Annotated in this window: 57 protein-coding genes (1 of these 57 cut by a window edge); 36 read left to right on the top strand and 21 right to left on the bottom strand. The window is 56.8% G+C overall.

Annotated features, from left to right (window positions below):
* From PHX60_RS07610 to PHX60_RS07595, 4 genes are all read right to left on the bottom strand, one after another.
* On the bottom strand, positions 1 to 479 hold the beginning of the coding sequence (locus PHX60_RS07610; protein WP_300076406.1) for a type I secretion system permease/ATPase. 1,270 nt of this gene lie to the left of the window's left edge; only the first 479 of its 1,749 coding nucleotides appear in the window; its start codon is at positions 477 to 479; its stop codon lies beyond the left edge, outside the window.
* A complete protein-coding gene (locus PHX60_RS07605) occupies positions 454 to 1,080 on the bottom strand; it encodes a hypothetical protein (RefSeq protein ID WP_300076405.1) in 627 nt (208 codons plus the stop codon). The genes PHX60_RS07610 and PHX60_RS07605 overlap by 26 nt, the downstream gene beginning before the upstream one ends.
* 248 nt (positions 1,081 to 1,328) lie before the next feature.
* Positions 1,329 to 2,255: a DHHA1 domain-containing protein gene (locus PHX60_RS07600; protein ID WP_300076404.1), complete on the bottom strand. Its 927-nt coding sequence runs from the start codon at positions 2,253 to 2,255 to the stop codon at positions 1,329 to 1,331.
* Entirely contained in the window at positions 2,252 to 3,187 is a 936-nt protein-coding gene (locus tag PHX60_RS07595; RefSeq protein ID WP_300076403.1) for an ion transporter, read from the bottom strand. Before PHX60_RS07595 ends, PHX60_RS07600 begins: the two co-directional genes overlap by 4 nt.
* 98 nt (positions 3,188 to 3,285) lie before the next feature.
* Here PHX60_RS07595 and PHX60_RS07590 point away from each other — a divergent pair, with 98 nt between their 5' ends.
* Complete coding sequence (locus PHX60_RS07590) at positions 3,286 to 3,429, top strand: hypothetical protein (RefSeq protein WP_300076402.1); 144 nt, start codon at positions 3,286 to 3,288, stop codon at positions 3,427 to 3,429.
* A gap of 33 nt (positions 3,430 to 3,462) precedes the next feature.
* Here the strand turns inward: PHX60_RS07590 and ylqF are convergent, their stop codons facing one another.
* Together ylqF and PHX60_RS07580 are read right to left on the bottom strand one after the other, a co-directional pair.
* The gene (gene ylqF, locus PHX60_RS07585) at positions 3,463 to 4,413 is read right to left on the bottom strand and encodes a ribosome biogenesis GTPase YlqF (RefSeq protein WP_300076401.1); all 951 of its coding nucleotides are present in this window, start codon (positions 4,411 to 4,413) and stop codon (positions 3,463 to 3,465) included.
* Positions 4,414 to 4,486: 73 nt separating this feature from the next.
* On the bottom strand, positions 4,487 to 5,419 hold the full coding sequence (locus PHX60_RS07580; RefSeq protein WP_300076400.1) for a prenyltransferase: 933 nt from the start codon (positions 5,417 to 5,419) through the stop codon (positions 4,487 to 4,489).
* Positions 5,420 to 5,527: 108 nt separating this feature from the next.
* Here PHX60_RS07580 and PHX60_RS07575 point away from each other — a divergent pair, with 108 nt between their 5' ends.
* Positions 5,528 to 8,986 (top strand): MASE3 domain-containing protein, encoded by a 3,459-nt coding sequence (locus PHX60_RS07575; protein WP_300076399.1) that lies wholly within the window; start codon positions 5,528 to 5,530, stop codon positions 8,984 to 8,986.
* 1 nt (position 8,987) lies between these two features.
* Here the strand turns inward: PHX60_RS07575 and gshA are convergent, their stop codons facing one another.
* A complete protein-coding gene (gshA, locus tag PHX60_RS07570; protein ID WP_300076398.1) occupies positions 8,988 to 10,517 on the bottom strand; it encodes a glutamate--cysteine ligase in 1,530 nt (509 codons plus the stop codon).
* Positions 10,518 to 10,735: 218 nt separating this feature from the next.
* Between gshA and PHX60_RS07565 the strand changes: the two genes are divergently transcribed.
* From PHX60_RS07565 to tolA, 8 genes are all read left to right on the top strand, one after another.
* Entirely contained in the window at positions 10,736 to 11,041 is a 306-nt protein-coding gene (locus tag PHX60_RS07565) for a 2Fe-2S iron-sulfur cluster-binding protein (RefSeq protein WP_300076397.1), read from the top strand.
* A gap of 213 nt (positions 11,042 to 11,254) precedes the next feature.
* Positions 11,255 to 12,376, top strand: a complete 1,122-nt coding sequence (gene ribBA / locus PHX60_RS07560; protein ID WP_300076533.1) for a bifunctional 3,4-dihydroxy-2-butanone-4-phosphate synthase/GTP cyclohydrolase II — start codon at positions 11,255 to 11,257, stop codon at positions 12,374 to 12,376.
* Positions 12,377 to 12,381: 5 nt separating this feature from the next.
* Complete coding sequence (ribH, locus tag PHX60_RS07555) at positions 12,382 to 12,846, top strand: 6,7-dimethyl-8-ribityllumazine synthase (RefSeq protein WP_300076396.1); 465 nt, start codon at positions 12,382 to 12,384, stop codon at positions 12,844 to 12,846.
* Positions 12,843 to 13,409 carry a transcription antitermination factor NusB gene (nusB, locus tag PHX60_RS07550; protein ID WP_300076395.1) on the top strand — a complete coding sequence of 189 codons (567 nt, stop codon included), beginning with the start codon at positions 12,843 to 12,845 and terminating at the stop codon, positions 13,407 to 13,409. The genes ribH and nusB overlap by 4 nt, the downstream gene beginning before the upstream one ends.
* A gap of 28 nt (positions 13,410 to 13,437) precedes the next feature.
* Positions 13,438 to 13,878: a tol-pal system-associated acyl-CoA thioesterase gene (gene ybgC / locus PHX60_RS07545; protein ID WP_300076394.1), complete on the top strand. Its 441-nt coding sequence runs from the start codon at positions 13,438 to 13,440 to the stop codon at positions 13,876 to 13,878.
* An 86-nt stretch (positions 13,879 to 13,964) separates the two neighbouring features.
* Positions 13,965 to 14,669 carry a protein TolQ gene (gene tolQ, locus PHX60_RS07540; protein WP_300076393.1) on the top strand — a complete coding sequence of 235 codons (705 nt, stop codon included), beginning with the start codon at positions 13,965 to 13,967 and terminating at the stop codon, positions 14,667 to 14,669.
* Between the two features lie 20 nt (positions 14,670 to 14,689).
* A complete protein-coding gene (locus PHX60_RS07535) occupies positions 14,690 to 15,118 on the top strand; it encodes a biopolymer transporter ExbD (protein ID WP_300076392.1) in 429 nt (142 codons plus the stop codon).
* Positions 15,119 to 15,150: 32 nt separating this feature from the next.
* On the top strand, positions 15,151 to 16,365 hold the full coding sequence (gene tolA / locus PHX60_RS07530; RefSeq protein ID WP_300076391.1) for a cell envelope integrity protein TolA: 1,215 nt from the start codon (positions 15,151 to 15,153) through the stop codon (positions 16,363 to 16,365).
* Between the two features lie 109 nt (positions 16,366 to 16,474).
* Here tolA and PHX60_RS07525 read toward each other — a convergent pair whose 3' ends face one another.
* Both PHX60_RS07525 and PHX60_RS07520 read right to left on the bottom strand, forming a co-directional pair.
* The gene (locus PHX60_RS07525) at positions 16,475 to 18,406 is read right to left on the bottom strand and encodes a propionate--CoA ligase (RefSeq protein WP_300076531.1); all 1,932 of its coding nucleotides are present in this window, start codon (positions 18,404 to 18,406) and stop codon (positions 16,475 to 16,477) included.
* A 92-nt stretch (positions 18,407 to 18,498) separates the two neighbouring features.
* On the bottom strand, positions 18,499 to 19,398 hold the full coding sequence (locus PHX60_RS07520) for a LysR family transcriptional regulator (RefSeq protein ID WP_300076390.1): 900 nt from the start codon (positions 19,396 to 19,398) through the stop codon (positions 18,499 to 18,501).
* 129 nt (positions 19,399 to 19,527) lie between these two features.
* On the opposite strand from PHX60_RS07520, the gene PHX60_RS07515 reads away from it, so the two are divergent.
* From PHX60_RS07515 to mmsB, 3 genes are all read left to right on the top strand, one after another.
* Positions 19,528 to 21,027, top strand: coding sequence for a CoA-acylating methylmalonate-semialdehyde dehydrogenase (locus tag PHX60_RS07515; RefSeq protein ID WP_300076389.1), 1,500 nt, complete (start codon positions 19,528 to 19,530; stop codon positions 21,025 to 21,027).
* Between the two features lie 86 nt (positions 21,028 to 21,113).
* A complete protein-coding gene (locus tag PHX60_RS07510; protein WP_300076388.1) occupies positions 21,114 to 22,280 on the top strand; it encodes an acyl-CoA dehydrogenase family protein in 1,167 nt (388 codons plus the stop codon).
* A gap of 42 nt (positions 22,281 to 22,322) precedes the next feature.
* Complete coding sequence (gene mmsB, locus PHX60_RS07505) at positions 22,323 to 23,219, top strand: 3-hydroxyisobutyrate dehydrogenase (RefSeq protein ID WP_300076387.1); 897 nt, start codon at positions 22,323 to 22,325, stop codon at positions 23,217 to 23,219.
* Positions 23,220 to 23,246: 27 nt separating this feature from the next.
* Here mmsB and PHX60_RS07500 read toward each other — a convergent pair whose 3' ends face one another.
* The 5 genes from PHX60_RS07500 to PHX60_RS07480 form a co-directional block, all read right to left on the bottom strand.
* A complete protein-coding gene (locus tag PHX60_RS07500; RefSeq protein WP_300076386.1) occupies positions 23,247 to 24,056 on the bottom strand; it encodes an enoyl-CoA hydratase-related protein in 810 nt (269 codons plus the stop codon).
* Between the two features lie 27 nt (positions 24,057 to 24,083).
* Positions 24,084 to 24,911 (bottom strand): dihydropteroate synthase, encoded by an 828-nt coding sequence (gene folP, locus PHX60_RS07495; RefSeq protein ID WP_300076385.1) that lies wholly within the window; start codon positions 24,909 to 24,911, stop codon positions 24,084 to 24,086.
* Between the two features lie 70 nt (positions 24,912 to 24,981).
* Positions 24,982 to 26,946: an ATP-dependent zinc metalloprotease FtsH gene (gene ftsH / locus PHX60_RS07490; RefSeq protein WP_300076383.1), complete on the bottom strand. Its 1,965-nt coding sequence runs from the start codon at positions 26,944 to 26,946 to the stop codon at positions 24,982 to 24,984.
* Positions 26,947 to 27,091: 145 nt separating this feature from the next.
* Entirely contained in the window at positions 27,092 to 27,754 is a 663-nt protein-coding gene (locus PHX60_RS07485; protein ID WP_300076381.1) for an RlmE family RNA methyltransferase, read from the bottom strand.
* A complete protein-coding gene (locus tag PHX60_RS07480; RefSeq protein WP_300076379.1) occupies positions 27,732 to 28,070 on the bottom strand; it encodes a hypothetical protein in 339 nt (112 codons plus the stop codon). The genes PHX60_RS07485 and PHX60_RS07480 overlap by 23 nt, the downstream gene beginning before the upstream one ends.
* Positions 28,071 to 28,157: 87 nt before the next feature.
* Between PHX60_RS07480 and PHX60_RS07475 the strand changes: the two genes are divergently transcribed.
* Positions 28,158 to 28,700: a hypothetical protein gene (locus PHX60_RS07475; protein WP_300076377.1), complete on the top strand. Its 543-nt coding sequence runs from the start codon at positions 28,158 to 28,160 to the stop codon at positions 28,698 to 28,700.
* A gap of 188 nt (positions 28,701 to 28,888) precedes the next feature.
* Here PHX60_RS07475 and PHX60_RS07470 read toward each other — a convergent pair whose 3' ends face one another.
* Entirely contained in the window at positions 28,889 to 29,350 is a 462-nt protein-coding gene (locus PHX60_RS07470; protein WP_300076375.1) for a DUF2726 domain-containing protein, read from the bottom strand.
* 171 nt (positions 29,351 to 29,521) lie between these two features.
* On the opposite strand from PHX60_RS07470, the gene PHX60_RS07465 reads away from it, so the two are divergent.
* The 9 genes from PHX60_RS07465 to PHX60_RS07425 all read left to right on the top strand — a co-directional run bounded on the left by PHX60_RS07465 (position 29,522) and on the right by PHX60_RS07425 (position 36,871).
* Positions 29,522 to 30,574 (top strand): phage/plasmid replication protein, encoded by a 1,053-nt coding sequence (locus PHX60_RS07465; protein WP_300076373.1) that lies wholly within the window; start codon positions 29,522 to 29,524, stop codon positions 30,572 to 30,574.
* Complete coding sequence (locus tag PHX60_RS07460; protein WP_300076371.1) at positions 30,571 to 30,933, top strand: hypothetical protein; 363 nt, start codon at positions 30,571 to 30,573, stop codon at positions 30,931 to 30,933. The genes PHX60_RS07465 and PHX60_RS07460 overlap by 4 nt, the downstream gene beginning before the upstream one ends.
* Positions 30,934 to 31,184: 251 nt before the next feature.
* Entirely contained in the window at positions 31,185 to 31,442 is a 258-nt protein-coding gene (locus PHX60_RS07455) for a major capsid protein (protein WP_300076369.1), read from the top strand.
* 127 nt (positions 31,443 to 31,569) lie between these two features.
* Complete coding sequence (locus PHX60_RS07450) at positions 31,570 to 32,964, top strand: hypothetical protein (protein WP_300076367.1); 1,395 nt, start codon at positions 31,570 to 31,572, stop codon at positions 32,962 to 32,964.
* A 3-nt stretch (positions 32,965 to 32,967) separates the two neighbouring features.
* Complete coding sequence (locus PHX60_RS07445) at positions 32,968 to 33,267, top strand: DUF2523 domain-containing protein (RefSeq protein ID WP_300076365.1); 300 nt, start codon at positions 32,968 to 32,970, stop codon at positions 33,265 to 33,267.
* Entirely contained in the window at positions 33,267 to 34,421 is a 1,155-nt protein-coding gene (locus PHX60_RS07440) for a zonular occludens toxin domain-containing protein (RefSeq protein WP_300076363.1), read from the top strand. Before PHX60_RS07445 ends, PHX60_RS07440 begins: the two co-directional genes overlap by 1 nt.
* Positions 34,422 to 34,966: 545 nt before the next feature.
* Entirely contained in the window at positions 34,967 to 35,578 is a 612-nt protein-coding gene (locus tag PHX60_RS07435; RefSeq protein WP_366144371.1) for a recombinase family protein, read from the top strand.
* A gap of 71 nt (positions 35,579 to 35,649) precedes the next feature.
* A complete protein-coding gene (locus PHX60_RS07430) occupies positions 35,650 to 36,126 on the top strand; it encodes a YhbY family RNA-binding protein (RefSeq protein ID WP_300076362.1) in 477 nt (158 codons plus the stop codon).
* A 4-nt stretch (positions 36,127 to 36,130) separates the two neighbouring features.
* Entirely contained in the window at positions 36,131 to 36,871 is a 741-nt protein-coding gene (locus tag PHX60_RS07425; RefSeq protein ID WP_300076360.1) for a glycosyltransferase, read from the top strand.
* 23 nt (positions 36,872 to 36,894) lie between these two features.
* On the opposite strand, the gene PHX60_RS07420 is transcribed toward PHX60_RS07425, so the two are convergent.
* From PHX60_RS07420 to PHX60_RS07410, 3 genes are all read right to left on the bottom strand, one after another.
* On the bottom strand, positions 36,895 to 37,305 hold the full coding sequence (locus tag PHX60_RS07420) for a DUF4149 domain-containing protein (RefSeq protein WP_300076358.1): 411 nt from the start codon (positions 37,303 to 37,305) through the stop codon (positions 36,895 to 36,897).
* Between the two features lie 22 nt (positions 37,306 to 37,327).
* Positions 37,328 to 37,804 carry a transcription elongation factor GreA gene (greA, locus tag PHX60_RS07415; protein ID WP_300076356.1) on the bottom strand — a complete coding sequence of 159 codons (477 nt, stop codon included), beginning with the start codon at positions 37,802 to 37,804 and terminating at the stop codon, positions 37,328 to 37,330.
* A gap of 97 nt (positions 37,805 to 37,901) precedes the next feature.
* Positions 37,902 to 38,822: a folate-binding protein gene (locus PHX60_RS07410; RefSeq protein WP_300076354.1), complete on the bottom strand. Its 921-nt coding sequence runs from the start codon at positions 38,820 to 38,822 to the stop codon at positions 37,902 to 37,904.
* Between the two features lie 48 nt (positions 38,823 to 38,870).
* Between PHX60_RS07410 and mltG the strand changes: the two genes are divergently transcribed.
* The 6 genes from mltG to PHX60_RS07380 are packed head-to-tail and all read left to right on the top strand — an operon-like array spanning position 38,871 to position 43,443.
* Positions 38,871 to 39,854, top strand: coding sequence for an endolytic transglycosylase MltG (mltG, locus tag PHX60_RS07405; RefSeq protein ID WP_300076352.1), 984 nt, complete (start codon positions 38,871 to 38,873; stop codon positions 39,852 to 39,854).
* A 29-nt stretch (positions 39,855 to 39,883) separates the two neighbouring features.
* Positions 39,884 to 40,543 (top strand): dTMP kinase, encoded by a 660-nt coding sequence (tmk, locus tag PHX60_RS07400; protein ID WP_300076350.1) that lies wholly within the window; start codon positions 39,884 to 39,886, stop codon positions 40,541 to 40,543.
* Positions 40,540 to 41,571 carry a DNA polymerase III subunit delta' gene (locus tag PHX60_RS07395; RefSeq protein WP_300076348.1) on the top strand — a complete coding sequence of 344 codons (1,032 nt, stop codon included), beginning with the start codon at positions 40,540 to 40,542 and terminating at the stop codon, positions 41,569 to 41,571. The genes tmk and PHX60_RS07395 overlap by 4 nt, the downstream gene beginning before the upstream one ends.
* Positions 41,572 to 41,586: 15 nt before the next feature.
* Positions 41,587 to 41,952 (top strand): PilZ domain-containing protein, encoded by a 366-nt coding sequence (locus PHX60_RS07390; RefSeq protein ID WP_300076346.1) that lies wholly within the window; start codon positions 41,587 to 41,589, stop codon positions 41,950 to 41,952.
* 4 nt (positions 41,953 to 41,956) lie between these two features.
* Positions 41,957 to 42,763: a TatD family hydrolase gene (locus tag PHX60_RS07385; protein ID WP_300076344.1), complete on the top strand. Its 807-nt coding sequence runs from the start codon at positions 41,957 to 41,959 to the stop codon at positions 42,761 to 42,763.
* Entirely contained in the window at positions 42,760 to 43,443 is a 684-nt protein-coding gene (locus tag PHX60_RS07380; protein ID WP_300076342.1) for an ankyrin repeat domain-containing protein, read from the top strand. The genes PHX60_RS07385 and PHX60_RS07380 overlap by 4 nt, the downstream gene beginning before the upstream one ends.
* Positions 43,444 to 43,466: 23 nt before the next feature.
* Here the strand turns inward: PHX60_RS07380 and PHX60_RS07375 are convergent, their stop codons facing one another.
* A complete protein-coding gene (locus PHX60_RS07375) occupies positions 43,467 to 43,997 on the bottom strand; it encodes an ImmA/IrrE family metallo-endopeptidase (RefSeq protein WP_300076340.1) in 531 nt (176 codons plus the stop codon).
* Positions 43,998 to 44,035: 38 nt separating this feature from the next.
* Positions 44,036 to 44,548 (bottom strand): TerB family tellurite resistance protein, encoded by a 513-nt coding sequence (locus tag PHX60_RS07370; RefSeq protein ID WP_300076338.1) that lies wholly within the window; start codon positions 44,546 to 44,548, stop codon positions 44,036 to 44,038.
* Between the two features lie 259 nt (positions 44,549 to 44,807).
* On the opposite strand from PHX60_RS07370, the gene PHX60_RS07365 reads away from it, so the two are divergent.
* Both PHX60_RS07365 and PHX60_RS07360 read left to right on the top strand, forming a co-directional pair.
* Positions 44,808 to 45,530 carry a histidine phosphatase family protein gene (locus PHX60_RS07365; RefSeq protein ID WP_300076336.1) on the top strand — a complete coding sequence of 241 codons (723 nt, stop codon included), beginning with the start codon at positions 44,808 to 44,810 and terminating at the stop codon, positions 45,528 to 45,530.
* Positions 45,527 to 47,674 (top strand): EAL domain-containing protein, encoded by a 2,148-nt coding sequence (locus PHX60_RS07360; protein WP_300076334.1) that lies wholly within the window; start codon positions 45,527 to 45,529, stop codon positions 47,672 to 47,674. The genes PHX60_RS07365 and PHX60_RS07360 overlap by 4 nt, the downstream gene beginning before the upstream one ends.
* Here PHX60_RS07360 and PHX60_RS07355 read toward each other — a convergent pair.
* Complete coding sequence (locus PHX60_RS07355) at positions 47,671 to 48,735, bottom strand: AI-2E family transporter (RefSeq protein ID WP_300076527.1); 1,065 nt, start codon at positions 48,733 to 48,735, stop codon at positions 47,671 to 47,673. The genes PHX60_RS07360 and PHX60_RS07355 overlap by 4 nt on opposite strands.
* A gap of 201 nt (positions 48,736 to 48,936) precedes the next feature.
* Between PHX60_RS07355 and PHX60_RS07350 the strand changes: the two genes are divergently transcribed.
* From PHX60_RS07350 to PHX60_RS07330, 5 genes are all read left to right on the top strand, one after another.
* The gene (locus tag PHX60_RS07350; protein WP_300076332.1) at positions 48,937 to 51,816 is read left to right on the top strand and encodes a 2-oxoglutarate dehydrogenase E1 component; all 2,880 of its coding nucleotides are present in this window, start codon (positions 48,937 to 48,939) and stop codon (positions 51,814 to 51,816) included.
* A gap of 48 nt (positions 51,817 to 51,864) precedes the next feature.
* Positions 51,865 to 53,109 carry a 2-oxoglutarate dehydrogenase complex dihydrolipoyllysine-residue succinyltransferase gene (odhB, locus tag PHX60_RS07345; protein WP_300076330.1) on the top strand — a complete coding sequence of 415 codons (1,245 nt, stop codon included), beginning with the start codon at positions 51,865 to 51,867 and terminating at the stop codon, positions 53,107 to 53,109.
* A gap of 86 nt (positions 53,110 to 53,195) precedes the next feature.
* Positions 53,196 to 54,623, top strand: a complete 1,428-nt coding sequence (gene lpdA, locus PHX60_RS07340; protein WP_300076328.1) for a dihydrolipoyl dehydrogenase — start codon at positions 53,196 to 53,198, stop codon at positions 54,621 to 54,623.
* A 103-nt stretch (positions 54,624 to 54,726) separates the two neighbouring features.
* Positions 54,727 to 55,833 (top strand): cell division protein ZapE, encoded by a 1,107-nt coding sequence (gene zapE / locus PHX60_RS07335; RefSeq protein WP_300076326.1) that lies wholly within the window; start codon positions 54,727 to 54,729, stop codon positions 55,831 to 55,833.
* Positions 55,833 to 56,134, top strand: a 302-nt coding sequence (locus PHX60_RS07330) for a helix-turn-helix domain-containing protein (RefSeq protein WP_300076324.1), incomplete at its 3' end; no start/stop codon positions are given. The genes zapE and PHX60_RS07330, both read left to right, overlap by 1 nt.

Here is a 56,134-nt window from a genome sequence, read left to right as displayed (position 1 = left end):
GAAGACCAGCCCAGCACCGGGCTAATCAAAAACAGCAACACCAAAAAGACGATGGACACCGGCGCTTCCATCATCGCCAACAGGGCAGGCGAGTAGAGGAACTCGCGCACCTGTTTAAAGTCATTAAAAGGTTGTTGATTTCCGCCTTGGATGCGCTTGAGGTTGGCCTCAAACACGGCGCGGAAGATACGCCCGGACAGGCGCTGGTCTAACTCGACGCTGGCGGCGCGCAACATCTCGGCGCGCGCCCATTCCAGCACTTCCATCACCACATACACGCCCAGCACCAGCAGCGTGAGCATCCACAGCGTCATGTGGCTGCGGCTGTTGACCACCCGGTCATAGACTTCGAGCATGTAGCCCGATGGGGCCAATACCAGCAAACTCGATAGCAAGCTGAACCAGCCAGCGCGGACAAAATAGGGGCGTAAATCGGCCAAAGCCTTACGCAATTCAGACGGGGGTTTGTTGGGGTTCATCTGTTTGTTCAACCATCACATATTCAGGAATTTCGGCATCTACGCTGATTGCGCTGCTGGCACTGGCGGGTTGGTCTGGGTCTGACAGCACAAAAGACAATTCATAAATGCCATCGGCGCGACGCGCCAGCACAATCTCGCGCAATTTGTGGGCATGGAATGTTGCTTCGTCTTCGGGGCGCAAGGCCAATTGAAAGCGCATTCGGCCATCCAAGGTAAACATCGACAACTGCCCACCTTTGAGGCTGAGGGTGTGGCGGTCAAAGTACACCGGGCAGGTATCGGCAAAGCGCAGCAGTGGCAAAGGCTTGTCACCCAGACGGTCTAAATGGAACGGGCTACTGGGGTGCTGAAACACCAGCCGACAACTGCGCGAAACCGAATAAATGGCGTTGCACACCATTTGCGAGCCCATCTCGGGGAAGCGTTCGCGCAATTGCCGATAGGTCAAATGGTGCAGTGCCACCCGGTTCCAGATGCGGGTTTGCTGCACCAGCGGTGCCAAAGCATTGCACACCTGGGCAAAACCTTGCTGCAAGGCTTGCAGGCGCAGCACCTGCTCCGGTGAGGCATTGAGTGGGACGCGCAAAGTGAAATTCATATAGGAAGCGAAGTATAGCCGCTTACTATATGAACTTCATATAGGAGATAAAAAAGTTTTTCAGTTGTACCCAAAAACTGTGGATAACTCTGTGGGAAACCCCTGTCGGTAGCGCGCAAACCCGCACCCATACTAGCGCGCTACACTTTGCCCAAAAAAAAGGCAGTGGGCCGCCAACACTGCTTTAGCACAGCGGGGCTATAATTTTGTCCCCCTGTGCCAGTCCAGTTTTGGCAGTAGGCGCTGCTTTAAGCGCTGGCTTGGGCCTCAAACTGGCCACTGAGCAGCTCGCCCAAGCGCTCTGCCCCCATGCGGAAACCACAGGCTTGGGCGTGGCCGCCGCCGCCCATGCTCTCGGCCAGTGGGATGCAGTTGAACTCACTGCGCGAGCGCAAACCGACCTTCACGCCCTTTTCTCCGGCGCTCCACATCAGGGCAAAGGTGCCCGATTTGCGCGCCAAGATGTCGCCCACCAAGCTGTGGAATACGCCCGGAACGTTCACCATCAGGCCACTGATGCCGTTAAAAACGATAGGTTGGGCGTTTTCGGCCAAATCAGCGCACAGCTTGCGGTATTTTTCATCCATCGCTGTGCCACGGGCGACAAAAGCGGCTTGCTGGGTTGCATCCAACTTGGCAATTTCTTGCCAGCGCTCGAAGGTTTGCGGCTCCATGTCCAAGGCCGACAAAAAGGCGGCGCTTTCGGGAAACTCCCATTTCCAGATGTCGCGGTCTTCGATGTAACGCAGTAAATCGGGAATTGGCTTGTCGGGATGGAAAAACTCCCACGCCAAGCGCGCGCCAGACTTGTGCATGTCAAAGTGGACCACGCCACAGCGGCAGCTAAAGCCGGTGAGTTTTTCGGCGGCGCTCTTGTGGTGGTCTAGCAACACCAGTTTGGCCGCTTGTTCCTCAATGCCACGCAAAATTTCGGCAGTGAAGGAAAAATCCAAGATATACACTGCCCGTCCGGCCACAGGGGGTAAATCGGCCAAACTTTGTACGTCACCGTGGTCTAGCCCGACCAATTCGGCTTGGCCGCCGTAATACAGCCAAGCCGCCAAGGCCGCGCCCAAGCCATCGGGGCAGCGGCGGCCGTGGTACAGGATTAAAGGACGGGGGTCATCCAGCGCTGGAGCCACCAACAATTGCAGGGGGAGAATTGGTTTTTTCATGGTGCGCCATTGTCGCCCCCCTGTGCCTTGGCTGGCGCTGACAACAGTGTGCCGCAATGCTGGCAATACTGGGCGTGCAGGCTGTGGTCACGGCTGCCGCAATCGGGGCAGGGAATTTGCAAACCGGGCAGTTCGTGGATGCGCCGCTGCCAGCTCATCTCAGCCGTCACAATGCCGGTGGGCACCGCCAGCGTGCCCCAGCCCAGCAGCATCATGAGCGAGGCAATCAAGCGCCCCAAATCGGTTTTTGGGGTGATGTCGCCAAAGCCGACCGTGGTCATGGTGGTGATGGCCCAATAGATGGCGGTAGGGATGTTGGTAAAACCGTGCGCTGGGCCTTCTATCACGTACATCAGCGTGCCCATCACCAGCACAATCATCAGCACCACGGATAAAAACACCATAATTTTGCGCCAACTGGCCCCCAGCGCACCCCCCAAGGCTTGGTATTCTGTGACAAAGGCCGTGAGCTTAAAAATACGAAACACGCGCAGCAAGCGCAGTATGCGTACATCAATCAGGACGTGCAGACCCGGAAAAAACACCGCCAAATAGGTGGGCAAGATGGAGAGCAAATCAATGATGCCAAAAAAACTGCGCGCATAGCGCCAAGGCCGCCGCACGCACAGCAGGCGAGCGATGTATTCGAGCGTGAACAGCGCAGTAAACACCAGCTCGGCCTGCCCCAATACTTGGTGCAGCCACGCAGGCAGGGTTTCCATGCTTTCAATCACTACCACCAAGACGCTGGTAACAATCAAAAAAATCAAAATTTTGTCAAACCACAGGCCCGCTGGGGTATCCGAGCGGAACACCACGGTATGCAGGCTTTTGCGCCAGCCCGCATCGGGCACGCCAAACTGTTCGGCATAAGACTCAGGGGCGGGTACAACGCCGCCAACATGGTCGGGAGATAAAGGAGCAGCAGACATAGCTATTGAAGATACCGCGTTCTAGCCCAGCACAGAATACGCTTTACGCATACCATTGCGGCTTCTGGTCCCATTCCGAGACCGCTACGGAGAAACATATGGCTAAGGGACAAACGCACAACAACAAAATGGCCAAAAAGCCTAAAAAAGACACTTCGCTGCCTAAAGCACCTTCCGGCTCAGACCGGCCCATGCCGCCCGTCACTACGGTGATGCCACGCGGCAAGGACAAGAACAAATAAGCGCTTTTGCAGCGCAGCCTATTTCAGGTTGCTTTAGGTTGCTTCGGGGGCTTTGCGCCCCTTTTTTTTGTCGCTACGGGCTTGCTTTTTGGCCTCGCGCTCGGCATCTTGCAGCGCAGCAGCGGCGCGCCAGGCTTCAAATTCGGGCGGGGTCTCTAGTGTGATGCGGCCCAAAATGGCGGTTCTAAAGTCCGTCAATACAATCTCGGCGGCTTTTTGCAGGTTGACCCGGCCACCGCCCAGCATGGCCCCGCGTTTGCGGCCAATTGCTTCTAGCAATTCATCATCGCGCATAGCGGCCACCGTGGCATCGGGCAGGGCCAGTTTGTAGCGCGCTTGCAGCAGTGGCCCGTAGTGGGCTTGCAAGCGGCGCAGTAGCTCTAGCACCACCAGTTCTTCATCGTAGGCATTGCGCCCTACGGCACCGCTGGCGGCCAGGTTGTAGCCGCTCTCGACCACGCTGATGCGCGGCCACAACATGCCGGGGGTGTCCCAGAGGTAAAAATCATCGGCCAGCGTGATGCGTTGCTCTAGCTTGGTGATGCCCGCTTCGTCGCCGGTTTTGGCTTGGCGTTTGTTGCTCAGGGTGTTAATCAGCGTGGATTTGCCCACATTGGGCACACCACAAATCAGCACGCGCATCGGCTTGGCCAGTCCGCCTCGGTTGGGGGCTAAACGATGGCAAGCCTCAATCAGTTTGCGCGCTGGCGCGGGGTCAGAGGCATCCAGCGGCACGGCGGCGGTAGCGTGTTGGGCGTTGTACCAGTCTAACCACAGGGCGGTGCGGGCGGGGTCGGCCACATCTTGCTTGTTGAGTACCTTGAGCGTGGGTTTGTGGCCGGTCAGTTCGGCCAGCAGCGGATTGGCGCTAGAGCCGGGTAGGCGTGCGTCCAATACTTCAATCACCACATCAATATCTTTGATGCGCTCGGCAATCGCCTTGCGCGTCAGGTGCATGTGACCGGGAAACCATTGGATAGACATGGGAGAAAGACTTTCAGAGAGAAAAGAAGAGCGGCAAAGCCGCCACCGTGGCAGTGCTCATATGTGGGGTTGCTCAAATGGCGTGGTAGTACAAGCCCGCCGCCAACGCCAAGCCATGCAGCACCGCAGCGGCAATGCCCAGTACCAAGGCCGGGCGTAGGCGTGCAGGCTGGTTGCCATAACGCCCTAATTGCACCGCAGCACCCAGCGCCAACGGTGCCGCCAACAAGGCAGTGCTGGCCGCCAGCGGCAGCTGGTGCAGCAACACCAGCAGCAGCACACCCGCATGGGCCAGCAAGGCCAGCAGCCCGTACAACCGAGCAGCAGCCTGCCAGCCTAGGCGCACCGCCAACGTGCGTTTACCGACCAGCGCATCAGCGGCGGCATCCGGAAAGGCGTTGCCCACCAAGATATTGGCAATCAGTAGCCCATAACCCAGCGAGACCCACACCGGCAAAGCAGCAAAATGGCCGCGCTGCACATAATCTGCCCCCAACACCATCAGCGCCCACGCCAGCGCTACCGCCAACTCGCCTAAACCACGGCACATCAGTGCCAGCGGTGGGGCAGAATAGGCCCAGCCCAAAAACACCCCGGCCAAGCCCAGCGCCAGCAAACCGGCCCCGCTCTGGTAGGCCAGCCACAAACCGCCCGGCACCAGCAAGGCTAGCAGCCACAGCGCCAAGCGGCGTGTGTCTTGCAGTTGCACCACCCCGGTTTGAATCAGGCGCGAGCCACCGGTGAACGGAAACAAACCCTGCGTATTGGCCGCATCGGCACCGTTGCGCGCATCTTCGTGGTCATTGAGTACATTGGCCGCCGCATGGGCCAGCAAGGCCAACAACACCGTCGCCCAAGCCTTGTTTGCCGACAGCACTACCCCGGCATACGCCGCCGAGGCCAGCCCCAGCACACAGGCGACCGCCGTAATCACCAAAAAACCGGGGCGCACCATACGCAAACACAGGCCCACCTTGGCCAAGCCAGCCACACGAAACAAAGACATAGACGATACAAGGCCGCCACAGACGACCCCAAAATGCAAACAGCCCGAATTGTGCTGCACTGGCGGCCAAACGGCTATTTTTTAGCGTATGTTCGGGATAATCGCACCATGACCCAGCCTTTGTCCCTTCACCCTGACACCTTGCACCCGCCTAGCCCCTGGGAGCGCGTGTTACAGAGTGTGCTGGTGCCATCCCTGATGGCCTTGGTGTGTGGGCTGGCGGCAGAGGTCAATTACCTGCTGTCCCATGCGCTGGCCGAACTGTTCTCTATCGTGATTGGGGCAGTGGCGATGGTGGTGGCCGCCACTTCGTTGCGCTTTACGCGCAACCATTTTGTCGTCTATATGGCCGTGGGCATAGGCTGGTGCGGGGCGATTGATTTGACCCACTTACTGGCCTTTAAGGGTATGCAGCTCTTGCCAGTGGACAGCGCCAACCCCGCCACCCAACTTTGGTTGGCAGCGCGTGGCTTGCAAGCCTTGGTGTTACTGACAGCGCCGCTGCTGTTGCTACGCCGGGTGGGCGTAGTGTGGCTGCATCTGGGTTTTGGCAGTGCGGCTACGTTGTCGATGTTGCTGGTGGCCAGTGGCTATTTTCCAGATGCCTACATCGACGACCAAGGCCTGACAGCCTTCAAAATTTATACCGAATACGCCATCATTGCCGTGATGGCCGTGGCGATGGCCCTGTTTTGGCGCTATCGCCGTTTTATGTCACAGCCGCTTTTGGTCAATTTGCTGTTGGCGGTGGGTTTGTTGATTGCGGCAGAATTTGCGTTTACCCGCTATGTCAGCGTCTATGCCAGTGCCAACCTGATTGGCCACCTGCTCAAAATTTTTGCCTATTGGCATGTTTATTTAGCGCTGGTACACACCACCCTGCGCGAACCCTTTAGCGTTTTGGCCCGCACCGCCAGCACCTACGAGGCCGTGCCCGACCCCACTTTGGTCATTGACAGCCAAGGGCAGATTCGGCAAGCCAATCAGGCCGCTGCGCGCCATTGCCAGCAAGATGCAGCAGCGCTGATAGGCCAGTCTAGCCATACACTGTTCCACGATGCCAGCGTGGCTGTTGCCGATTGTCCGGTCTGCCAGCGCTTAGCCGCCCAACCAGAGAACTTCCATATCGAGCTGGCCTGTGGCGCTGGCGCGCAGTGGCGCTTATTAGAGTGCAGCTTGGCAGCGTTGCATTTTCCGGGCGAGGCCCGTGGCTACGTCCAAGTGGTGCGTGACATCACCGAGCGCCAGCACCTCATGGCCGAGCGCGAAGCCTTGGTATTTAACTTGGGCGAACGCATCAAAGAACTGCGCTGCCTGCACGCCATTGCCCAGCTGATAGAAACCCCCGGCCTGCAACTGCCCCAAATGCTCGACGGGGTGCCTCAATTGTTGCCAGCGGCTTTTTTGCATCCACAGCAACTACAGGTCAGCATCGAAAGCGCTTGGGGCAATTTTGGTAGCCCCTTGCCCACGCCCTTGCCTGCGGTGCAACAAACGCGCAGCCTGCATGTCAATGGTCAAGACCAAGGGCGCTTGCTGGTTTGGTACCCGGCACCCACCCAAGCAGCCACGGCGCAACCGCATTTTTTGGATGAAGAAAAACCGCTGCTCGATAGCGTGGTGCAGCAAATTGTCGATTGCATCGAGCGCATTCAAGCCGCCGAGAAGGTGCAGCGCTTGTCCAATTTGTACGAGCTGCTCAGCACCACCAACCGCGCGGTGGTTTATTCGCAAAACCGCGATGAGCTACTAGAGCGCCTCTACCAAGGTTTAATTGCCCACGGCACCTTCCCAATGCTGTTTTTGGCACTGCACCCGGCACCGGGCCAGCCCTTGCAATTGGTTTGCACCCACGGCGTGCCATCCAACTTGCTACCCATCCTGCAACAGGTGATAGAACAGCCCGACAGCACCATCCAAACCTTGCTCCCTGGTTTGGTCGATGGTGAAATACGGGTTTATGACGTACCCGCTGGAAGCGATACGTGGCTGAATTTTCTGCACCAGCAACATATTTGGCAGCGGGCGCTGCTGCCACTGTTTTACGATGGCCAATTGCTGGGTGTCTTTGGCCTGTATGCCAGCCAGCACAACCTGTTTGAGCACGACGAAATGCTGTTGCTCAACGAGATGGCCTCGGATTTATCCTTTGCTTTGCATAACTTCAGCAATGCCCAGCACCTGCGTACTGCCCAAGCGCAAGCCAGCCAATCGGAGCAGCGCTTTAGCGAGCTATTCAATGCCTCACCCTCGCCAATGCAAATTTACAGCGTGGCCACGGGCGAGCTACGCACCCTGAACCAAGCGTTTCAGCAGTGGCTAGGCTACACACCACAAGACATCCCCACGATGGAGGCTTGGTTTGAGCAAGCCTACCCCGATGCAGCCACGTGCCAGCAGCTACGCCAGCATTGGGAGCAGGGTTTAAAACAAACCGGCCAAGGCCGCCCGATTGAATCGCCCGAGTTGCTATTGCGCTGCAAAGATGGCAGCACCCGCATTGCCCAAGGCACAATGGCCCAAGTGGGCGACGATGCCATTATTGCTTGGACGGATTTAAGTGAAATTCGGCATAGCCAGCGCACCCTGTTAGAGAGCGAAACCCGCTTTCGCAATATGATTGAGCAAACCATCAGCGGGATTTATGTGCGCCGGGGTGGCTGCATTATCTACGTCAACCCCAGTTATTGCGAAATGATAGGCTGGAGCGCCCAAGAATTGTTGGGCCATGATATTTTGAATTTCACCACCGAGGATGCCGGCAACCGGGCGCGCATCCAAACGGCATGGCAGCGCTTAGAAAGCGGCGAGCGCAACGTTGCTTACAGCGTGCCCATGCGACGCAAAGATGGCAGCATTATCCAACTGGGATTAAATGCCAACCAAATCATTTGGGACGATGGCCAAGAAGCCACCATCGTTATGGCCCAAGACGAAACGGAGCGCCAACGGGCCGAAGCGCAAATTGCCAGCTATGTGCGCCAATTAGAAGACTCCATGAAAGCCACCTTGCAGGCGGTGTCAAATATGGTAGAAATGCGCGACCCCTACACCGCCGGGCACGAGCGGCGCGTCGGCCTGATTGCTGGCGCGATTGCCCGGCATTTGGGCTGGCAGGAAGAGCGCTGCGCCATGCTAGAGCTGGTCGGTTTGGTGCATGATATTGGCAAAATTGCCGTACCAGCTGAAATCCTGACCAAGCCCGGCCGCCTGAGCGATTTGGAAATGGAAATCGTCAAATGCCACGCCCAAACCGGCTATGAAATTTTGAAGGATGTGCATTTTCCGCTGCCAGTGGCCGACATTATCCGCCAGCACCACGAGCGCATGGACGGCACCGGCTATCCACAGCGCCTGCGCGGCGAGCAAATTATGCCCGAGGCGCGCGTGCTGGCAGTGGCCGATGTGCTGGAATCCATGGCCGCCGACCGGCCTTATCGCCCGGCCTTGGGCCTAGATGTAGCCTTGGCCGAAATTGTGCGTGGCCGGGGCAGCATTTACGACCCCGAGGTAGCCGATGCCTTGGTGCAAATGGTGCAAGAGCAGGGCTATACCCTGCCGCAATAAGTCAACCCAATTCGCTCGGGTCTATATAGCGTTGGCGCCAATCCTCAAACGGCAGCGTGTCTGCGGCTTCCAGCGCTTTTTTTTCTGCCAGCGATTGTGCGGCCAAAGCCTCAAAATACGCCTGTTGGGCTGCACTCCAAGGCAATGCCAGCACCGCATCACGCGCTTGTATCGACTGTTGCAGGGCAAAAGCGCTAAAGCTGTGGCCTGCTGCTTGGGCCATCGCATGCAATACCCGTGCCGAGGGGGTGTGTGCGGGTTGCTGGAATTGTTGGCGTGCCGCTGCCAATGACGCGCTGTAATCTTGTGTGCCGTGGGCGGCATCCAATGCCTCGGCCACCGGGCTGCACTCGGCCAAAATCTCTGCCGCCCAATCGCGCAAAGCCACCGGTTGGCCCATGCGCTCCAACTGCAAGCCCGGCTCCCGGCCTTGCTCGGCGGCGCGGTGTTGGTTGCGCTTGAGTTGTTCGATTTCGTCGGGGGTATCGGGCGGGCTGTCGGTCAGTAGGCAGTGCAGTAAGAAGATGTCTAAAAAGCGCATGGTCTGTGCGGCAATGCCCACGGGTTCAAACGGGTCTAAATCCATCAAGCGCACTTCGACATACTCCACGCCGCGCTCGCGCAGGGCGTGCAAGGGGCGCTCGCCGCTATGCACGGTGCGCTTGGGCCGGATGGTGCCGTAAAACTCGTTTTCAATCTGCAACAAGCTGGTGCCCAGTTGGTTGTAATCGCCACCGGGGTTGCGGATACCCACGGCCTCGTAAGCGGGGTAAGGTTGCGTCAGGGCTTCGTGCAGGCTATTGGCATAGCCCTCTAAGCCGTTGTAACTCACTGCCAACGAGGCTTGGGCATCGCTTTGGTAGCCCAGCCGCCCCATACGCAACGAGGTAGCGTAAGGCAGGTACAAAGATTGTCCACTCTCGCCCAAGGTTTGCAAACGGTGTTCGCGCCCTTCTACAAAGCACGGACACACGGCGGGCGAAGCACCAAACAGGTACAGCAGCACAAACGCATGGCGGCGAAAATTGCGAATCAGTGCAAAATATTCTTCACTGCCCACGCCCGGCAACGACCAGTTGTAGTGCAAGCCAGAGATGGTTTGCATCCGGCGGCCATAGCGGTGCCCCAGCCCCATGCGATAAACGCTTTTAGCCCGCCCCACGTTAGAGCTGCCAAAGCGCGCCAACGGAATGGTTTCGTCGGTGGGCAGCCCGCAGGGCATACTCGATACCCAGAGCATTTCTTGGCTTTCGGCCTGCAAAGTACGCAGCACAAATTGGTGGATGTGCGTCAGCTCGTCCAAGCAATCTTGCACCCCTTGGTGCGCCCCGGTAATCAATTCAATTTGCGATTCGCTGTAATCGGTAGTGATGTGGGGGTGCGTCAGGGTGGCCCCCAGCGCCAGCGGATGGGGGGTCAGGGCCAAGCTGCCGGTGGGCAAGACGCGCAAGCCTTCTTTTTCTATGCCCCGACGAATGCCTGTTAAACGGGCCGCAAATTGCTGGGCGATACGTTGTTGTAAGGTACTCATAGATGTTGGAATTTTTTTTGAAAACGGGGTCGAACTTAGCACGTCTAGGCCAACACCCCGTGAATGCCATGTCGATAAGCCTACACTGTGCGCTTGCCTAGGGTTATCCCTTAAATTTTGGGACAACACTGTGGATAACTCTGTAAAACGCTGCCAAATACCAGCTAAGTGGTTGATATACCAAGGCCACTGACAAATTGCCTAATTTTTAATCACTCATGAACTCCAGCACTGCACCCGCCATCAGCCCTTTTTTTATTGCCCGCACCGCCCCCGACGGCCAGCAATGTGATGCTTGGCCCGAGCAGCCCTTGCTAGTCTCGCTAGAGCAAGGCGGCATAGACTGGCCCAGTTCCTGCCGCAATGGCAGCTGCCGCACTTGCATCGGACAGTTGGCCGAGGGCCAAGTGCGTTACAGCATCGACTGGCCCGGTCTCACCCCCGAGGAGCGCGCCAGCGGCTGTGTGCTGCCCTGCGTGGCGCATCCCGTTTCGGATGTGGTGTTAGAAATGTCAAGCATCTAAGCCATCCAGCCACCTTGAGCGCGCAAAAGCTTTTCAGGCAGCGCTAAAATGGCTTCTTTTTGGACCAGCCTGTGCCAACAGGGTTGGCCCGCTTTGCAGCGGCGCTGCAACGTGTGTTCTTTGGGGTGTTTGCGGGCCAACAGCGCCCAATGCCAGCACCGGGGGCCTGCGTTGCGCCCCAAGCTACGGCCTAGCAACGAAAGCCTCCTCCTCATGAACACCCCCCTCAGCCCCGTACCTATCTCGCCGGTACAAGACATCGTGGCCGAAATGCGCGCCGGACGCATGGTCATTTTGGTGGACGAAGAAGACCGCGAAAATGAAGGTGATTTGGTGCTGGCCGCCGACCATGTCACCCCGGAAGCCATCAACTTTATGGCCCGTTTTGGGCGGGGTCTGATTTGCCTGACCCTGACGCGCGAGCGCTGCGAGTTTCTCAAGCTGCCCCCGATGGCGGCGCGCAACGGCACCGTGTATAGCACCGCTTTTACCGTGTCGATTGAAGCGGCAGAAGGCGTGACCACCGGCATTTCTGCTGCCGACCGCGCCCGCACCGTGCAGGTGGCGGTGGCCAAAACCAGCCAGCCCACTGATTTGGTGCAGCCCGGCCACATCTTCCCGCTGCAAGCCGTGGATGGCGGTGTGCTGATGCGCGCAGGCCATACCGAAGCTGGTTGCGATTTGGCCGCTATGGCTGATTGCAGCCCCAGCGCCGTGATTTGCGAAATCATGAAAGACGATGGCACGATGGCCCGTCTGCCCGATTTGCAATTGTTTGCCGCTGAGCATGGCCTGAAAATTGGCACGATTGCCGATTTGATTCAATACCGTAGCCGCCACGAGTCGCTGGTAGAAAAAATTGGTACGCGCACCCTGCAAACGGCCTTTGGCGAATTTACCGCCCACGCCTACCGCGACCAGCCCAGCCAAGCCGTGCATTTGGCTTTGGTCAAGGGCGCATGGGCCTCCGACGATGTGGTGCCAGTGCGCGTACACGAGCCGCTGTCGGTGTTAGATGCCTTGGAGGTCAACCGCTCCATGCACTCGTGGGGGTTAGACACCAGCTTGGCCTATTTGCATCAGCAGGGCAAGGGCGTGGCCGTGTTGCTCAACTGTGGCGAAAGCGCCAACCAGCTGCTGGCCCAATTTGAAGGCACAGCGCGCTCGGCCCAAGCGCCAGAGCGTGGACGCATGGATTTGCGTACCTACGGCATTGGAGCGCAAATTTTGCGCGAATGTGGTGTCCACAAAATGAAACTCATGGGCCAGCCACGGCGCTTGCCCAGCATGACCGGCTATGGTCTCGAAATTACCGGCTACATCCCCAAGGAATAAACAACATGCTCCACGCAGACAAAGGCAGCGCTCCGCGCTTAGACGGCAGCAAGCTGCACATTGGCATTGTGCAAGCGCGTTTTAACGAAGGCATTACCAACGCCTTGGCGGCGGCCTGCCATGCCGAATTGCTGGCGCTGGGGGTGGCACCAGAAAATATCACCCAGGTGTCGGTGCCCGGTGCCTTAGAAGTGCCTCTGGCCTTGCAAGCCTTGGCCGACCGGGAAGAATTTGATGCCCTGATTGCCTTGGGCTGCATTATCCGGGGTGAAACCTACCATTTTGAACTGGTGGCCAACGAGTCCGGCGCGGGCGTGACCCGTGTGTCGCAAGATTACCACCTGCCGATTGCCAACGCCATCCTCACCACCGAAAACCTAGAGCAGGCGATTGCACGCCAAACCGAAAAAGGCAGCGATGCCGCGCGCGTGGCGGTAGAAATGGCCTGCCTGTTGGAGGCATTGGCATGAGCGACGCTCCCCCTAAAACCACGCCACGTCCCGCACGCGCTGCACGTCCAGCCCCCGGTGCGCGCAAAACCACCTCTAAATCGGGCCGCAGCCGGGCGCGCGAGTTTGCTTTGCAAGCGCTGTACCAACATTTGGTAGGCGGCAATGCTGCCGAGGCCATTGACAGCTTTACGCGCGATTTGTCGGGTTTTCACAAGGCCGATGCCGCCCATTACAGCGCCTTGCTGCACGGCAGTATTACCACTGCTGCTGATTTGGATGCCTTGATTAGCCCACTGCTCGACCGCAAGCTGGCCGACATCTCGCCGATTGAACACGCCGTGATGTGGATTGGTGCTTACGAGTTCCAACACTGCAACGATGTGCCTTGGCGCGTGGTGATTAACGAGTGCATCGAGTTGGCGAAAGAGTTTGGCGGCACCGATGGCCACAAATACGTCAACGGCGTACTCAGTGGTTTGGCGCCGCAACTGCGCGCCGCCGAAGTCGCCGCAGACAGCGCCGCAGGCCACATACGCAGCAAAAACGCGGCCGTGGCCCCAGCACCGAGCGCAGAAGCCTGACACGGGCAACCCGGCACCTTGGCATCTCATGGCTACCACATTTCAGTTGCCTATTCGCATCTATTGGGAAGACACCGATGCCGGGGGCATTGTCTTTCATGCCAACTACCTGAAGTTTTTTGAACGTGCGCGCACCGAATGGCTACGCAGTTTGGGCCTTGAGCAACAGACTTTGCGCGTGCAAATCGGTGGCCTGTTTGTCGTAAGCGAGATGCAACTGCGCTATCTGGCCCCGGCGCGGCTCGATGATGCCTTGGTGGTTACGGCCCAACTGCAAGCAGCCGGGCGTGCCTCTCTAACCCTGTTGCAAGAAGCCTTTTTGCGTGGCAGCACGCCCGATGCGTCTGCCCAACTGCTCAGTGCTGCCACGGTGCGTATTGGCTGGGTTGATGCCCAAACAATGCGCCCCACCAGAATCCCCGGCCCCCTTCTGGAAAAAATTTCACCATGTTTCAATCCACACCCCTAGCGGGGCGACTTTGGAAAAGGTTACCCCTTTCCCAAACGAATTCTATCCCCCTGAAGGGGGAGGTTTCAAACCGGAGCTAGTTTCTGATGAACTCCCAAGATATGTCCATCCTCAATCTGGTGCTTCATGCCAGTTGGGTGGTGCAATTGGTCATGCTGCTGCTGTTGACGGTGTCGGTGGCCAGTTGGGCGGCCATCTTTCGCAAGTTGTTTGCCTTAAAACGGGTCAAAACGCTGAACGAAGATTTTGAGCGCGATTTTTGGTCGGGCACCAGCCTGAACGATTTGTACGCCAGCGCGGCGCAAAATGCCAAAAATGGCGGCCCGATGGAGCGCATTTTTGCCAGCGGAATGCGCGAGTTCCAAAAACTGCGCGAGCGCCGCATTACAGACCCCGGCGTGCTACTCGATGGAGCGCGCCGTGCCATGCGTGCCAGCTTTCAGCGCGAGATGGATGTGGTCGAATCGAGCCTATCGTTTTTGGGGTCGGTGGCCTCGGTGTCGCCTTATGTGGGGCTGTTTGGCACGGTGTGGGGCATCATGCACGCCTTTACTGGCTTTGCGGGGATGGAGCAAGTGACGCTGGCTACCGTGGCGCCGGGCATTGCCGAGGCACTGGTGGCTACGGCACTGGGCCTGTTTGCCGCGATTCCGGCGGTGGTGGCCTACAACCGTTTTGCCCACAATTGCGACCGGGTAGGCAACCAATTAGAAACCTTTATCGAGGAGTTTTCTAACATCTTGCAGCGCAATTTAGGGGCGCAGCCCGTGTCTTCGGCTTCGGGCCATTAAATCAGCCAAGGAAACACGCTATGCCTGCCATTGCTTCACGCGGACGTGGCCGCCGCACCATGAACGAAATCAATATGGTGCCGTTCATTGATGTGATGCTGGTGCTGCTCATCATTTTTATGGTAACTGCCCCCATGCTAACCCCCGGTATGGTGGATGTGCCTACCGTGGGCAAGGCCAATAAGCAGCCGGTCAAGTTTGCCACCGTGGTGGTGGGCAAAGAGGGTTTATTGCAACTCTCCACCGATGGCAACACCCGCAGTGTGACCGAAAAAGAAGCTGCCGCTGCCGCCTTAGCGTGGCAACAAAGCCAACCGGAAGGCAGCGCCGCCGTCATCATCGCGGCCGAAAAAACCGTCTCCTACGAAGCAGTGGTCAAGGCCATGAGTGCCTTGCAAAAAGCCGGGGTACAGCGCGTGGGGCTGTCGGTTAAACAAGGTGGTGGCTAAACGCCGCCACGCCATTGCCTACGCACGCTACCATGCCTATGCACCATCCTGAGCGTGAGCAGTTTGCCCCGCCAAAGCCACCGGGGCGCTTGCGCGCCATTGCCTTGGCGGTGCTGGCGCACGGCGTGTTGGTAGCTGCCCTGACGTGGGGCGTGAGTTGGAAAGCCAGCGAAGAAGACAGCGGCTCGGTGCAGGCGGAATTGTGGGCGGCCTTGCCCCAGCAAGCTGCTCCGGCGTTGCCGCCACCTCCGCCACAGCCTCCAACCCCCACAGAGGTACCACCAGCCCCTGCGCCTTTGCCTCCAGCACCGCCTCCCCCAGCGCCTAGCTTGCCCCCGCCGCCGCCACCCCGTGCCGCTGTGGCCGATAGCCGCGAGGCCGACATCGCCATTGAACGCGAGAAAAAGCGCCTAGAAAAAGAAAAGAAAGAACAAGAGCAGCAACGCCAATTAGAGCGTGAACGCGAGCGCGAAAAAGAACGCGAGAAAGAAAAAGCCAAAGAACGCGAGAAAGAGCGCAAAGAAGCTGAGCGTGAACGCCAAGAGCGCCTAGAAAAAGAGAAGAAAGAGCGCCTGCAAAAAGAGAAAGAGAAAGAGAAAGAAAGAGAAAAAGAAAAAGACAAGGTAGAACAAGAAGCTAAGGAAAAAGCACAAAAAGCGGCGCGCGAGAAAGAACGTAAAGAAAAAGAAGCGGCTGAACGCCAAGCGCGCGAAAAAGAACAGGCCAAAGAACGCGAGCAAGAGCGGCGCGAACAAGAAAAACAAAAACAAGCCGAAGAAAAGAAACGCCAAGCCCAAGAGCAGGCACAGGCCAAAGCCGCTGAAGCCCGTCGGCAAGAAAACCTGCGCCGTATGCAAGCCTTGGCCGGGGCCAGCGGTGGCGACGATGCCCAAGGCAACGCCCAACGCAGTGGTGGCCCCAACACCGGCGGCAGTGGCAGTGGTGGCCGGGGGGGCAACAGCAGCGGTATCGGTGGCCCTTCGGCCAGCTATGGCGGCAAGGTGGCGGCCAAGGTCAAGCCCAATATTGTTTATCCGGACGATGTGGCGGGCAACCCGCGCGCCGTGGTCGAGGTGCGCGCCGCCCCCGATGGCACCATTGTGGCCAGCAAACTCATCCAATCCAGCGGCGACAAGGCTTGGGACACCGCCGTATTGCGCGCACTGCAAAAAACAGAAAGCCTACCGCGCGACATTGATGGCCGGGTACCACCCACGCTAGAAATTGGCTTCCGGCCCAAAGACTAAATCAAAAACCAAATAAAAAAGCCGCAATCCCTTCTACACAAAAGGTATTGCGGCTGCTTGCTGGTTCGGCCCATTGCAATCGGTGGCAATAGGCCGAACACAACAACGATTAAGAACCGACCAAATCGCGCACTTGTTGCAGTACGGCGGGGTCTTCCATGGTGGTCAAATCGCCCGGATCGCGTTTTTCAGCCACGGCTTGCAGGGCACGGCGCAACAGTTTGCCACTGCGGGTTTTGGGCAGCAAGCCCACCAAATAAACACGCGAAGGTCGGGCTACTGCGCCCAAGTTGTGGTCGACCAATTGCATGATCTCGGTTTCCAGCGCTTTGCGTGCTGCATCATCGCCCAAACTGCTGGCATCGCGTGGCACGGCAAAGGCCAAAGCCACTTGGCCCTTGAGGTTGTCGGCCACGCCCACCACGGCCACTTCGGCCACGTTGGAATGCGAAGCAATGCACTCTTCAATCTCGCGCGTGCCCAAGCGGTGGCCAGCGACGTTAATCACGTCATCGGTGCGGCCCAAAATGAAGTGGTAGCCATCGGCATCGCGGATGCCCCAGTCAAAGGTGCTGTAAATCAGGCGGCCCGGAATGCTCTTCCAGTAGGTGTTGACGAAACGGTCGTCGTCGCGCCAAACGGTTTGCATACAGCCGGGGGGCAGGGGGCCTTCAATCGCCACCACGCCTTTTTGGTTCGGGCTGGTGAGTTCTTCACCCGTGGATTCATCAATCAGCTTGACGTTGTAGCCATAGACCGCCTTGCCGGGGCTGCCAAAGCGGGTCACTTGCTGCTCGACGCCATTGCACAGCGAGAGAATTGGCCAGCCGGTTTCGGTTTGCCAGTAGTTGTCAATGATGGGCACATTGAGCGAGCTGCTAATCCACTGCGCGGTAGGCTCATCCAGCGGTTCACCCGCCAGCCACAGCGCTTTGAGGCTAGAGACATCGTATTTGGCCAGATAAGCTGGGTCTTGCTTTTTCAGTACGCGCACGGCGGTGGGGGCCGAGAACATGTGCGTGACTTTGTATTTTTCGACAATGCTCCACCAGATGCCCGCGTCGGGGCGGGTGGGCAGACCTTCGTACATGATGGTGGCCATGCCCGCAATCAGGGGGCCATAAATGATGTAGCTGTGGCCCACCACCCAGCCGATATCGCTGGTGGCAAAGAAGGTTTGACCGGCTTCGGCACCAAAAATGTGCTTCATGCTGGCGGCCAGTGCGACGGTGTAGCCGCCGGTATCGCGTTGTACGCCCTTGGGCTTGCCGGTAGTGCCGCTGGTATAGAGGGTGTAGCTAGGCTCGGTGGAGTCCAACCATTCGCAAGGGACTTGGGTGTTCAGGTGCTGCGCGCGCAGGCTGGCCCAGTCTTGGTCGCGGCCTTCTACCCAATCCATTGGCGATAAACCCCGGTTGACCATCAACACGGCAGGGGGTTTGTGGCTAGACAGGCTAATGGCTTCGTCCAGCAGGGGCTTGTAGGGCACCACTTTGCCACCGCGCGAACCGGCATCGGCACTGACCACCGCCGCAGGTTGGGCATCTTCAATGCGCGAAGCCAAAGAGCCAGCGGCAAAACCACCAAACACCACCGAATGCAGGGCACCGATACGCACGCAGGCCAGCATGGCAAAGGCGGCTTCGGCAATCATGGGCATGTAAATCAGGACGCGGTCGCCTTTTTTCACACCCAAGGCTTGCAGGCTGGCGGCCATGCGTTGCACTTCTTGGTGCAGTTCGGCAAAGCTGTAACTGCGCTCGGTGTTGGTTTCGGTAGAAATAGCGACCAATGCGGCTTGATCGGCGCGGGTGGCCAAATGGCGGTCCACCGCGTTGTGGCAAAGATTGGTGGTGCCGCCAACAAACCAACGCGCAAAGGGCGGGTTGCTGTAATCGCAAATTTGCTGGGGTGGCGTTTGCCAGTCAATCAGGCGAGCCTGCTCGGCCCAGAAGGTGTCCCGTTCGGTAATGGAGTGTTGGTGAAAGTCGGCGTAGCTGGTCATGCAATGTCTCCGAGGGGCGCGCACAGGTAGTGCAATTTTGAATTCATAATTATCGTTCTTCTGTGCTTGCGGGAAGCTGACGTGGCTTGCCCGTGGAAACCATGATTCCCGAGTAAAAAAACAGGGATTTAAGGCGAGGTGGCTGGCTGCAACAGGGTTTGGCGCTCCTTCACGATTTCACGCAAAAATCCCCAGACCGCTTGAATCCGTGCCAAATGTTTGCACTCGGCGGGCATACTCATCCAGAAAGTGCGGGTAAAGCGGGCCTCTTCGGGCAACACGCGCATCAACAAGGGGTCGCGGTCAGCCAAAAACGCAGGCAGCACTGCCAAGCCAGCCCCAGCCCGTACCGCCTCGTGCTGGGCGGTGATGCTGGTACTGCGAAAAGCAAAGCGCTCGGGTTGGTGCAAAGCATCCAAAAATTGCAGTTCTTTGGTAAACAGCAAATCATCGACATAACTGACAAAGGCATGGTGGCGCAAATCTTCGCGCTGGGTCACTAGCGGACGGCGCGCCAAATACTCGCGCTGGCCATACAGGTGCAGCACATAGTCGGCCAGCTTGGTGACAATCACTGGCCCGCGCCGGGGGCGCTCTAAGGAAATCACAATATCCGCCTCGCGCCGCGACAATTGCACCATGCGCGGCAGCGCCAGCAAGTCTATCGACAATTGCGGATGGTGCTGTGTCAGTCGGGCCAGTTGCGGGGCCAAAATCAGCGTACCAAAGCCTTCGGTCGCCCCAACACGCACCAAGCCCGCCGGGCCGCTGCCACTGCTGGGGGCAATGCGCTCCACCCCCAACACGGCGGCTTCCATCGCCTCGACGGCTGGCAACAATTGCCGCCCCAGCTCCGTCAGGCGCTGGCCGCCAGCTTCGCGGGCAAACAGCGCCGCCCCCATTTGTTTTTCTAAGGCTTGGATGTGCCGGGCTACCGTGGTGTGGTCCACCCCCAAATGCCGCGCCGCCCCTACCAAAGTGCCTGCACGCGCCAGTTGCAGAAAGTGGCGCAGGTGGTTCCAGTCCATAGGAGATTAATGTGTAAATCGTGCATTTTTGCAGATTCATTGCGCGTAATTGCCTATTGTGTGAGTAAAAGCGCACAGCTACCATGCAAGTCTTCGGGCGTATAGACCCATTTTCAGGAGACTTCATCCATGACTGCACCTTCCGTCAAACTGCTGATCAACGGCCAATTTGTCGAATCCCAGACCACCCAATGGCGTGATGTGGTCAATCCGGCCACGCAACAAGTGTTGGCCCGCGTGCCTTTTGCTACGCCCGCAGAAATTGACGCTGCTGTTGCTGCTGCCAAGGAAGCCTTCAAAACTTGGAAAAAAACCCCGATTGGTGCCCGCGCCCGCATCTTCCTGAAGTTGCAACAGCTCATCCGCGAAAACATGGGTGAACTGGCCGCCCTGCTCACCGCAGAACAAGGCAAGACCCTGCCCGATGCCGAAGGCGATGTGTTCCGTGGCTTGGAAGTGGTAGAACACGCCGCCAGCATTGGCAACCTGCAACTGGGCGAGCTGGCCAACAACGTGGCCAGTGGTGTCGATACCTACACCCTCCTGCAACCGCTGGGCGTGTGCGCTGGCATTACCCCGTTCAACTTCCCAGCCATGATTCCGTTGTGGATGTTTCCGATGGCGATTGCCACTGGCAACACCTTTGTGCTCAAGCCCTCCGAGCAAGACCCGCTGGTGACGATGCGTTTGGTCGAGTTGGCGTTGGAAGCTGGTATTCCTGCCGGCGTACTCAACGTGATTCACGGTGGCGAAGATGCCGTGAACGCCATTTGTGACCATCCAGACATCAAAGCGGTGTCGTTTGTCGGCTCCACCAAAGTCGGCACGCACGTCTATAACCGCGCCACACTGGCAGGCAAGCGCGCACAGTGCATGATGGGTGCCAAGAACCACGCCATCGTGCTGCCTGATGCCAACAAAGAACAAACCCTGAACGCGATTGCCGGAGCCTCCTTTGGTGCGGCCGGTCAACGCTGCATGGCCTTGCCGGTGGTAATTATGGTGGGCGAGGCCCAGCAATGGGTGCCCGATTTGGTGGCCAAGGCGCAAACCCTCAAGGTCAGTGGCGGCACGGAAAAGGGTACGGATGTCGGCCCGGTTATTTCGCGTGGTGCTTTGGCCCGCATTGAGGGCTTGATTGAGCGCGGCGTGGCCGATGGCGCAACGCTAGAACTCGATGGCCGCAAGCCCACCGTGCCCGGTTATGAAGAGGGCAACTTTGTTGGCCCGACCATCTTCTCGGGCGTGCAGCCCGGCATGGCAATTTACGACCAAGAAATTTTTGGCCCCGTGTTGAGCTTGGTAGCCGCCAAAGACTTGGACGAAGCCATCGAATTCATCAATGCCAACCCCAACGGCAACGGTACCGCCATCTTCACCCAATCGGGTGCGGCAGCACGCAAGTTCCAAGAAGAAATCGACGTCGGCCAAGTGGGTATCAACGTGCCGGTACCGGTACCGGTGCCGCTGTTCTCGTTCACGGGTTCGCGCGCTTCTAAGCTGGGCGATTTAGGCCCCTATGGCAAGCAGGTCATTATGTTCTACACCCAAACCAAGACCGTCACGGCGCGCTGGTTTGACGACAGCACGGCCGGTCAAGGTGTCAACACCACCATCAGCCTGAAGTAAGCAGGCCCACGGGGCAGCGCGCAGCCAGTCTGCCGCTGCCTCTACCCTGTTGCAACCTCCCAGAACCCTGCTGGAGACCCTTGTCTATGGATTTTGAGCTGACCGAAGATCAACGGGCTTTCGCGCAAACCGCGCGTGATTTTGCCCAAGCCGAATTGGCCCCCCATGCGGCCCATTGGGATGCTGAAGGCATTTTCCCGCGTGAGGCCATCGCCAAGGCGGGCGAGTTGGGCTTTTGTGGCCTCTATGCCCCCGAGAATGCAGGTGGCTTGGCGCTGCCCCGACTCGATGCCACAATGGTGTTTGAAGAACTGGCGGCGGTAGACCCCTCCACCACTGCTTTCATCACCATCCACAACATGGCGACGTGGATGCTGGGCACTTGGGCCACCGATGCCGTGCGTGCCACTTGGGGCGAAGCACTCACCACCGGCCAAAAATTGGCCAGCTATTGCCTGACCGAACCCGGTGCTGGCTCCGATGCTGGTTCTATCAAAACCCGCGCTCAACGCACCGATGCTGGCTATGTGATTAACGGTGCCAAGGCGTTTATTTCGGGTGCTGGCAGCACCGAAGTGCTGATTTTGATGGCACGCACCGGCAGCACCGAAGATGGGGCTAAAGGGATTTCTGCCTTTGTCGTGCCAGCCGATACTCCCGGCATCAGCTACGGCAAGAAAGAAGAAAAAATGGGCTGGAACAGCCAACCCACGCGCACCATCAGCTTTGACAACGTTTGCATTCCGCACGACCACCTGCTCGGCCAAGAAGGCGAGGGCTTCAAAATCGCCATGAAGGGCTTGGATGGTGGCCGCATCAACATTGCCACCTGCTCGGTCGGGGCGGCCCAAGGTGCCTTGACACAGGCGCAAGCCTATATGCAAGAGCGCAAGCAGTTTGGCAAACCGCTGGCCAGTTTTCAAGCCTTGCAGTTCAAGCTGGCCGATATGGCGACTGAGCTGGTGGCCGCGCGGCAAATGGTGCGCTTGGCCGCCAGCAAATTGGATGCTGCCGCCCCCGATGCCAGCACCTACTGCGCGATGGCCAAGCGTTTTGCCACCGACGCAGGCTTTAGCGTTTGCAACGAGGCACTGCAACTGCACGGCGGTTATGGCTACATCCGCGAATACCCGCTAGAGCGCCTGCTGCGCGATGCCCGCGTACACCAGATTCTGGAAGGCACGAACGAAATTATGCGCGTCATTATTGGCCGCCGTATGTTGGACGCCGATGCCCCGGATGTTATCCGCTGACCCTCATTCACCCCATAAAACATACACACTGGAGACATTTTCATGAATATCGCATTTATTGGTTTGGGCAATATGGGCGGCCCAATGGCCCTGAACCTACACAAAGCCGGTCATAGCATCAAAGCATTTGACCTGTCCACTGCCGCTTGCGACAAACTGGCTGCCGAGGGCGTGGCGATTGCCACCGATACCGCCACTGCGGTGCAAGGCGCTGAAGTGGTGATTAGCATGTTGCCCGCCAGCGCCCACGTTGAAGGGCTGTTTTTGGGTACCAGCACCCAAGCGGGCATCTTGCCCCTGTTGCCTGCCGGTACGCTGGTGATTGATTGCTCCACCATCGCTGCTGCCAGCGCACGCAAAGTGGCCGACGCCGCACAAGCCCAAGGCGTGCAATTTATCGATGCTCCCGTGTCCGGTGGCACGGGTGGGGCCATTGCAGGTACTTTGACCTTTATGGTGGGTGGCGATGCCGCAGTGTTGGAGCGCGCCCGGCCCTTGTTGGAAAAAATGGGCGCTAACATCTTCCACGCGGGTAGCGTAGGGGCAGGCCAAACCGCCAAAATCTGCAACAACATGCTGCTGGGTATTTTGATGGTCGGCACTTCTGAGGCGATTGCTTTGGGTGTCGCCAACGGTTTAGACCCGAAGGTACTGTCGGAAATCATGCGCCGCAGCTCGGGTGGCAACTGGGCTTTAGAAAAATACAACCCCTGCCCCGGTGTGCATGAAAACGCCCCCGCCAGCAAGGCTTACGCCGGTGGTTTTGGCACCGATTTAATGCTGAAAGATTTGGGCCTGTCGCAAGAGGCGGCCACTGCCGTCAAGGCAGCCACGCCGCTGGGCGGCATGGCGCGCAACCTCTACGCTATGCACAGCATTGCCGGTAATGGCGGGCTGGATTTCTCCAGCATTATTCAGTTGGTGGGCAAAAAAGGCTAAACGCGGGGTGAGTGCGGCGCAGCGCGGTCAATGCCCAACAAACACCGGCTTGCGCCGCTCGGCAAACGCGCGACGGCCTTCGGCAAAGTCTTCACTTTCCGAGGTCAAGGCTTCGCGCTCGCGCATGGCTGGCCAGTTGGGCTGGCCGGTGGCAATCTCGTTAATGGATTGCTTGGTGGCGCGCACAGCCAGCGGTGCCAAAGCCGATACCTCTTGCACTAAGGCGGCTACGGTGGTCTGCATTCCAGCGCTATCGGGCACCACGGCCTCTAGGCAGCCGGTATTCCACAGCATTTGTGCGGTAAAAGGCCGGGCGGTTAAAAAAGCACGTTTGGCCGCCGAAACCCCCAGCCGCGCGACATAGCGCTGCAAGCCGCTGGGGTAATAGTGCAAACCCAGCGCGGTAGCAGGCATACGGAACTCAATGCCATCCAAGGCCACGCGCAAGTCACAGGCCAACACCAAATCAGTCGCGCCGCCATACACGCTGCCATTCAGGGCGCAAATAGTCACGGGATGCAGCACCGCCAACGCATCGGCCACGCGCTCAAACAGGGCCGAACCGCTTTCATCTTCGGTACCAAAACCGCCAATATGGTAGCCCGCACAAAACACCGGCTTGGGCTGACCTGTGGTGTTGGCCGTGAGTACCACCACACGAATGCTGGGGTCGGCATCTAGCTGGGCAAACAGATGCAGCAGGGCTTTGAGGTCGGCATTTTCTAGCCGGTTGCGGTGTGCTGGGCGGTTGAGGGTGATGGTGGCGATGCCGCCCTCGGCAAGCGTCAACACGGGCGTAGAAGGGTTAGAAAAAAGGGTGTTGAGGGTGTCAGACATACAAAAGGCGGTGGAGAAGGTTTTTGTTCAACAGGCAGCTTGCCAAACTTGCAAGGCTTGGGCGGTTTCACGCACATCGTGTACGCGCACAATGCGTGCGCCGCGCTCGATGGCCAACAGAGCGGCAGCCACGCTGGGCACCATGCGCTGGCCTACTTCTAAGCCCGTTACCGCTCCAATCGACGATTTACGCGACCAGCCAGCCAGTAAAGGATAGCCAAGCGCCAGTACCGCCGCTTGCTGCGCCAGCAAGGCAAAGTTTTGTGCCACCGTTTTGCCAAAGCCGATGCCGATGCCGTAGTCCAACACGATGCGCTCGGCCTGCACGCCTTGGGCTTGTAGGGCTTGGGCACTCTGGGCCAAAAAGTGGGTCACTTCCGTGACCACATCCCCTTCCATCGGTGCGGCTTGCATGGTTTGTGGGTCACGGTGCATGTGCATCAGGCAAACCCCGCACTGAGGATGCTGTGCCACCACCTGTGCGGCACCCGGCTGGCGCAAGGCCCAAATGTCGTTGATGATGTCCGCGCCCAAGTCCAGCACCGCCTGCATTACTTGGGGCTTGTAGGTATCGACCGACACCGGCACGCCCAAGCGCACCGCCACGCGCACCACTGGCAGCACGCGCTCCAATTCTTGCGCCAAAGGCACAGCAGGGCTACCGGGCCGGGTGGATTCGCCACCAATATCCAAGATATGCGCGCCTTCGCGCAGCAATTGCTCGGCATGGCGCAAAGCGGCGGCAGTGTGGGCGTGTTGGCCACCGTCCGAAAAAGAATCCGGGGTGACATTCACAATCCCCATGATTTTTGGGGCGGTCAAGTCAATAGTAAAGCGGGAGGTTTGCCAGAACATACGCAAAAAGGCGATAAAAAAACGGGGTGCCAAGCACCCCGTTGAATACGTGCAAGCGCACTAAACGGTATCAGACCACCGTGGGTGCGGCGGGTGGAGCTGCTGGCGTAGCAGGGCCAGCCACAATAGCATCTGTGGCCACACTAGGCAGGCCACCGCTACCACCATCTCCGCCCGAAGAGGCGGGTGGGATGCGCGGTGTCCAATCTTTGGGTGGGCGTGGCACCTTGCCCGCCATGATGTCATCCAACTGCTCGGTGTCGATGGTTTCCCACTCTAGCAGGGCTTTGGCCATCGCGTGCATTTTGTCGCTGTGTTCTTCAATCAAACGACGCGCCAGCGAATACTGCTCGTCGATGATGCGGCGCACCTCGGCATCGACCTTTTGCATGGTTTCTTCGCTGATGTTGGTGGTTTTGGTGACCGAACGGCCCAAAAATACTTCACCTTCATTCTCGGCATAGACCATCGGCCCCAGCGCCTCCGTCATGCCATAGCGCATCACCATGTCGCGGGCGATATGCGTAGCGCGCTCAAAGTCGTTGCTGGCTCCAGTGGTCATTTGGTGCATGAACACTTCTTCGGCAATGCGGCCCCCAAACAACATGCTGATTTGGTTGAGCATGTAATCTTTATCGTAGCTGTAACGGTCTTGCGCTGGCAGGCTCATGGTCACGCCCAAGGCACGGCCACGCGGAATGATGGTCACTTTATGCACGGGGTCACACTTGGGCAACAGTTTGCCGATGAGGGCGTGGCCAGCCTCGTGGTAGGCGGTGTTGCGGCGCTCTTCTTCGGGCATCACCATGCTCTTGCGCTCGGGACCCATCAAGATTTTGTCTTTGGCTTTTTCAAAATCCTGCATTTCTACCGTGCGCGCATTGCGGCGTGCGGCCATCAGCGCGGCTTCGTTGCACAGGTTGGCCAAATCAGCCCCCGACATCCCAGGGGTGCCACGCGCAATGATGCTGGGGTTGACATCTTGGCCCACTGGGATTTTTCGCATGTGGACGTTCAGGATTTGCTCGCGGCCGCGAATATCGGGCAGCGTGACATACACCTGACGGTCAAAACGGCCCGGACGCAACAACGCGGCATCCAGAATATCAGGGCGGTTGGTGGCAGCCACCACAATCACGCCCAAATTGGTTTCAAAGCCGTCCATCTCGACCAGCATCTGGTTGAGGGTTTGTTCGCGCTCGTCGTTGCCACCGCCCAAACCAGCACCGCGCTGGCGGCCTACCGCGTCAATTTCATCAATAAAGATGATGCAAGGGGCATTCTTTTTGGCGTTTTCGAACATGTCGCGCACACGGGCTGCACCCACGCCGACGAACATTTCGACGAAATCGGAACCCGAAATGCTGAAGAACGGCACTTTGGCTTCACCGGCAATGGATTTGGCCAGCAGGGTTTTACCAGTGCCCGGAGGGCCAACCAGCAGCAAACCACGCGGAATGCGTCCGCCCAGTTTTTGGAATTTTTGTGGGTCTTTCAGGAAATCTACGACTTCCTTGACTTCTTCTTTGGCCTCATCGCAACCGGCCACATCGGCAAAAGTCACGCTGTTGTTGTTTTCGTCCAACATGCGCGCCTTGCTTTTGCCAAAGCTGAACGCACCGCCTTTGCCGCCACCTTGCATCTGGCGCATGAAATACACCCAGACACCAATCAAGAGCAACATGGGTCCCCAACTGACCAGCAGCGTCATGAGCAAGGAGCCTTCTTCGCGCGGCTTGACATCAAACTTGACGTTGTTGTTGACCAAATCGCCCACCAAACCCCGGTCTAGGTAGGTCGCGGTGGTGCGAATGCGGCGCTCATCGTTGGTAATGGCGATGATTTCGGTACCGCCGGGGCCTTCTTGGATGGTGGCGCTTTTGATGCGGCTGTTGCGAACTTCGTCCAGAAATTCTGAGTACCCAATGTAGCCCGCAGCCACACCCACCCGCGTATCAAACTGTTTGAATACGGTGAACAGCACCATGGCAACGACCAGCCAAACGGCGACTTTTGAAAACCACTGATTATTCAAGCGGGGCTCCAGAGAGAGTGCAAACAGCAAGAGGAAGAGGGAAGAAGGGCGATTTTAGACTTTTCGGGCAGCGCCGGAACAACAATAGCCCCAGACAGCCCCAATTGGGGCGTGGATTTGGCCCGCCAGCGCCCGGCGTATCGCTTTAAGCTGGGTTTTTAAGACCGATGCCGACCAAAAAGGTTTCGGAAGATTTATCGCGCGAGGCTTTGGGCTTGACCGACTTGACGACACGAAAGGTGTCTTTGAACAAAGCGACCAGCGGTGCATAAGCGCCGCCGTGGAACAATTTGGCCACCAGCGCCCCCTCTGGGTGCAGATGCTGGCGCGCAAAATCTACCGCCAGCTCCACCAGCAGCTCAATGCGTGCGGCATCGGTGTCGGCAATACCAGACAGATTGGGAGCCATGTCGGACACCACCACATTCACCGCCCGGCCCTGCACAGCGGCTTCGAGTTGTGCCAGTACCTCGGCCTCGCGAAAATCGCCGTTGATGTAATGCACGCCTTCAATCGGCTCCATCGGCAAAATATCCAAGGCAATGATGGTGCCATCTAAGGTGCCGGTGGCGGCTCCGTGGGGCGACAGGCGACGGCGCACATACTGGCTCCAAGCGCCGGGCGTACTGCCCAAGTCCACCACTACGTGGCCGGGACGAATCAGACCAAACTGCTCATCAATTTCTTTGAGTTTGTAGGCGGCGCGCGCGCGGTAGCCCTCTTTGTGTGCCAATTTGACGTAGGTGTCGTTGACGTGGTCGTTCAACCAAGCCTTATTCACCTTCTTACTTTGTGTTTTGACTTTCATGCTTTTTCTGTCTCTTGGGTGGCTGTTCTGGCGGAGCTGGAGGGAAGGCAGCAAGCATTGCTAACAGTCCTGCTTTTGCTTGTGCTTCGTGCTCAATGTTCTCTTCTAACGACTCTGCCATGCCTTCCAAAATTATGCGAACAGCACGTTCTCGCAAACCTGCTGCAGCTGCGATTTGTGCGTGTTTTTGGTAGCTGCAAGGTCGCCCTTTTTTGAAGCCGCTGAGGCTTGACTCTTTCTCGTTGATTGCTGCTGCTAGGGCTTTCTGGTTGCCCAAAATTTTTGCAGCGAGTTCGATTGTTTCTGCTATGTCCAAAGTTAGCACCCCTTGTAAATAATTAACATCTGGTGTAAATTCTTGTGCTGTTAGCTGTTGTTGCTAATTTTTACACAGGAAACGTCCATGCACCTGAACACCACAAACACCACGATCACGAGTACACTTTTCCCCGAATCTCCCCCTGCTTGCCCCGGTAGCGCCTGTTTCTTGGACGTTTCCGGCCTACCGGCGCAGGGGGATTTTCTTTTTTCTGACGACCCTATCGTTAACTGGTTCGATAGCCAGACAGAAGACACCTGCCGCTTCTGGATTGACTGCGCTGCTGACTTGTTCGGTTTGCCTGATTCTGACTCTGCTACTCCTCGCCAGTGCTGGCACGCATTTTTGCTTTTTGCTAACACTGGCGTTCTTGCTCCCCCTCCCTTGCCAGTTCTCGTTACCCATTCCGCTGTCGTTCGCAAATATGGCCCCCCTTCTTTCGTTGCCTATCTGCCTTCTGGGATGCTTCATCGTCGTGATGGCGATGGTCTTATGCCTTTCTGGTCACTCAAGGCGTTTCAGGGCTATCTAGCTGTCTTGCGTGCCCACGGCTACCGTGTTGCCTTTGATAGCCCTTCTGTGGCTTTTGTGTTTCGTCCTGTTCGCGGGGCTTTGCATCATGGCTGATGACCTCTCCTTCCCCCTGGACTTCGCTCCCGATGATGTTTGCCTGTGGGAGGCTTGCCCCTATTGTGGCTTGCTCCTCTTGCATCCTGCCGCGCCCTGTGATTCTGCCCCTGCTGACACTTGCCCGATTGCGCTGGAATTTCTGACGCTTGACCGTTCGGGCCTTCCTCGGGGGGCTGTCTGATGGCTTATTTAAAGTCCCCTGCCACCTGCTCAACGTCTGGAATGCCTCGGTACCGTAGCACCCGGTATCCGGCATCTGTCAGCAGCTTGTCACGGTTAGCGTCCTGCTCCTCGCGTCCATCGTGGCTGCTGTCGTCCAGCTCAACCACTGCCAGCACCTTGAACGATTTATCGCATACCACGAAATCTGCGCGCTTGCGGTCGAATGTGTTTCGGGTTCCTCGTGACTTGGCTGTCAATAGTGCCCCAAAAGATACTTGTGACAACACTATCAAGCTGGGTAATGCACTTTGCAACCGGAAAAACATAGCTTGTTCATGTTTTGTCAATGGTGGGCAAGCCCTCGGCTTTTCTCCTTCGATGGCCCTGTCGGGTGTCTCTTTTGGCTCTTGCTGCTTTTTTGATAGCACTGCCATGACAACAACGGCAATGACTAACCCGATTAACACCAGCACGATGGTTTGCATTTCCTTGTCCTTTCTTAGTGGTTTTGGTTCTCTTTCGGATTGTGCTGTGAAAGCCACGGCCAGCACAGCAGCGCCCGCCCACGGAAAGCGCAGCGCGGGGGCGGGCGCTGCTGTGCTTTCTGGCTCGGTTTTCGTGGGAGGTGCTAGTAACACCTCCCAAACGGCTCAAAAATGAGCCAAAACCTTCATTCTGGCACTGATATGGACTGCCCGTTTTTCGTCGATTGGCTGACTATCCAGCAATCCTATGATTACGATTTGCCCCAAGTCACTGCCGGTGTTGTCTGGTCTGCCGATGCTCAAGGTCAAGTTGAGTGGCAGACAGTCCGTGCGGCCATTGTTGAAGGTTCTCACGACACTTCAATCCAAGTACGTTGTGATGGTCGCACTGTCCGACTCTCCGGCAACGTTTCACGCTTCGGGCGTTCCGATAACGTTTTTGGCTATGACTTGGCGGCCTGCCTTCGTCGTGCCAGCAACATTGTTGCCCAGTTTGGCCTTCCTCCTTTTACTGCCGGTCAGAAGTTCTACCGCCACGCCAAGATTGCCGGTGTTGTTGATTTGCGCCCTGCCTGGACGGGTGCCCGCATTAGTCGGCTCGACTTAACTGCCAACTATGAGACTGGTTCGATGAGCGATGCCAGAGCGTACCTTGCATGGCTTGGTACACAACAAACCTCTGCGCGTATCAAGGTCGGTGTTCATGGTGATGGTGAAACCGTCGATTGGGGCCGTGGCTCCCGTCGCGTGTATGCCAAAGCCTATTTAAAAGCTCCTGAGTTGCTCCGTCATAACGGCCCGCGCCAACTCATCGAGTATTGCCAAGACGCGGGTGTCGTGCGGTTTGAAGTAACCGTAAAAGCAAACCAATTGCAGTCAATGGGCTGCGACTATCTAGGGGGCCTTGATATGGGTCAACTCATCGAACTCTTTGAAGAGCGTCGCTCTGTGCTTGTGCGTGCTAGTCACACACATGACGACCTAGAGCATCTTCCCAACACCTTGCGTCGTACAGCCCGCGATTGGCTTGCCGGTGACGATTTGCGCGCTCGTATGAGTCTGGCCACATTTAAACGCCATCGCTCTGGTTTATTGCCTTATGGCATTGACATTGCGGTTAAACGTAATGTTGTGAATTTTAAACCGCGTGTCAGGGTGATTGAAGTCCGCCCTGCTATTGCTCCCCCTTGGTATGACTTCAATGAAAGGTTAATAGCAGCATGAAAGTTTTTTTAATCGGTAGCACTCCTATTGCTGACATTTCTAAAAAATCGGGTAAGCCTTACGATATGAGTAAATTTTATAGCGTTGCTAAACTTGATTCCTCTGATGGTGAAACTAAAGGGCACATGGGTTCTGAATATAAAACTACTGCTGCGGTAGTACGTTCTACCGCTCATCTTGATTACTCATTTTTTAAACCATTGGAAGTTGAATTAGAGCTTGAAGAACTTATGCGCTATGGCAATAAAGAAACTATGGTTGTTGCCGTTCACCCAGTTAAACCAGTTGTTACACAACCACCGAAGGCTATTCCCCCTGCACCTGCTGTGCCCTCTGCCTCTTCTATACCTGTGAAGTGATTTCAGCCGGTAGCCCTTTCGTGTTTCACTTGAAACATGGCTGAACCTGTAATCCTTCAATGCTCCACTGCCTGCACTGTCACTGTGGTCCATGAATTAAGCCTCCCGCCTTTCCAGTTAACGGCGGCTGAAGGTGCAACTATTGCGGGTGCCGTCCTCGCAATTTGGGCAATTGGCTGGGCCTTTCGGGTCTTCATTCAAACGCTTAAACATACTGACGGCAATTCTGAAACTCTCTCTAAGGATTGAAAATGCAAGTTTTTGACAAAATGAAGTCTGTCTCTTCTGGCGCTGCCGATTGGGCCAAATCCAAGGTTGGCGCGGTCGTCACTATTGGCGCTGCCGCTGCTGCTCCTTTCGCTCCTGCCCATGCTGCTGCTGTCGATGTCTCTGCTGTCGTTACTGATATTGGCGCGCAAGCGACTCCAGTTGCAGCCATCGGCGGTGCCGTTCTGCTGATTTATGTCGGCGTGAAGGCATTCCAGTGGGTGCGCCGCGCTCTGTCCTGATTCTTTTTCTTGTGTTCCCCCTTGGCTGGCCCTTGGGGGGCTTTACCAAAGCGCCCTATTCGGGCGTTTTTGCAAAGTGGGAGTAAATAATGGGGATTTTTGTAATCATTGCAATATTGGGGGCGGCATGGCTCATATTTACCGCCTGATATTTACTGTTTTCCTGTTTTTGCCCTTTTCTGTTCACGCTGCTATTTCTCCGACTTTCTCCTGTCAATCCTCTTACCCTTCTAACTTCCCTGCTCTTGGTTCTATGGTTGTTGGTTGTGGTGGTTGTTCTTCTGATGGTAAGGGGGCTTTAACTATAAGGCCTAGTTCTACTTCATTCTGTGAAGCTGGTGCTTCTTGTGGTTCGTGTGGAATTCAGCATCAATATTCTTGGAATGCCCCTGCTTCTTGCCCTGCCAATTCTTCTCTTTCTGGCAGTGAATGTGCTTGCAATTCTGGATTTAAAGAACAAAATGGCTCTTGTGTCTCTGATAAACCGAAAGACCCTAAATGCGGTGATTTAACTGATACGCCACTTGGTCTTTCTGATTACGGTGCTTCTTTTGGTACAAAATCTGCCGATTGGATGAAAAACCAAATCGGCAAACCCACTAACTCATGTTTTCCGGGGGGCTGTGTTGTCTCTGGTGAAGCTACGGGCTGTGCTGGCGGTGGTACAGGCTCTACCTATTGCAAAATAGCAAACCCAAAATTTACGGGCGATTCTTGTAATGAATCCGACAATTCAGGAGATGACGACAATTGCCAGCCCGGTTATAAAGCAAGTGAATATGTGCCGGGCGTTTGCGTTCCTGATGGCAGTGATGGTGATGGTGATGGCACTGGTGATGGCGGTACTGATGACGATGATTCTGACGGTCTTTGTCCTGATAAAACCGACCCCACTAAACGTGTCCCATGTCAGGGGAAACCTAGTAAATGCAGCGGCGGCCTTTGTGAAAGTAAATATGTGCCTGGCTTGTGCATACCGTGCGACACTTCTGTCAATGGCGATGGCACAACAACCACATGTAACCCAACCACTGGAAAATGCACCACAACAAACCCGGACGGTACTACTGATGAGCAAGACAAAACTGACTTTTGTCGCGAAAATCCCAAGTCTCCAATGTGTATCGAAAATAAATGGGGTGGTGGCTCTTGCGCTTCAGGCTCTTTTTCTTGCGATGGCGATGCTATTCAATGCGCCATAGCCAAAGAACAACACAGAAGAAACTGCAAATTATTTGACGATAAAAGTGCAGAAAGCGCACTTTATGAGCAGGAAAAAGGCAAAGAAGGAAATCAAACTGATGATTTGCCGGGTAATGAAACTATCAACATGATCGGCCGTATTGATTCTACTGACGCTCTTGGCGGCGGCGGTGCTGGCGTACAAGATTTGACTGTTACGGTCGCTGGTAGCTCTATTACTCTGCCATTTTCTAAAATCAATTCTGGCTTGGATGCTTTGGGGCGTGTCCTTCTTGCTGTCTCTTTTTTAATTGCTTTACGCATTGTCGGTAGGGGTTAATAAATGCCTAGTTTTGTTGCTGCTATTGGCGGTATGCTGATAAATCTGGTCGGTACGCTTGTTGGGCGCGTCCTCGTTGCTCTCGGTGTCTCTGTCGTTACTTATACCGGTATCAATGCGTCATTAGATGCGATTAAAGCGCAAGCCTTGGCATCTATCTTGGCGTTGCCGCCAGAAGTGATTTCGATGCTGTCAATGATGCGCGTGGGACAGTGCATTAGTATTGTGTCTAGCGCTATTGCTGCGCGTCTGCTGCTTAACGGATTAACTGGCGACACTTTTAAGCAGTGGGTGCATAAATAATGCTCTATCTCATCACGGGCACCAATGGCGCCGGAAAAACTCTCAACGCTCTAAAATGGATTCGTGAACGCTCTCTAAAAGAATCGCGGCCTGTCTGTCATAACGGGCGATTTGAGCCAGTTCCCGGCGGTGAATTGGCAGACTGGAAACATATAGACATTAAAAGCTGGCAAGATGAGCCGGATGGCACTATCTTTCTCGTGGATGAATGTCACAATGATTTTCCTTTACGCGCTCCTAGTTCCGCCCCTCCTGATTACGTCAAAATGTTGGCCGAACATCGGCGGCGCGGTTTTGACTTTTATTTGATAACCCAGCACCCCCAAAATATTGACGCTTTTGTCAGGCGCTTGATTGGCTCCCCGGGCTGGCATCGTCACTTAAAGCGTACTTTTGGCGGTGATTTAGTCTCTTGTATAGAGTGGGCTGCTGTTAATCCTAACTGTGAAAAAGACGGTTCCGGTAAAACTGGAACTGTGACAATGATTCCGTTTCCGAAAGACGTCTACGGGTGGTATAAGTCTGCCAGCTTGCACACTGCTAAGAGGCGAATACCTTGGCGCGTCTGGCTGTTTGTTGCCTGCGCCGTGATTGCTCCGCTTCTTATTTTTTTGGCGTTTAATGCTGTCGGCAAAAACCTTGCTAAAAATTCTGACGTTTCTTCAGAAATCAAAAAACCTGCTGATTCTTTGCCTTCTCCATCTGCTCCTGCTCCTGCTTCTGTTACCTCTACCTCTGCTGAACAATATGTTCTTCAGCGTCTTCCGCGCCTTCCCGACTTCCCGCATACCGCTCCTGTTTACGATGAGGTTACCAAGCCTGTCCACGCTCCTTACCCTGCCGCTTGTGTCCAGTCCTCCAGCGTGTGCAAGTGCTATACCCAGCAGGGTACTTTGCTGCGTGTAGATGTCTCTGTTTGCGTTCGTATCGTCGCTGAGGGCTTCTTCATCGACTGGGACAGAGGACAGCTCCCACAGCAGCAAGCATCGCGCCAAAACAGCTCGCCACAGCCTACTACCCCACCTGTGCAGTTACCAGCTCAACCGCCTGTTCTCGTTGCTGCTGCTCCTACGCCTACACCACCAAAAGAGCCGGGCTATCTCGAATCTCTGCGCTTGCGTAACGCTGAGGTTCGTAGCGTCTTGCAGCGCTAATTTTTATCTGTTACTCTCTATTACAAAATAATTAAATAAAACAATAAAAACTATTGACTTTTGAAAAGTCAAGCAAAAAACAAAGATTTTTCAATATATATTTTTGTCAATAGGTACAAACCCATATTGCTTTTCTTTGTTTTCTGTGTTTGGAAATCCGTTTTTGCGCTGCTTTTGTTTTGTGTTACTCGTTACGTTTAAGTCTGCGCGCTGCTGCTCGTGTACGCGCTGGGGGTATCGGGGGCGTAGCCCCTGATGTTGACCTGCTTACTTACTAACAATTCTTGGGCCGCGCGTGCTGCGTATCCTTTTCGCTGCTGCTCGCCGCGTGCTGCGTATCCTTTTCGCTGCTGCTCGCCGCGTGCTGATGCGTTCGCGTATCGCTGCACTTCTTCCGCGCCCTGTTAAACGGTATTGGTATTTTTGTCTTTCAAGTGATTTTGTTTCCTCTCTTGTGTTCTGTTTTTTGCGTAAGCAGGGAATCTAGCTAGTTCTTTTTTTCGCTTGAAAAACACTAAAGAAATACGATTCCCTCTGTTCAAACTATGGAGAAAAAAATGCTGATTGGATATGCACGCGTCTCAACCAAAGACCAAGAAACACATCTTCAACTTGACGCTTTGCATAAGTGCGGTGTTGATGTCATTTATCAGGAAAAGGTCAGTTCTGTAGGTTCTCGCCCAGAACTACGGCGTTTGCTTGCTGCGCTGAAGCCTGGCGACGTTCTAGTTGTCTACAAGATGGATCGCATCGCTCGGTCTTTGTCAGACTTGCTTTCAATTTTGGACAGCATCAAAGCCGCTGAAGCCTCTATCCGCTCCCTTACTGAGCCTTTGGATACGTCTGGCCCTATCGGTACTTTCATGATCCAAGTCCTAGGCGCTGTTGCACAGCTCGAACGCTCTATCATTCGTGAACGTACAGTTGCTGGTCAGGTCGCGGCCGTCAAGCGGGGGCAAGTGTTCGGGCGGCCCAAACTTTTGACCCATGAACAAGAACTCGAAGTTTTGCGCTCGGTTGATTCCGGCGTAACGCAATCTGAAACAGCCCGTAACTTCGGTGTCTCTTTGATTGTCGTCCGGCGCATCCTTGATGAGCGAGTCGGCAAAAAAAACACCGGGCGTTACCCGGTGTTGCGTCAGTACTTGGACTCTTGAGCGGTGGCTCTTGGCACTTTTTCAACTGTTGACTTTCATGTTTTTCCTGTCCTGCCTCGATAATACGGCCCATGCCCCAAATTGAACTTACTCCGGCCGAGCGCCGCGAACAACGCGCCCAAGCACACCACCTCAATCCCGTGGTGCAAATTGGCAATGATGGCCTGACCCCCGGTGTCCGCAAAGAAATTGATGCCGCCCTGAATGCCCACGGCCTGATCAAAATCCGCGTCTTTAACGACGACCGCGCTGCCCGCGAACTGATGTACCAAGAACTGGCCGCCGAACTGAACGCGGCCCCGGTTCAGCACATTGGTAAGCTGTTGGTGCTGTGGCGGCCCATGCCCGACAAAGAACGCAGCATCGACGAAAACCGGATGCCCGGCCCCAAAGATGTCAAGGTGCTGAAATACAGCAAACGTGGCGGCCAGCGCCCCGAAATCAAAACCTTGCGTGTGCTGGGCAACCAGCGTTTAACGCCCGGCGGCCAAATCAAACGGGCCAAAAAACGCAAGCCCACTTCGGTTAAAAAGCGCCAAGCCGATTAAAGCGATGTCTGCCAGCGCACCCCAACGCCACATTGTGTGCATGAAGTGGGGCACCAAGTACGGGCCAGAATACGTCAACCGCCTGTACGCGATGGTGCGCCGCCATTTGCATGGTGATTTTAATTTTGTCTGCCTGACCGACAACGCCAACGGCATTCGGCCCGAGGTGCAGTGCTTGCCCATTCCGCCCCTGGATTTGCCTGCTGGCATTCCGGAGCGCGGCTGGAACAAGCTGGCCAGCTTCAGCGCTGATTTGTACGGCCTGCGCGGCACGGCCTTGTTTTTGGATGTGGATGTGGTGATTACCGGCAGCTTGGATGATTTCTTCACCCAGCCGGGCGAGTTTCTCATCATCCACGACTACAAACGGCCTTGGCGCATCACGGGCAATTCTTCAGTCTATCGCTTTGAGTTGGGCGCGCACCCGGATGTGCTGGAATACTTTCGCGGCCATTTTGAGCAGATTCGGCGCAAGTTTCGCAACGAGCAAGCCTATCTGTCGGACTTTTTGCACCGCCAAGGCAAACTGGCCTATTGGCCCAAAGATTGGTGCCCGAGCTTTAAGTACCACGGCATTCCACGCTGGCCGACCAACTATTGGAAGCCGCCATTTGTACCGGCGGGGGCGCGCATCGTGATTTTTCATGGTGAATGCAATCCACCCGATGCACTGGCCGGGCGGCGCAATCGGCGTTTTCGCTTCATTCAGCCTGCCACTTGGGTGGCGGAACATTGGCGCGAATAGCCGTATAGGTAGGCCGCAGCCGTTTAGCGCTTGGCTGCTACCCGCCACAGCGCTAATGTCGCGCACAGCCACTGGGCCACATACATGGCTGTGCCGACGCTGTGCCATAGACGCAAATCTTGGCGCGCCACAATGCGTGGCGCTACCCCAAACTGCACCAGCAGCGCCAGCAACATACCACCCAAAATAAAGACCAAGCTGTTACCGGCCCACGCTGCCAAGACAGTGCTGCCGCGTGGACGCGATAGCAACAACAGGCTCAAGCAGCAGGCCACCGAAAGCCAAGTTTGCGCGGCAAACAAACGCGCCGCCATATTGCCCGCCAACGCCGGGCTGGGTAGATGGGCAAACAACAGCGGCACGGCCATAAAGCCAATCGCTCCTAAACTGCCCCACCATAGAGCGGCCACCAATACCGGAAGACGTTGCTGCATACCGTGCTGGCGATGGAGGTGCTTAGAGGTAGCGCACGCCCACTACTTCGTAGCGCCGGATGCCGCTGGGGGCTTGCACTTCGGCGGTGTCGCCTTCTTCTTTGCCAATGAGAGCGCGGGCAATCGGGCTGCTGATGTTAATCAGGCCCAGTTTCAGGTCGGCCTCGTCTTCGCCCACGATTTGGTAGGTGACGGCATCGCCGCTGTCTTCGTCTTCTAAATCGACGGTGGCACCAAACACCACACGGCCACCAGCATCCAATGCTGATGGGTCAATAATTTGCGCTACCGACAGTTTGCCTTCAACTTCTTGAATTCGACCTTCGATAAAGCCTTGGCGGTCTTTGGCGGCTTCGTATTCGGCGTTTTCGCTTAAATCGCCCTGCGCGCGTGCCTCGGCAATTGCGGCAATCACGGCGGGACGATCTACGGTTTTAAGGCGGTGCAACTCGGCCTTGAGCTGCTCGGCGCCGCGCTTAGTGAGGGGAAGGGTGGTCATTTTGTTCTCCAAAAACAAACCGCCGATCGTTACCGGTCGGCGGTGTGTGCATAAGGGGATTAATTATGCCCGAAGCCGTCTGCGGCTCCAACAGGTGTTAAACCTCTTGCAGCAGCGCGTAAGGCAAACTGGCTAAGGCCAGCGTTACCCCTTGGGCACCAGCGCCCACTTGCAAGGCTCCTTGCGCGGCAGCGGCAATTTGCACCGAAATTATCGCCTCCCATCCTCCAGCTGGTGCTGGTGCCACTTGCACCACCAGACCGCAGGGCTGCTCGGCATCGTTGGGGGTAAAGATTTCAGCCCCCACGGCAATTTCTGCGGTGGCATGGGCCAGATAGGCGCGCCGTTTGAGCGTGCCACGGAACTGGCTACGCGCCACCACTTCTTGGCCGGGGTAACAACCTTTTTTGAAATTGACCCCGCCTACCGACTCGTAATTGAGCATTTGCGGCACCAGTTTATCGACTAAAGGGGCGCTCAAGGTGGCAACGCCGCTATGCACTTCGCTCCAAGCCCACAGCGATGCCGCTAAGGCCGGCTCTGCTGGGGCAGGGGCGCTGGCAGGGGTAATGAGCAGCGCACGCGCTTGGCCATCGGCGGGGTAGAGATGCACCAAACTGCTTTCGCGCAGGTCGGTTTTGCTCCAAGGCGCTTGCACGCTACCGGCCAAGGCAGCTACGCTATCGCCCGCAATGCCATACAGGGCAAATTCGTCCGAGGCATCGCTCAGTTTGGCCTTGGCACGCAGCACAAACATGCTCAAGCGCTTGAGGGTAGCGGCCAGCACATCGCGGCTACACACTAGCAGCACTTCGGTGGCACTGCGTTTGAAGCCGATAAAGCTGGCCTGCATTCGGCCTTGGGCAGATAAAAAGGCCGCCAAGCGTGCTTGTTCCATGCCCAGCAGGGCAAAATCGTTGCTTAATTGGCCGTGCAAAAATTTAACGGCATCATCACCTTGGGCGCGGATAACGCCCAGATGGCTCAGAGGGGTGATTCCATTGAAATGAGGGGTCATAGCACTCCATTATGATGGCGGGTTGTTTTTTCTACAGGGCAGGCACAGGTGGCTCGTTTGCTGAAATGGTTGTTGCTGCTGGCGCTGGCCTGCTGCGCTGCGGCGGCGTGGTGGTTATACCAGCCGCTAGAGTTGCGCCAAAGCCCGTTAGAACTCGAAATTGAACACGGCACCACGCCGCGCGGCGTAGCCCAAGAAGTGGTAGCCGCTGGGGTGCGGACTGATGCGCGGTTGCTGTATTGGTGGTTCCGGTTCTCGGGGCAAGACCGGCAAATCAAGGCGGGCAATTACGAGCTAGAACGTGGTCTGACACCTTACAGCCTGTTGCAAAAATTGGCCCGTGGTGAAGAGTCGCTCCAAGCCCTGACACTGGTAGAAGGTTGGAACTGGCGCCAAGTACGCGCCGCACTAGCCCGAGAGCAGGGCTTGCGCCAAGACAGCGCTACCTTGGGCGATGCTGCTTTGATGGAGCAGCTAGGCCGCCCCGGCGTGGCCCCCGAGGGGCGCTTTTTCCCCGATACCTACACCTACGCCAAAGGCAGCAGCGACTTGGCCCTGTTGCGCCGCGCCTTGCACGCGATGGACCGCCATTTAGAAGCCATTTGGGCGCAGCGGGCCAGCGATACCCCTTTGCAATCGGCCGAGCAAGCCCTGACTTTGGCCAGCATTGTGGAAAAAGAAACGGGCCGTGCCAGTGACCGGGCGCAAATTGCAGGCGTATTCAGCAATCGCCTACGCATAGGGATGTTGTTGCAAACCGACCCGACCGTCATTTATGGTCTGGGTGAGAAGTTTGATGGCAATCTACGCAAAAAAGACCTGCAAACCGATACCCCGTGGAACACCTACACCCGCGCTGGCCTACCCCCCACCCCGATTGCCATGCCCGGCAAAGCCGCCCTGATGGCCGCTGTGCAGCCCGAAAGCACCAAAGCGCTGTATTTTGTCGCCAAGGGCGATGGCAGCAGCCATTTCAGTGCCTCGCTAGAGGAGCATAACCGGGCTGTCAATCGCTACCAGCGTGGCCGGTAAGCTGCTGCTTTTCAAAGGATTTTTACAATATGGCCGCTGGTTTTTTTATCACTTTTGAAGGCATTGATGGTGCGGGAAAATCCTCGCACATCGCTCCTTTGGCCGAGGCTTTGCGCGCCCAAGGCCACACCGTTACCGTCACGCGCGAGCCGGGCGGCACCGCATTGGCCGAAAAATTACGCACTTTGTTGTTGCACGACGAGATGGATGCCCTGACCGAAGCCCTGTTGGTCTTTGCTGCCCGGCGCGACCATCTGCGTTGCGTGATAGAACCGGCCTTGGCACGCGGCGAGGTGGTCTTGTGTGACCGCTTTACCGATGCCACCTTTGCCTACCAAGGCGCTGGACGCGGCTTTAATCCGCAGATTTTGGCCCTGCTAGAGCAGTGGGTACAAGCATCGGCCAGCCCCCCCGAGGGCCAACTGCGCCAGCCCGACATCACGCTTTGGTTTGATTTGCCGCCACAGGTCGCCGCCGCACGCTTGGCCGATGCCCGCCAACCCGACCGCTTTGAAGCCTTGAACCAAGACTTTTTTACCCGCGTGGCCCAAGGTTACGCCGCGCGCGCGGCCCAAGCGCCAGAACGTTTTGTGCGCTTAGATGCCGCCCAAACGCCGCAAGTCGTCTGGCAACAACTGACCGCTGCACTGGCAGACCGGGCTTGTTGGGCCGGGGTGCCGCAAACATGAGCGAGCCGCAGGCAGGCCCAGCAGCACCGCCTTTAGCGCCGTGGCTGGCCACCCAGCGCGATGCCTTGTTGGCCCAACGCGGCCACGCTTGGTTATTGCAAGGGCCGTCGGGCTTGGGGCAATTTGCTTTGGCGCTAGAGTTGGTGCGCGCATGGTTGTGCGATACCCCCAGCGCCCAAGGCGCTTGTGGCCGCTGTGCCAGTTGCCACGCCATTGAGGTGCATACCCACGCTGATTTGTGCATACTGATGCCCGAAACCGAACTGCTGGCACGGGGTTGGCCCTTGTCAGAAAAAGCCCAGTCCGAGATTGATGAGAAAAAACGCAAGCCCAGCCGCGAAATCCGCGTTGAGGCCATGCGGAGCGCGGTAGAGTTCTCCCAGCGTACCAGCGCGCGCAATCGGGGCAAGGCGGTATTGGTCTATCCAGCCGAGCAAATGAACACCATCACTGCCAACGCGCTGCTCAAAACACTGGAGGAGCCACCCGGCGATGTGCGCTTTGTGCTGGCCAGCGAGGCCGCCCACCAACTGCTGCCCACCATTCGCAGCCGCTGTTTGGGCCACACGATGGCTTGGCCCGCCCCAGAGCAAATGCTGCACTGGTTAGCACAACAAGGCGTGCCCAGCCAAACCGCTACCGCCCTGCTCCGCATGGCCGGTGGCCGCCCGGACGATGCGCTGGCGCTATCGCATACCGAACACAGCCCCCAAGCCTGGGCGCAACTGCCGCAGGCGCTGTTGAGTGGCCAGCCTAACGCCCTCAACACCTACACCCCGGCACAGGCGATTGCCACGCTGCAAAAAATTTGCCACGATTTGTTGGCACTGCGCGTGGGTGCGGCCCCGCGTTACTTTGTGGCGACGGATTTACCAGCGCCCCCGCCCTTGCCCGCCCTCACGCAATGGGGCAAAGCACTCATGCAAGCGGCGCGCAGCGCAGAGCATCCGTTTAACACCAGCCTGATGCTCGAAGCCCTGGCCGCACAAGCACGAAACGTTCTAAACTCGCCTCTATCCTCCGTTTAACGCCCTTGCCCTACCATGCTGACCAGTAGCCCTTCTACCGCGCCCCGCCCCAGTGTCATGCAATTGGCCATCAAGGAAAAAGCTGCTTTGCACGCAGCCTATATTCCATTTTTTGCCGATGGCGGCATTTTTGTCCCGACACCGCGTGAATACCGTTTGGGCGATGATGTCTATGTGCTGCTCACCCTGCCCGAAGACACGCAGCGTTACCCAGTGGCCGGTCGGGTGGCTTGGGTCACGCCCGCGCGTGCTGGCGGCAACCGGGTGCAAGGGGTAGGGGTGCAATTTCCCAAAGACGAAAAAGCGCGCCAACTCAAGGCCAAAATAGAATCCATTTTGGGCACCGCTTTGGGTTCCGACAAGCCCACGCAAACCATTTAACAACGTGTTTACTGATTCCCACTGCCACCTTAATTTCCCTGAACTCAGCAGCCAATTGCCCGCCATTCGGGTGGCAATGCAGCAAGCTCAAGTCAGCCGCGCTTTGTGCATCTGCACCACGATGGAAGAGTTCCCCGCCGTTCACGCACTGGCCACCGAATACAACAATTTTTGGGCCACGGTGGGTGTCCACCCAGACAACGAAGGGGTGCAAGAACCCTCTGAGCAAGACTTGTTGACCCATGCCGCTTTGCCGCGCGTGGTAGCCATTGGCGAGACCGGCCTCGATTATTACGGCATGGAAGAGCGCAAAGGCGGGCGCAGCATTGCCGATTTAGAGTGGCAGCGCCAGCGCTTTCGCACCCACATCCGCGCCGCCCGTGCTTGCGGCAAACCGCTCATCATCCACACGCGCAGCGCTGCCGACGATACACTGGCCATTTTGCGCCAAGAGGGCGAAAACGGCAGCAGCAACCGCGCCGGTGGCGTGTTCCATTGCTTTACCGAATCCGCCGAGGTAGCGCGGGCGGTGCTGGATTTGGGCTACTACCTCTCGTTCTCGGGCATCATCACTTTCAAAAGTGCCCAAGCCTTGCGCGACGTGGTGGCTTTGGTGCCATTAGACCGTTTGCTGATTGAAACCGATAGCCCCTATTTGGCCCCGGTGCCCTATCGGGGCAAGGTCAATAGCCCGGCCTATGTGCCTTTTGTGGCACAACAAATTGCCAGCACCCAAGGTATCAGCCTAGAAACCGTGGCCGAGGCCACCAGTCGCAACTTCGATACCCTGTTTGCCGGAGTTAAAGCATGAGCGCCATTGCCCGCCGTGGTTTTTTGGCCGTTACCGGCGCGGCTGGTGTTCTGTGGGCTTGGCAGGCACATGCTGGGGCGCACGAAGATTTTTTCACCGCTATCCACCGTGACGATGCCGCTGCCCTGCAAACCCTGTTGCGCCGGGGTATGGACCCGCACACGCGCAACGACAAAGGCCAAACCGGCCTGACCTTAGCGCTGCAATTGGGTTCACTGCGTGCTTTCGCGGCCTTGCTGGCGCTGCCAACCTTGAATGTGGAAGTTCGCAATGCCCACGGCGAAAGCCCCTTGATGATGGCGGCCCTGAAAGGCCACTTAGAAGCAGCACGCAGTTTGATAGCGCGTGGTGCCGACGTGAACAAAACCGGCTGGACACCATTGCACTACGCCGCCTCCAGCCATCAAGCAGGGCAAGAAGACATGGTGGCTTTGCTGCTAGAACACCATGCGTACATTGATGCCGCTTCGCCCAATGGCAGCACGCCCTTGATGATGTCAGCACAATACGGCAGCATTGCCTGCACCCAAAGGCTGTTAGACGAGGGTGCAGACCCGATGCTGAAAAACCAATTGGGTTTGCGCGCCATAGATTTTGCTGCCCGCGCCCAACGCCCGGACACCGTCACCTTGTTGCAGCTGGCCATGCGCCAGCGCCAGCCACAACGCGGGCAATGGTAAAAATTGGTAACACCGGTTAGCAATTAAACCCAATCGCTGTGGCTATCACCCACATAGGGTTGCAAGGCCAAAGGGCGCTGAAAATGCAAACTTAAATCGGCCATGCGCTGCTTGACCAAGATAGGCGGCACCTCAAAGCGCTGGGCCACATCGTTTAATTGGGCCATCGGTTGGTTTTCTAGCTGCTGTGCTAATGCAGAGGCCGGCAAAAGCAACGCCAAGGCAAACTGATTCGCCTCTAGCTCGGTGCGGTTGTTGGCATCGACGCCAAAATTGTCGGCCACATCAATCAGCCGCTGGTGGCCGGGCCGCAGATGGTGCAGGGCCACATGGCCAATCGCGTGGGCCACGCCATAGCGCTGGCGCTGTACGCTTTGCTGCTTGCCAATGGTGATGCGGGCTTTGTTTTGCGGGCTGATGTCTAGCAGCGCGCAGGCTTGCAGGCTATCGCTGAGGCGGATAGCAATCTCCATGCGCCGGGCAATGCGCGCCAAATTAACCGGTACCGATTGGTCCCAGTGGAGTGTAAGAATGCCTTCCGCAAACATGGCCATAGGACTGGATTATCCCAGCCCCGGCCCTGCTCAAAACCTTAAGACGGAATCGACAGCTTCACTTGGTAGCTAGGGTCATTCTTGGGGTGGTTTTGGTTGGTGAACACCGAGCGGTCGTTCTTGAGCATGATGATTTCAAAGAAGGGGCGGAAACGCTCTTCAGAGATGCCAAAAGCTTGCATAAACTTGCCAAACAGCGCTTGCTCTTCAGGCTCGGGTTGGCCGTCGGCCAAAGAAGAGTCAATCAAATTGACCAACATGCACATTTTTTGCGCGTCGCTGAGCAGCGGTGTCGCTTCTTGCAAAAAGGTGTCAATCGAGTTTTTGCGGCGGTATTTGACAGCGCTATCGAGCAGGGCTTGGTTCTGTGCGCCCACGCCCACGGTGCCATTGCCTTGGTCCGAACCACCCAGAACCGACAGCAGGTGGCCGATTTCTTCGTGGTCAATCTCGCCATCGGCAGACATCATGTAAATCAGGCTGGTGGCAAAAGCCAAGTGGGGCGTCATTTTGTCGCCCGAATCGCTCTTGAACATGTCAAACAGACCCATTGCGTTTACTCCTTGAAAAAACAAGTTGACCAAAAAACCGTACCGCAAACCACGGTGCCGGGGTGTGTTGCAGTGTACCCAAGCGCATTACCCATTGGAACGGAAGCCCTGCAAGTTGCAGGAGATTTGTCCTTGCACGGCTTGGCCTTAAGGTGTTGTTAAGACGGTAGCCGTCTTCTGTACACTTTGCACTGCTAGAAAAATAGTACTGACTGGGTGGCAAGTTGTAGAACTGGGCTGTAAGACAAGGAGAGTATTTATGCAAAACACACGCACACCCTATCGTTTTGGCCCACTGCTGCAACCGGGCTTGCTTCGTCAGCTTTGGTGCGGCCTGTGTGTGTCTTTGTGCTTGGCTGGCGCGGGCAAGGCGTTGGCCGCTGATGTGCAGATACCGCCGCCCAGTGATTTTCGGGTGATAAAGGCACAGCGCCAGCATGTGCAATTGTTGCGCCAAGGCGGTTTGGTGCTGTACATGCGCCACGGCCCGACCAATGCCCGTATTCCAGACCAAATTCCGGTCAAGCTCGATGATTGCGCCAGCCAGCGCCCACTCACCGATGCAGGCCGGGCGCAACTGGACAAAATAGCGGGTTTTGTGCGCCAATTGCGTATCCCCTACCAGCAAGTGGTCAGTAGCCCGTTTTGCCGCGCCCAAGAAAGCGCGCGCCGTGTTTTTAACGGCCCGATACAAATAGACCCCAATTTGCGCTACACCGCTGCCATGCCCGAAGCCGAGAAGAAACCAGCCGTAGCCCGCACCCGCTACTGGTTGTCAGAAAAAATCTCCACCCCGCGTAGCAATCGCATCGTGGTGGCCCACGGCCCCAACATGGCCGAGCTGATAGATTATTTGCCCCCCGAGGCCAGCTTGGTTCTCTTTCGGCCTTTGGGCAATGGCGCTACCCCCAGTTTTGAATACCTGGCCAGCATAGAGCCTGGCCACTGGCCCGAATTGCTGGCCACCTTGGATGCGCTATGAACACCGGGCGCCGATTACAGCTTTTTTTACTGGGGCCAATGGCCTTGTTGGTGTGCGTCGCCCTGCTGGTGCTGTACAGCTCTTTGCACAGCGTGCACCAACAATTTGAGTTGGCCAGCAAAGCGCAACAGCGAGACTTGCAAGTGATGCAAGATGCCGCCAGTTTTTCGCGCGACATTGGTTTGATACAAAAACGCATGGCCACGGCCCTAGAAGGTGCGCTCAATGGTTCGCTCAATGAGTTGCAGCTGTACCGAATGCACAGCGCCATCGTCAACGATTTGGATGTTTTGCGCCAGCAAGTGCAGCAGCTCAGCAGTTCAGCGCTGGTACTCGATGCCAACCACGGCAGCGCCAAAGGCTTGCAGCAAGAACTAGAGTCTTATCGGCGCTTTGTCATCATGTCCACCGATACCTTGGCGGTAGACCCCAGCGTGGCGCGCGACATCCTCAACCAAGGGCGGCAACATTTTCGCGATTTTTCTATTTTTTCCAGCCGCATTGGCGTATTGTTGGCCGAGCGCGCACAGCAGCGCAACGCCGCCCAAGTGCAAACCTTCGTCCAACTGGCCGAGCGGGTGTTGTGGTTGGGCATGGCCATTTTGCTGCTGTTATTGGGCGCGGCCTACTGGCTGGCCCGGCGTGCTGGCAACTCGATGCTCGATATTGCCGATGCCCTGTATGCCTTGGCCAACAATCCCAGCCAAGAATTACCACTACCGCGCTTGCAGGCGCTACACACCCAACAATCGGGCGAGTTAGGGCGCTTGGCCGGTGCCGTGCTGGCGTTTCGCAATGCCCTACAACGCCAGCACCAAGCCGAGCAACAAGCGCATCAGCTGGCTTTTTACGACACCCTGACCCAGCTGCCCAACCGCCGTATGCTACTAGAGCGGCTCAAGTTGGCTTTAGATGGCTGTGCGCGCAGCGACCAGCGCGGCGCCGTAGTGTTGTTAGATTTGGATGGCTTTAAGCGCATCAACGATGCCCGAGGCCACAGCATTGGCGACCGGCTACTGCAACAAGTCGGCCAGCGCTTGGCGCAAACCGTGCGCGCCAACGACACCGTCGCCCGGCTGGATGGCGATAAATTTGGTTTTGTCTTTGCCGCCCTGAGCCAGCAGCCCCAACAAGCTGCCAGCGAAGCCGAACAGGTGGTACTCGAATGCGCCCAATGCTTGGCCCAGCCGATGCAATTAGAAGGGCAAACCTACTTTGTGACCGCCAGCATCGGCATCACCCTGTTTGATGCCCAGCGCCAAACCTTGGATGATTTGCTCAAGCAGGCCGAAGCCGCCATGTACCGCGCCAAAAACGAAGGGCGCAACACCTACCGCTTTTACGACCCGCAAATTCAAGCCCATTTTGAGGCCAAAGTCAGCCTAGAGGCCGATTTGCGCCTTGCGGTAGAAAAGCAGCAGCTGTGCCTGTTCTACCAATTGCAAGTGGATGAACAAGACCAAGTCCAGGGGCTAGAAGCCTTGGTGCGCTGGATTCACCCCGAAAAAGGCATGGTCTCGCCCGCCCAGTTTATTCCGCTGGCCGAAGAGTCTGACCTGATTTTGCCGATTGGCCATTGGGTACTAGAGACCGCCTGCCGCCAACTGCGTGCATGGGCCAGCCACCCCGAACGCGCCCACCTGAGCATTGCCGTCAACGTCAGCGCCCGACAATTTCGCCAAGATAATTTTGTGCAACAGGTGCAGGCGGTATTGGCCGAAACCGGCGCACCGCCGCAAACCCTCAAACTAGAGCTCACCGAAAGTTTGGTGCTAGAAAATGTTGAAGCCACGATTGCCAAAATGCTGGCACTGCGGGCTGTGGGGGTGCGCTTCTCGATGGACGACTTTGGCACCGGTTACTCGTCTTTGCAATACCTCAAGCGCTTGCCCCTAGACCAGCTCAAAATTGAGCAATCGTTTGTGCGCGACATCACCACCGACCCCGATGATGCCGTGATTGTGCAAACCATCATTGCGATGGGGCGCGCCTTGCGCCTTGAGGTGATTGCCGAAGGCGTAGAAACCCGCCAGCAGCAAGCCTTTTTGCACACCCAAGGTTGCTTGGCCTACCAAGGCTATTTGTTTAGCAAACCCATGCCGATGGAGCAACTGGAGCCGCATCTGCCCGCTGCTGAACCCTAGGATGGTGGCGGACGGCCACTGTTTTCTGCTGCAAAAATATCCCAAGTGGCCATAAACAGTGCAGCAATCACCGGGCCAATCACAAAGCCATTGATGCCCAGCAAAGACATGCCACCCAAGGTAGAAATCAGCACCACATAGTCGGGCATCTTGGTATCTTTACCCACCAAAATCGGGCGCAGCAGGTTGTCCACCAAACCAATCACCCCCACCCCAAAGGCCGTCAGAATGATGGCCTGCCCGGTGGCCCCGGTGGCAAAAAAATAAAGCGCCACTGGCCCCCAAATCAGCCCGGCCCCCACCGCAGGCAGCAAAGACAAAAAGGCCATCAGCACGCCCCAAAACACCGCCCCCTGAATACCCAACACCGTAAAAATAAAGCCGCCCAACATCCCTTGCGCGGCCGCCACCAGCACATTGCCCTTGACGGTAGCCCGAATGACGGTGGTAAATTTAAGCACCAAATGGTGCTTGTGTGGTCCATTCAAGGGCACCGCATCGCGCAACCGCGCCACCAAGACAGTGCCATCGCGCAGCAAAAAAAACAGCAGATAGAGCATGATGCCCAAGCTGATGAGAAACTGAAAGGTGTTTTGGCCAATATTGAGGGCGCGCGTGGCAATCAGTTGGCTGGCTTGCACCGCCACGGTCGATAGCTTTTGTTGCACCGCCTCCATGCTGGTCAGCTCAAAGCGCGCCAACAACTGCACCGCCCAATCGGGCAAGGCAGCAATCATTTGCTGAAAATAAAGCCCCAAATTCAGCTGCCCAGAGCGCAAACGTTCATAGGTATGGGTAGCCTCTTGCACTAATGACAAGCCCAGCAGCGTCATGGGCAAAATGACCACCATCAGGCACAGGCCCACCATCAGCAAGGCGGCCAAATTGGGGTGCTTGGGCAAGCGCTGCAACAGGCGTCGGTGCAGCGGCGCAAACAAAATAGCCAGCACCACCCCCCAAAACACTGCATCGTAAAACGGCCACAGCACCGCCGCAAAGGCCAGCGAAGTGCAAATCAGCAAGAATAAAAAAGTTTTTTGCTGTGGCGAGGAAGAATTCATCAGCGTAAGTCCCATCAAGTGCCCCAATGTACGCGACAAGGGAAACTCCTAGCGCGCACAGTGGGGTTTTCGGTGGCACAATCTAGCCCGAACAGGCCCTTCCCAGCCACAGTCGCATCCGCCAATCGGTACAGCCGTGTCGCGGAAGGTTTCTTAAACCAGCTAATGCTTTCTCTAGGAAAGCTGAGGTCAGCGGAAAATATGAGCGATAAGACATCCGTCTACCAAGCCTACCAAGGCAACACCTATCTCTTCGGCGGCAATGCGCCCTATGTCGAAGAGATGTATGAAAACTACTTGGCCAACCCGGGCAGCGTGCCCGATACGTGGCGCGATTACTTCGATGCGCTGCAACATGTGCCCGCTGTCGATGGCTCCAACGCCAAAGACGTGCCGCACCTGCCGGTTATCAATGCCTTTGCCGAGCGTGCCAAGCAAGGCGGCACCAAGGTCGTGCAAGCCAGCGGCGCTGATTCCGATTTGGGCCGCAAGCGCGTTTTTACCCAACAACTGATTGCCGCTTACCGCAACGTAGGCCAGCGTTGGGCCGATTTGGACCCACTCAAGCGCACCGAGCGCCCCGCCATCCCTGAGCTAGAGCCATCGTTCTACGGCTTCAGCGATGCCGACCAAGAAACCGTGTTCAACACCAGCAACACCTTCTTTGGCAAAGAATCCATGCCGCTGCGCGAACTCATCAACGCGCTGCGCCAAACCTACTGCGGCACCATTGGTGCCGAGTTCATGCACACCACCGACCAAAACCAGAAGCGTTGGTGGCAGCAAAAACTCGAAAGCATCCGCAGCACGCCGCAATTCAACGCCGACAAGAAAAAGCACATCCTTGACCGCCTCACGGCAGCCGAGGGCCTAGAGCGCTACCTGCACACCAAGTACGTCGGTCAAAAACGCTTCTCCTTAGAAGGTGGCGAGAGCTTCATCGCCGCGATGGACGAGCTGATTCAGCAAGCCGGTGCCAAGGGCGTGCAAGAAATCGTCATCGGTATGGCCCACCGTGGCCGCCTGAACGTTTTGGTCAACACCTTGGGCAAGCTGCCCAAAGATTTGTTTGCCGAGTTTGACCACACCGCCCCCGAAGACCTGCCCGCCGGTGACGTTAAATACCACCAAGGTTTTAGCTCCGACGTGGCTACCGCAGGCGGCCCAGTGCATTTGTCGCTGGCCTTTAACCCCTCGCATTTGGAAATCGTCAACCCCGTGGTCGAAGGTTCGGTGCGCGCCCGTATGGACCGCCGCAACGACCCCAAAGGCAGCCAAGTGCTGCCGGTGCTGGTACACGGCGATGCCGCTTTTGGCGGCCAAGGTGTCAACCAAGAAACGCTGGCCCTGTCCGAAACCCGTGGTTACAGCACGGGCGGCACGGTGCATCTGATTATCAACAACCAAATCGGCTTTACCACCTCGGACCCGCGCGACATGCGCTCGACGCTGTATTGCACCGACATCGTTAAGATGATTGAGTCGCCGGTGCTGCACGTCAATGGTGATGACCCCGAAGCCGTGGTGTTGGCGGTGCAACTGGCACTAGAGTTCCGCATGGAATTCCGCAAAGACATCGTGGTGGATATTATTTGCTTCCGCAAACTGGGCCACAACGAGCAAGATACCCCCGCGCTCACCCAGCCGCTGATGTACAAGAAGATTGGTCAGCACCCCGGTACGCGCAAGCTGTACGCCGACAAGCTGGCCGCGCAAGGCTTGGGCGAAACGCTGGGCGACGACATGGTCAAAGCCTACCGCGCCGCGATGGATGCCGGTAAGCACACCGTGGACCCGGTTCTGACCAACTTCAAGAGCAAGTATTCCATCGACTGGTCGCCATTTGTCGGTAAAAAGTGGACCGATGCAGGTGAAACCGGCATTCCCCTGACCGAGTGGAAGCGCCTGTCTGAAAAACTCACCACCCTGCCTGCCACCCTGACACCGCACCAGTTGGTGAAAAAAGTCTATGACGACCGCGCCGCAATGGGCCGGGGCGAAATCAATGTGGACTGGGGCATGGGCGAACACATGGCGTTTGCCTCGCTGGTGGCCAGCGGCTACCCGGTGCGCTTGTCGGGCGAAGACTGTGGCCGTGGCACTTTCACGCACCGCCACGCCGTGATTCACGACCAAAACCGCGAAAAGTGGGATACCGGCACCTATGTGCCGCTGCAAAACGTGGCCGAAAACCAAGCCCCGTTTGTCGTGATTGACTCCATCCTGTCCGAAGAAGCGGTGATGGGCTTTGAATACGGCTATGCCGGTTCTGACCCCAGTTCTTTGGTGATTTGGGAAGGCCAGTTTGGTGACTTCGCCAACGGTGCCCAAGTGGTGATTGACCAGTTCATTGCCTCGGGTGAAGTCAAGTGGGGCCGTGCCAATGGCCTGACCCTGATGCTGCCGCACGGCTACGAAGGCCAAGGCCCTGAACATAGCTCGGCCCGTGTTGAGCGTTTCTTGCAATTGGCAGCTGATACCAATATGCAGCTGGTGCAACCCACCACCGCCAGCCAGATTTTCCATGTGCTGCGCCGCCAAATGGTGCGCGATTTGCGTAAGCCCTTGGTTATCTTTACGCCCAAGTCGCTGCTGCGTAACAAAGATGCCACGTCACCACTGTCTGAGTTCACCTCGGGCATGTTCCAAACCGTGATTGGTGAGCAAGACGACGCTATCAGCAAGAAGGCCGATAAGATCAAGCGCGTGGTGGCTTGCTCTGGTAAGGTCTATTACGACTTGGTGAAAAAGCGCGCCGAGAAGGAAATCACCGATACGGCCATCATCCGTGTTGAGCAGCTCTATCCGTTCCCGCACAAAGCCTTTGCGGCCGAACTGAAAAAGTACCCCAACGCCACCGACATCGTTTGGTGCCAAGATGAACCGCAAAACCAAGGCGCTTGGTTCTTCATCCAGCACAACATCCACGAAAACATGGCCGATGGCCAAAAGCTGGGTTACTCCGGTCGCGCTGCTTCGGCATCGCCAGCGGTAGGTTACTCGCACTTGCACCAAGAACAGCAAAAGGCGCTGGTCGAAGGCGCATTTGCCAAGCTCAAGGGTTTTGTCCTGTCCAAGTAAGGCCAGCAACCCCTATCCAGAACAAAACCTGTTACCGAAAGAATTGAAATGGCAATCGTAGAAGTTAAAGTTCCACAGCTGTCCGAATCCGTGGCCGAAGCCACCATGCTGACTTGGAAGAAAAAGGCCGGCGAGGCCGTGGCGGTCGATGAAATCTTGATTGAAATCGAGACTGACAAAGTGGTGCTAGAAGTGCCCGCCCCTGCCGCTGGCGTGCTGGCCGAAATCATCCAAGGTGATGGCGCTACCGTCACTGCCGAGCAACTTATCGCCAAAATTGACACCGAAGGCAAAGCTGGTGCTGCCGCTGCTGCTCCTGCTGCCGCGCCCGCCGCCGCCTCTGTGGCTGCACCAGCTGCCGCCGCCAACAAGGGCGATGTCGCCATGCCCGCCGCTGCCAAGCTGCTGGCCGACAACAACCTGTCGGTGTCCGCCGTTACTGGTACTGGCAAAGATGGCCGCGTCACCAAGGGCGACGTGCTGGCCGCTGTGGCCGGTGGCGTGCAATCCACGGCTGCGGTTATCCCCACCGGCGTGCCTACCAAGGTTTTGCCGCAAGTGGCCGCACCTTCGTCCAAGCTGGAACTGGGCGAACGCCCCGAGCAGCGCGTGCCCATGAGCCGCCTGCGCGCCCGTGTGGCCGAGCGTCTGTTGCAATCTCAGTCCACCAACGCCATCCTGACCACGTTCAACGAAGTGAACATGGCCCCGGTAATGGAGATGCGTAAGAAGTTCCAAGATGCCTTCAGCAAAGAGCATGGCGTGAAGATTGGCTTCATGAGCTTCTTTGTCAAGGCTGCTGTTCATGCACTGAAGAAGTTCCCGGTGCTGAACGCCTCGGTCGATGGCAACGACATCGTCTATCACGGTTACTTTGACATCGGTATCGCTGTCGGTTCGCCGCGTGGTTTGGTGGTGCCGATTTTGCGTAACGCCGACCAAATGAGCTTTGCCGACATCGAAAAGAAAATCGCTGAATTTGGCAAGAAGGCGCAAGAAGGCAAGCTGGGCATGGAAGAAATGACCGGCGGCACTTTCTCCATCTCCAATGGCGGTACTTTTGGCTCGATGCTTTCTACCCCCATCATCAACCCACCGCAATCGGCCATTTTGGGCGTTCACGCTACCAAAGACCGCGCTGTGGTGGAAAACGGCCAAATCGTTATCCGCCCGATGAACTACTTGGCCATGTCGTATGACCACCGCATCATTGATGGCCGTGAAGCCGTGCTGGGCTTGGTAGCGATGAAGGAAGCGCTGGAAGACCCTTCGCGCCTGCTGTTTGACATCTAAACCCTGACCGATGGACCCACCCATGTGGCCCAGCTTGCGCTGGCGCCCATCGGTGGGTTTTTTTGAACCGATAAAGAAAGATTTTTATGAGCAAAGCATTTGATGTCGTGGTGATTGGCGCTGGCCCCGGTGGTTACATTGCCGCCATCCGCGCTGCCCAACTGGGTTTTAACGTTGCCTGTATCGACGAATGGAAGAACGACAAGGGCGGCCCCGCACCCGGCGGCACCTGCACCAACGTCGGTTGTATCCCCTCCAAGGCGCTGCTGCAATCGTCCGAGCATTTTGACCACGCCAACCACCACTTTGCCGAACACGGCATCAGCGCCAAAGACGTAAAGATGGACGTGGCCAAGATGATTGCCCGCAAAGACAACGTGGTCAAGCAAAACAACGACGGCATTTTGTACCTGTTCAAAAAGAACAAGGTCAGTTTCTTCCACGGTCGCGGCTCGTTTGCCAAGGCGGTCGAAGGCGGCTACGAAGTGCAAGTGGCTGGCGACAAGCCCGACACTTTGGTGGCCAAGCAAGTCATCATTGCTACTGGCTCCAATGCGCGCGCCTTGCCCGGCACACCGTTTGACGAAGAACACGTACTGTCCAACGATGGCGCATTGCGGATTGGTGCCGTGCCGAAAAAGCTGGCGCTGATTGGTTCCGGCGTGATTGGTTTGGAAATGGGTTCGGTTTGGCGCCGTCTGGGTGCCGATGTGACGATTTTGGAAGGTCTGCCCACCTTCTTGGGCGCGGTGGACGAGCAAATCGCCAAAGAAGCCAAAAAAGCCTTCGATAAGCAAGGCTTGAAGATTGAACTCGGCGTGAAGGTTGGCGACATCAAAACTGGCAAAAAGGGCGTTTCTATCGCCTACACCAACGCCAAGGGCGAAGCCCAAACGCTGGATGCCGACAAACTCATCGTCTCGATTGGCCGCGTGCCCAACACCAACGGCCTGAACGCCGAAGCCGTGGGCCTGCAACTGGACGAGCGCGGCGCGATTGTGGTCGATGGCGACTGCAAGACCAACCTGCCCGGTGTGTGGGCCGTGGGTGACGTGGTGCGTGGCCCAATGCTGGCACACAAGGCCGAAGAAGAAGGCGTGGCAGTGGCCGAGCGCATTGCGGGCCAACACGGCCATGTCAACTTCAACACCATCCCTTGGGTGATTTACACCAGCCCGGAAATTGCTTGGGTGGGCCGCACCGAGCAACAACTCAAGGCCGACGGCGTGAAATACAAGGCCGGCACCTTCCCGTTCTTGGCCAATGGCCGCGCCCGTGCGCTGGGCGACACCACCGGCATGGTGAAGTTCTTGGCCGATGCTGCCACCGATGAAATTTTGGGCGTCCACATTGTTGGCCCAATGGCTTCCGAGTTGATTTCTGAAGCCGTGGTAGCGATGGAATTCAAGGCCAGCGCCGAAGACATTGCCCGCATTTGCCACGCCCACCCCTCTTTGAGTGAAGCCACCAAAGAAGCAGCCTTGGCGGTCGATAAGCGCACACTGAATTTCTAAGCCTTTTTGAGGCTTTTCCACCGCCGCAGGGCGGTGATTTTGCTAACTCTGGTGTCTGCGCGTCGGGCACCAGAGATTTTCTTTTTGCAGAGCAAGGGGGCTGATGGTGTCCGTTTCCGTTCTTCAGGCCTACGAGGCCGAACTGGTAGCCAAGGGCTTTCAGAGTGACCCGGCCCAGTTGCGTGCCGTGCAAGCGTTAGAGCGCTGCGCTCAAGAGTGGGCAGTCTATAAATCTCGCCGCTCTAATGCACTGAAAAAATTGGTTAACCGCCCCGACATCCCCAAAGGGGTGTATATGTTCGGCGGTGTCGGGCGCGGCAAGAGCTTTCTGATGGATTGCTTTTTTAATGCCGTGCCGCTCAAGCGCAAAGTGCGCCTGCATTTTCATGAGTTTATGCGCGAGGTACACCGTGAGTTGGCCATCTTGCAAGGCCAACAAAATCCGTTGGACGTGCTGGGCGCGCGTATCGCCAAGCGCTATAAACTCATCTGTTTTGATGAATTCCATGTGGCCGATATTACCGATGCCATGATTTTGCACCGCCTGCTGGTGGCGCTGTTTGAGAATGGAGTGGGCTTTGTCACCACCTCCAATTTTGAGCCAGACGGTTTGTACCCGAATGGCTTGCACCGCGACCGCATTTTGCCCGCCATTGCCTTGCTCAACCAGCGCATGGAAGTGATTAATGTGGACAACGGCACCGACTACCGCCGTCGCACGCTAGAAAACGCCAAGCTCTACCATTGCCCCTTGGGCGAGCAGGCCGATGCCGAGATGGCCAAAATGTTTGACCAGCTGGCCGAAATCCACGACGAAGAGCCAGTTTTGCACATTGAAGCACGCGAAATCCGCGCCCGGCGCAAAGCCGGTGGCGTGGTGTGGTTGGATTTTCGGGAATTGTGTGGTGGCCCGCGTTCGCAAAACGATTATCTGGAAATTGCGAATCAATTTCATACCGTGTTGCTGTCGAATGTGCCACATTTGCCCGTCAGTATGGCCTCGCCAGCGCGGCGTTTTACTTGGCTGGTGGATGTGTTGTACGACCGGCGCGTGAAGCTGGTGATTTCGGCCGCTGTGCCGCCGGAAGAACTTTATACCGAAGGCCCACTGGCGCACGAATTTCCGCGCACGGTGTCGCGCCTCAATGAAATGCAGTCTAAAGAATTTTTGGCACTGGAGCGCCGGGTGGTGGACACTGGCTTGACGTGATGGATACTGCGTTGCGCCCCGTGGTGCGCTCATGCTGGCATAACGGTGCCAATGCGCCGCAGAGCGTCATTCTGGCGACACAAGGGTTAGCAGCAGCACTCAATGAATCTACTCAAATCTATGATAATATATCCATTATGAATAGATTGGTAAGCATAGGAGAAGCAGCAAAGACGTTAGGTGTGTCCATAACAACCTTGCGCCGCTGGGAGGCGGCTGGTAAATTGAGTGCAGAACATACCGCAGGCGGTCATCGGCGCTATGACCTTGCCAAACTGCGTCCCGAGCTATATCACGCTGG

It is taken from the genome of Giesbergeria sp. (assembly GCF_028686475.1).
Classification (GTDB): Bacteria; Pseudomonadota; Gammaproteobacteria; order Burkholderiales; family Burkholderiaceae_C; genus Simplicispira.
The sequence above is the reverse complement of the archived record's forward strand: the minus strand, read 5'-3'. Positions and strand labels throughout refer to the sequence as shown.

Bases quoted from the DNA above. Each gene is read 5' to 3' on its own strand.
- greA (WP_300076356.1), bottom strand. From the start codon at position 37,804: ATGACCACCCTTCCCCTCACTAAGCGCGGCGCCGAGCAGCTCAAGGCC.
- PHX60_RS07390 (WP_300076346.1), top strand. From the start codon at position 41,587: ATGCTGACCAGTAGCCCTTCTACCGCGCCCCGCCCCAGTGTCATGCAA.
- PHX60_RS07365 (WP_300076336.1), top strand. From the start codon at position 44,808: ATGCAAAACACACGCACACCCTATCGTTTTGGCCCACTGCTGCAACCG.
- PHX60_RS07370 (WP_300076338.1), bottom strand. From the start codon at position 44,548: ATGGGTCTGTTTGACATGTTCAAGAGCGATTCGGGCGACAAAATGACG.
- PHX60_RS07595 (WP_300076403.1), bottom strand. From the start codon at position 3,187: ATGTCTGCTGCTCCTTTATCTCCCGACCATGTTGGCGGCGTTGTACCC.
- PHX60_RS07470 (WP_300076375.1), bottom strand. From the start codon at position 29,350: ATGCAAACCATCGTGCTGGTGTTAATCGGGTTAGTCATTGCCGTTGTT.
- nusB (WP_300076395.1), top strand. From the start codon at position 12,843: ATGAGCGACGCTCCCCCTAAAACCACGCCACGTCCCGCACGCGCTGCA.
- PHX60_RS07360 (WP_300076334.1), top strand. From the start codon at position 45,527: ATGAACACCGGGCGCCGATTACAGCTTTTTTTACTGGGGCCAATGGCC.
- PHX60_RS07430 (WP_300076362.1), top strand. From the start codon at position 35,650: ATGCCCCAAATTGAACTTACTCCGGCCGAGCGCCGCGAACAACGCGCC.
- PHX60_RS07600 (WP_300076404.1), bottom strand. From the start codon at position 2,255: ATGAAAAAACCAATTCTCCCCCTGCAATTGTTGGTGGCTCCAGCGCTG.
- PHX60_RS07410 (WP_300076354.1), bottom strand. From the start codon at position 38,822: ATGACCCCTCATTTCAATGGAATCACCCCTCTGAGCCATCTGGGCGTT.
- tolA (WP_300076391.1), top strand. From the start codon at position 15,151: ATGCCTATGCACCATCCTGAGCGTGAGCAGTTTGCCCCGCCAAAGCCA.
- PHX60_RS07355 (WP_300076527.1), bottom strand. From the start codon at position 48,735: ATGAATTCTTCCTCGCCACAGCAAAAAACTTTTTTATTCTTGCTGATT.
- PHX60_RS07460 (WP_300076371.1), top strand. From the start codon at position 30,571: ATGAAAGTTTTTTTAATCGGTAGCACTCCTATTGCTGACATTTCTAAA.
- ylqF (WP_300076401.1), bottom strand. From the start codon at position 4,413: ATGTCTATCCAATGGTTTCCCGGTCACATGCACCTGACGCGCAAGGCG.
- gshA (WP_300076398.1), bottom strand. From the start codon at position 10,517: ATGAGTACCTTACAACAACGTATCGCCCAGCAATTTGCGGCCCGTTTA.
- tmk (WP_300076350.1), top strand. From the start codon at position 39,884: ATGGCCGCTGGTTTTTTTATCACTTTTGAAGGCATTGATGGTGCGGGA.
- PHX60_RS07535 (WP_300076392.1), top strand. From the start codon at position 14,690: ATGCCTGCCATTGCTTCACGCGGACGTGGCCGCCGCACCATGAACGAA.
- lpdA (WP_300076328.1), top strand. From the start codon at position 53,196: ATGAGCAAAGCATTTGATGTCGTGGTGATTGGCGCTGGCCCCGGTGGT.
- PHX60_RS07455 (WP_300076369.1), top strand. From the start codon at position 31,185: ATGCAAGTTTTTGACAAAATGAAGTCTGTCTCTTCTGGCGCTGCCGAT.
- PHX60_RS07475 (WP_300076377.1), top strand. From the start codon at position 28,158: ATGCACCTGAACACCACAAACACCACGATCACGAGTACACTTTTCCCC.
- zapE (WP_300076326.1), top strand. From the start codon at position 54,727: ATGGTGTCCGTTTCCGTTCTTCAGGCCTACGAGGCCGAACTGGTAGCC.
- PHX60_RS07515 (WP_300076389.1), top strand. From the start codon at position 19,528: ATGACTGCACCTTCCGTCAAACTGCTGATCAACGGCCAATTTGTCGAA.
- PHX60_RS07485 (WP_300076381.1), bottom strand. From the start codon at position 27,754: ATGAAAGTCAAAACACAAAGTAAGAAGGTGAATAAGGCTTGGTTGAAC.
- PHX60_RS07380 (WP_300076342.1), top strand. From the start codon at position 42,760: ATGAGCGCCATTGCCCGCCGTGGTTTTTTGGCCGTTACCGGCGCGGCT.
- PHX60_RS07440 (WP_300076363.1), top strand. From the start codon at position 33,267: ATGCTCTATCTCATCACGGGCACCAATGGCGCCGGAAAAACTCTCAAC.
- PHX60_RS07590 (WP_300076402.1), top strand. From the start codon at position 3,286: ATGGCTAAGGGACAAACGCACAACAACAAAATGGCCAAAAAGCCTAAA.
- PHX60_RS07520 (WP_300076390.1), bottom strand. From the start codon at position 19,398: ATGGACTGGAACCACCTGCGCCACTTTCTGCAACTGGCGCGTGCAGGC.
- ribBA (WP_300076533.1), top strand. From the start codon at position 11,255: ATGAACACCCCCCTCAGCCCCGTACCTATCTCGCCGGTACAAGACATC.
- PHX60_RS07375 (WP_300076340.1), bottom strand. From the start codon at position 43,997: ATGGCCATGTTTGCGGAAGGCATTCTTACACTCCACTGGGACCAATCG.
- mmsB (WP_300076387.1), top strand. From the start codon at position 22,323: ATGAATATCGCATTTATTGGTTTGGGCAATATGGGCGGCCCAATGGCC.
- PHX60_RS07435 (WP_366144371.1), top strand. From the start codon at position 34,967: ATGGAGAAAAAAATGCTGATTGGATATGCACGCGTCTCAACCAAAGAC.
- folP (WP_300076385.1), bottom strand. From the start codon at position 24,911: ATGTTCTGGCAAACCTCCCGCTTTACTATTGACTTGACCGCCCCAAAA.
- PHX60_RS07510 (WP_300076388.1), top strand. From the start codon at position 21,114: ATGGATTTTGAGCTGACCGAAGATCAACGGGCTTTCGCGCAAACCGCG.
- PHX60_RS07420 (WP_300076358.1), bottom strand. From the start codon at position 37,305: ATGCAGCAACGTCTTCCGGTATTGGTGGCCGCTCTATGGTGGGGCAGT.
- PHX60_RS07575 (WP_300076399.1), top strand. From the start codon at position 5,528: ATGACCCAGCCTTTGTCCCTTCACCCTGACACCTTGCACCCGCCTAGC.
- PHX60_RS07565 (WP_300076397.1), top strand. From the start codon at position 10,736: ATGAACTCCAGCACTGCACCCGCCATCAGCCCTTTTTTTATTGCCCGC.
- PHX60_RS07605 (WP_300076405.1), bottom strand. From the start codon at position 1,080: ATGAATTTCACTTTGCGCGTCCCACTCAATGCCTCACCGGAGCAGGTG.
- PHX60_RS07580 (WP_300076400.1), bottom strand. From the start codon at position 5,419: ATGTCTTTGTTTCGTGTGGCTGGCTTGGCCAAGGTGGGCCTGTGTTTG.
- PHX60_RS07465 (WP_300076373.1), top strand. From the start codon at position 29,522: ATGAGCCAAAACCTTCATTCTGGCACTGATATGGACTGCCCGTTTTTC.
- PHX60_RS07350 (WP_300076332.1), top strand. From the start codon at position 48,937: ATGAGCGATAAGACATCCGTCTACCAAGCCTACCAAGGCAACACCTAT.
- PHX60_RS07395 (WP_300076348.1), top strand. From the start codon at position 40,540: ATGAGCGAGCCGCAGGCAGGCCCAGCAGCACCGCCTTTAGCGCCGTGG.
- ybgC (WP_300076394.1), top strand. From the start codon at position 13,438: ATGGCTACCACATTTCAGTTGCCTATTCGCATCTATTGGGAAGACACC.
- odhB (WP_300076330.1), top strand. From the start codon at position 51,865: ATGGCAATCGTAGAAGTTAAAGTTCCACAGCTGTCCGAATCCGTGGCC.
- PHX60_RS07450 (WP_300076367.1), top strand. From the start codon at position 31,570: ATGGCTCATATTTACCGCCTGATATTTACTGTTTTCCTGTTTTTGCCC.
- PHX60_RS07500 (WP_300076386.1), bottom strand. From the start codon at position 24,056: ATGTCTGACACCCTCAACACCCTTTTTTCTAACCCTTCTACGCCCGTG.
- PHX60_RS07445 (WP_300076365.1), top strand. From the start codon at position 32,968: ATGCCTAGTTTTGTTGCTGCTATTGGCGGTATGCTGATAAATCTGGTC.
- tolQ (WP_300076393.1), top strand. From the start codon at position 13,965: ATGAACTCCCAAGATATGTCCATCCTCAATCTGGTGCTTCATGCCAGT.
- ribH (WP_300076396.1), top strand. From the start codon at position 12,382: ATGCTCCACGCAGACAAAGGCAGCGCTCCGCGCTTAGACGGCAGCAAG.
- PHX60_RS07425 (WP_300076360.1), top strand. From the start codon at position 36,131: ATGTCTGCCAGCGCACCCCAACGCCACATTGTGTGCATGAAGTGGGGC.